Here is a 43646-nt window from a genome sequence, read left to right on the forward strand (position 1 = left end):
TGGGAAGGAGAACGACAAGGCGGCTGGGTGGCCCCCACCCCCCCCCCCCCCCCCTCCTTTGGTCCCGATGCCGGGGACGTCCCCCCCCCCCCACCCCCCCCCCCCGCCCCCCCCCCCCCCCCCCGGGGCGGGCGGCGTGGCCCACGAGGACACCGTCCGTGATCCCTCTCCGGGCCCCGGTCCCTCTCGCGCACTGTTCAGCACGGGGACCGACCTCCTGAGAGGTAGGACACAGCGCGCCGGACTTCGGTGCACGACGCGCCACGCATCGGTGAGGATGTGACCATGGCACACCAGCAGGTCGTCACGGATCGTCATGGCCCGGTCATCGTGACGAGGTTCCTGCTCGGTGTCGTGGCGGCCCGCAACGCCGGCCCCCGCTCCGCCGCGCCGTGCGCGGTCATCCACGACACACCTCCCCGTGGACTATCAACTCGCATGAGAAAGAACGGAGTTGCCTCATGACCGAACTGACCGCCAGCCAACTGACCGTCGGACCACACACCTTCGACGCACTCGCCGCCGGACCGGCCACCGGTGAGCTCGTGCTCCTGCTGCACGGCTTCCCCGAGTTCGCCGACTGCTGGCGGGCGGAACTCGCCGCCCTCGGCGCGGCCGGCTACCGGGCCGTCGCGGTGGACCAGCGCGGCTACTCCCCGGGCGCCCGGCCGGAGGCCGTCGCGGACTACGCGGTGGACCACCTGGTCGCGGACGCGCTCGGCTTCGCCGACGCGCTCGGCGCCGAGCGCTTCCACCTGGTCGCGCACGACTGGGGCGGCCTGGTGGCCTGGGCCCTGGCCGCCGCCCATCCGGCCCGGCTGCGCACCCTCACCGTGCTCTCCACCCCGCACCCGCAGGCCCTCCACCGGGCGATGACCGGGGAGGGCGACCAGCGGAAGCGTTCGGAGTACGTCCAGCACTTCCGGGCGCCCGGCCACGTGGCCGAACAGTCGCTGCTCGCGGACGACGCGGCCGCGCTGCGCAACCTGTACCGCGACATCCTGCCGGCCGACCTGGCCGAGTCCAACGTCCGCCGGCTGTCCGAGCCCGGGCCGTTGACCGGGGGGCTCAACTGGTACCGCGCGCTCGGCGAGAACCTGTACCTCCCGGTCGGCGAGGTCGCCGTGCCCACCCTCTTCGTCTGGGGCACCGCCGACCGTGCCCTGGGCCGCGAGGCCGCGGAACTCACCGCGGAGTACGTCCGCGCCCCGTACCGCTTCGTCGCCCTGGAAGGCGCCACCCACTGGCTCCCCGAGGCCAACGCGGACCAGATCATCCCCCTGCTGCTGGAGCACCTCTCCTGACGGCCGGATAATTCGCGTGCCTCGCGACGGTCTTCCGCCGTACCGTCCGGGGCATGGATGACGAGGACGGCTACTTCGGGGAACGGGTCGCGGCGAGGTACGACGAGTCGTCGGCGGAGATGTTCGAGCCGGGCGTCGTGGACGCGACGGTCGGCGTGCTGGCGGAGCTGGCCGGCCGGGGCCGGGCGCTCGAGCTGGGCGTCGGGACGGGACGTGTCGCGTTGCCGCTGGCGCGCCGCGGGGTCCCGGTCCACGGCATCGACCTGTCGCGGGCGATGGTCGCCCGGCTGCGCGCCAAGCCGGGCGGCGACGCGATGGGCGTGACGATCGGCGACTTCGCGACGACGCGGGTGGACGGGACGTTCTCCGTCGCGTACCTGCTCTTCAACACGATCATGAATCTGACCACGCAGGCGGCGCAGGTGGCCTGCTTCCGCAACGTCGCGGCCCACCTGGACCCCGGGGGCTGTTTCGTCATCGAGGTGATGGTCCCGGAGCTGCGGAGGCTCCCGGCCGGGCAGAACGCGGTGCCGTTCCGGGTGAGCCCGACCCGGTGGGCGTTCGACCTCTACGACGTCGCCACCCAGGCCATGAGTTCGAACTACGTCGAGGTCGTGGACGGCCGCGGCGAGTACCGATCGATCCCCTTCCGGTACGTCTGGCCGGCGGAACTCGACCTGATGGCCCAGCTCGCCGGGCTGCGGCTGCGCGAGCGCTGGGACGGGTGGACGCGGGAGCCCTTCACCGGCGAGAGCCGCCAGCACGTCTCGATCTGGGAGAAGCCCACCGACTGACGGCCGATCCCTGCCGGCTAGCGCCCCGGCGCCGAGCCGGCTCCGCGCAGGGCGTCGGCCTCGGCCAGGGCCGCCGGGGAGAGCGGACGGTGGCCCTGGCCGCGCCGGCAGGACGAGGCCTCGGCCCGGGCCGGGCGGGCGGGACGGTCCAGCACGATGGCCCCGCCCCGGCCGATCAGTTGCAGCCCCGCTCCCTGCGGCGCCACCGCGTGGCGGGCGATGACCGCTCCGCTCGTGGTGGTGATCGACAGGAACGGCTCGCCAAGACGCCGGCGTACCTGCACGGCCGCGCCCGCGAGATCGGGCGGGACCGCGTAGGAGTTGCCGCGGTAGGGCACCAGACCCTGCGGCGTGACGGTACGGCCGACGCAGATCCGGAGCGGGTACGCGGTGGCCGGCAGGTCCAACAGCGCCGCCCCGGAGGCCGGTTGATCCGGGTCGCCGGTCGTTCGGTGCCGGCCGTCCAGGGCGGACGCGAAGCGGTCGAGGCTCTCCTGGGCGGCCCAGAGCGAGCCGCCGTTCGGCATGGTCTGCCACCAGCTCCGGACGGCCGCGTGGTGGGCGGGGTTCGCGGCGCCGGTGCGGTCGGCGCGGCAGACCTTGACCGAGACGCCGTAGTACCTGGCCACCTCCGCGAAGTCCGGCGTCACCCGGCCGGTCCTCGGGCACCACACGGCCGGCGTCCGGCCGAACCGCCAGCGCATGGTGGTGCCGCCCAGCCGCCGCAGCACCTGGTCGACGGCCTCGACGAGGTGCGGGAGTTCCTCGCTCTCGGTGATCACCGCGCGCCAGCGGTCCGGCCGGACCAGCGAGCCCAGCAGCAGGCGGGCGGGGCTCGCCCCGTCCCACTCCGCGGGCGGGTCGGGCAGCTCCAGCCACTCGAACCGGACCTTCTCGTCCGCCGGCCGCGGGGCGCTGCCGCCTTCGCTCGACCTGGCGGAGCGGCAGAACGCGCAGGTCGGCCGGATCTGGTGCTTGCGCAGGGCCCGGGTGAAGGTCGAGTAACCACCCGGATAGCCCAGTGCCGCGACCTCGTCGAAGAGCGCGGACGCCGGCAGGTGCGGATCGTCCGTGAGCCGTTGCCGGCAGTACGGCAGGTACCGGGAGAACTCGTCCTGGGCAGGACTGCGGATCCCCGCGATCTTCTCCCCACCCAGGTAGGACCTCACCGTCTTGCGGTCGCGCCCCAGGTGCCGGGCGATCGCCGAGATGGACCACCCCTGCCGCTGCAGTTCCCGCACATCCTCGTATTCCTCCTTGGTGAGCATCCGTTGCTCCTCACAAGCTGGACTTCCCTCCGCAGACGGGCCCCTGAATTACGGCTGGACCCCACGCGGCCGTAAATGTTACACGATCGCAGCAGAACAAATGGCGGAACGGGCAAGGTCGTCCCGGTCCGCGACCCTGGGGAATTTCAGGGAGCACCGTGTTCGGGCGGATTGCGCCATGCCCCGCGCCACTGGGGAGATTCAGCGAGCGTCGCCGGAAACTCATATGGAACGACGCCTGTTGATCAACTATTCGCGGCCGTCCGGATCGGGTGGCGACCAGGAATTACGGAAAATATCTCGGTGCTCCCGGCGGCGGAGTGCGCGGGCGGTTCGTCCGGTTGCGACGGATTGGTTGTCGGACGCCACCGAGTCTGCTTGGCTGGCTCGGGGTGACCCGATCGGGGGAGTCGTGGCAAATGTCCGGGACAAATATCCCCGGCAAATCCAACCCGAATGGCGCAGTGTGGGCGGGATCGGTGGAATCTTGCGGGGCGGTCGCCCGGGAGTGCACCAGCAAAAAAAGTATCATCATGGAACTCCGGTGTGCTCCGGTTTTTCGGGCATGGAGCGCCGCGCGCACCGCCGCGGCCGACCGACGGCGGTCCGGGCCGGCCACGAATCGCCGTGCTGCGGGCGGGCCCACAATTGCCGCGGCGGCATGTGGCGGGCGCTGGGGAATTTCGACGAGCAGGATCGGTTTTGAATTCCGGAGAATGGCGCTCCGAAAATACCCAGGTCGTGCCCGTGTCGGGTAGTTTCGGCGAGCAGTCGGAATGCTGAATATGGAACGACGCCCGGATGCCGGACACGGGTCCGGGAAGCCGCTTCGTTGATGGGGGCATGAGTTCAATGTGCCAGCCGATGGCTCCGCCGCATCATCCGCCGCAGGAGCCGGTGACCAGTCTTGGAAAGTGGCTCTTCGTGCCGGACCGGCGGAACCCGGCGGGGGACGTGCGGACCGGCTACCTGTCGTGCAACGGCGAGCGGGTCGTGCTACGGCACTGCTCCCGCCAGCTGGCCGACTTCCTGCGGACGATCCGTCAGCTGGAGGAGGACTTCGCCAGGCGCTGCGGCGTGGACCCGGCCCTGACCGGTGCGTGACGGCTACGGAGCACGCCGAGCGGACGGCCGCCGGCCGGGGCGGCGAGAGTGGCAAGGGTACGGAGGGTGTCATGTATGACCCGAGAGGCGAGTTCCTCCCCCCGCACGGGGGCACCGTGCAGTTCGACCCGGAGGACCTGTACCCCTACCCGACCATCGAGGCGTTGGGCGCCTGGGATCCCGATGGCCTCGGTTTCGTTCCGCGCCCCCGTACTCCCGTCGACGACCCCGGGCTGTCCGCCGCCGGCCCGGCCGCCCCCTCGGTGCCCCGGCACCGGCGGCGCGCGCACCTCTTCACGGCCACCTGGTCGCAGGTGCTCGGCTCGCTCTTCGGCGTGCTCACCGCCGTGACCGTGATCGCGGTGTGCGTGCTGGGCTGGCTGCTCTCCTACGACCCGCTGCGGGACCTGGCGTTCACCCGGGTGCCGCGCGGGCTGTCGCAGCTGTGGCCGCTCATCGTCTACGGGCCGTGGCTGGTGGGCTGCCTGTCGGTGCTGCGCGCCGCCCTGGACGGACGCCGGCCCCTGCACTCCTGGGTCGTGGTGGTCGTCTTCTCCACCGTGGCGACCGGGCTCTGTGTCGCCGACGTCTCCCACACCGTCCCCGACGTGATCGTCGCGGGCCTGCCGCCGATCACCGCCGTGGTCTCGCTGCACCAGCTGGTCCGGCAACTCCTCGCGGGCAAGGGCACGCACCGCCACGCCTCGCACAAGGCGGCCCCGGTGAAGGGGGTGCGGCGATGACCCGATGACCGCCGACCCCCATGTCCCGCTACTGGTAACGGAGTTTCGGGCCAGGGGCGGACCACGCGCGGATTGGTTCCCGGTGGGGCTCGAACGCGACACCAATCCGCACCCCTGGTCGACCACCCCCGACCGCTGTCAACGGATCATCTCCCAGCCCGAGTTCGGATTCCGAGGACCGCGTCGGACGGTCCCCGCGGTCGGACTCGTGGATCCGGACATCGAAGGGGAGGTGCGGGCGTTCCGGCTGTTCTGCCACACGACCCCTGACCCGAAGGGGAGTTGGCCGCACAATCGGAGTGCCGCGGGCGTCGGCCCAGCCGCTCGGGCGGGGGAGCAGCCGCGGGTGCGGAGCAGTCGCTGGGTGAGGTGGGTGAAGACACGGGCGGCGGCGCACCATGAGCACGTCGGGAACGACACCGGCACTGATCCGCGGGCCCATGGCCTGTGTCCGGTCTCGGACACAGACCATGGGCCCGCGGATCGCCGGGGTGCGGGCGCTGGACACCGGACGGTGCTCGGGGTCGTGGTGCCCCGATGCCCTTCCACCTCCGGCCACTCGGTCATGGTCGTCAGTCGTTGGGAACCTCCTACGAGCTCAGGACATCGTCGATCGCGCTCTCGTGATCGATCGCGGTGTAGCCGAAAGCCGCCGACACCATGGTCAGGTGGTGGTGCAGCCCGGGGTAGGAGCGTCCTTCGAAGTCGCGCAGCCCGAATCTCGACGCGCCCGTCTCCACCTCTCGCCGGCTGTGCTGCGCGAGTCGGGTGAGGGCCATCACGTCGTCCAGCTTCTGGTGCGTCATGTTGGTGACCCAGAATCTGGAGAGGCCGTCCCGGCCGCTCAGCTCGCCGGTCACCCGCACGATCTGGGTGGCGGCGTTGCCGGAGCTCTTGGGCAGCGGGATCCGGGCCAGCGAGGACACGATCCGAGTACGCCGCGGGTCGAGCCCGGGGAGCGTGCGTTGCGAGGTCCGGGGCAACTGCGCCCCCGTGCCGCCCAGGTGCTGCTGCACACTCACCAGGGCCTGCGGGCCGACCGGCAGCGCGGTGGCCTCGTGGCGCGCCGCCAGGGGCAGGTAGTCGGTCCCCACCACGGGGAACGACCCCTCCACCTGGACGCAGAAACTCATCCCCCGGCGGGCCAGATTGGACAGCAGCCGCATGGCGTCGGGGAGGTGCCGCACGTCACCCACGATCGGCGCGGGTGACAATCTCCAGCCGGTTGCCATCTCGTCCACCATGTCGGACACCTCCGCCCACTCCGGCTTTCCGGCCGCGGAATCCGGGATGTAGGCGGCCCGGCGCAGATCGGCGTCCTTGGACCAGGCGTTGGCGAGCGCGATCCGCCAGTTCACCGGAACGCTCCCGGAATCCGACACGAGGGCGACACTCAAAGCCAGTTGGCTGTTGACCGTGCGGCCGACCTCGGGAACGAAGCGGCGCTGCACGCCGACCGAGCGGTCTCCCCGTTTGGGGATCACCAGCCGCTCGATCAGCCAGATCGCGGGTGGCCGGACGGCCTCGACCCGCTTCGCGATCAGCGCGCGCACCGGCTGCCACTCCCACGGACTCTGGTTGATGAACTGCTGGAGGGACTGGTTGGCGCGAAAGATCCGTACACTGTCGGCTATTCGCCGGACGGATTTCTTTCCGTCGGCGAGCAGTAATCCACGGAGATATACTTCGGCCCAGCGTCGCTGATCAGCTCGTAGCATCGGGCTGAACACTTCATTAGCGTACGCAGATAGGCTGTCATATGCAGTAAGCGGTCTGACTATGCCTGCCTGAACTGACACTTTCTACCCCCTGTTCACGCCAGTAACTTCGGCACCGATGGGCACCATGGTTATCTAGGGCTGTTGGTCGTGCAATGGCCACCTAACGTAATCGCGATACGATGCGGATCGTATGCATACGTTCTTGAAAGGGGAAATATACTTCCCGGGATATTCTTCTGGGTCGGGCCGACGGAGTGCCGATGGCTCGTCACATCGGCACAAACCGATCGGTTTGGTTTGGTCGCCCGGCCGGAGCGTTCCGGTGTCCGGTCGCCCAATGCCCCGGGGCGCCGCCGTGACCTGCGCTCGCCCGCCCGCAGTCGTTCCCAGCAGGCAAGTTCCCCCCGTGGCCGAGCGACGAAGGGTGGTTCGATCATGGCTCTACCTCCCGGGATCGGCGATCGACATGCTGCAGGCTTGCCCCAAGTAAACACATGCTGAACGGTCTTGTTGAAGGGCGTTCCGAAAATGGCCGAGAGTTGTCCGGTTCGGGTAGGAGTACGCGGCCGACTGCGGTGCCGTGTGGGCAACCCGAGTCGGCCGCGCATCCAACGATCACGGCCGGAGTCGCTACGCTCTCGACGGCGTCAGCAGTCGGCCCACCGCGCTCAGTGGTATCCAGGCCCAGCTGGGTCGATTGCGGATCTCGTAGCACAACTCGTAAATAGCCTTATCGAGCTGATATGCCGTCAGTAAAATTCCATGGCTGCCCGGGTCGCGACCGCTGACCGAGGCGTAGCCGGTACAGAAGGCCAGTTGATTCTCCGTCGTCCACTGCCTGACCAGCGTTCCGGGGCGGTCGAGGGCGACCCCCAGCGCGGACTGCTGCAGCTGGTGGTGGGCCGCGTAGTCGAAGGAGCGCAGCATGCCGGCGAGGTCCTTGGCCGGCGGGTGCATCGCGCCGCGTTCGGCCCGCGGGGCGGCCGGCTCCCCTTCGAAGTCGATGACCAGCCACCGGGACGGTGACCGCAGGACCTGGCCCAGGTGCAGATCGCCGTGGATCCGCTGGACGTCCCCGGCCAGCTCCGGCGACAGGTCGGCCACCGCCGCGAACACGGCGCGCACCCGGTCACGATGGACCGCCAGCTCGGGTACCAGCTCCAGGGCGGCGTCCAGCCGGGTGGTCATCCGGCCCGCGATCAGCGCGAGGTCGGCCCGCCGCAGGGGCACCGTCCCACCCAGCGCCGCGAGTTCGTCGTGCACCGTCGCGACCGCCGCGCCCAGCCGGGCGGCCTCGGCGGCGAAGGGACCGGCCGGCCCGTCCTGGCCGGCCGGCCGCTCGCCCTCGAGCAGCCGCCTGAGGTCGGCGAGGGCGAGCTGCCAGCCCTCGGTGGCGGCGGGGACGTACTCCTGGAGCAGGCCGAAGGTGGCGTGACCCGCCCCCAGCGGGCCTTCCACGGCACCCAGCAGCCGGGGCACCTGGGTGGACTTCGCGTCCCGGAGGAGCCGTTGCAGCTCCAGGTCCGGATTGGTGCCGGGGACGAGCTTGCGGAAGACCTTCAGGAGGTACTGGTCGTCGACCACCACCGAGCTGTTGCTCTGCTCGACCCCCAGCCGTCGGCTGGCCAGGCGCTGCTCGGACGGCCGGAAGGCGGGCAGCTCGGGCTCGAAGCGCACCCCGCCACCGCTCTCACCGGCGGCGATCCGCCGGACCAGCCGGGCGACCAGCTCCGGGTCCTCCAGCGCGTCGTAGACCACCGCTCCGGGCAGCTCCGCGACGGCCTGGATCCGGAGCCCGGACGGCAGCACCGTCCGTGCTCCGAGCGGGAGCAGGTAGTCGGTCGACTGGGCGGAGTCCACGAAGTCGACTCGGACCACCACCAGCGCGCCTGCCGGTCCGCCGGCCTCGGTGGCCTCGGCGAAGGGGAGCTGGTGCAGGACGGCGACCCGGCGCACCGACCTTCCCTTGTCGGCGAACCAGCGCTGCCGGGGGAGCCAGTGGGTCAGGGCGGCGGTGAGCCCGGGCGCCGGGAGGGCCTCGAACAGGGTCGTCATGACGCCTCGCCAGGGAGGGAGAGGGAGAGCCAGAGGAATCCGTGACCGGCCAGCGTCACCTGGTAGGGCCCGTCGGTGACGACGGGGAAGGGCACGTTGCCGGTGAGCTCCAGCGGGACCAGACCGACCGCTTCGGCCAGTCGCAGGGAGGCCGGTTGCGGGTGCCGGGAGAGGTTGTTGACGCAGATCACCAGGTCGTCCGGGTGCCCGGGGCGGGCCAGTCGTCGGGCGTACGCGAGCACGCCGGGGTTGCCGGTGTCGAGTTCCTCGAACGTCCCCAGCCCGAAGGCCGGATGCGACCGGCGCACGGTCAGCATCCGGCGGGTCCAGTGCAGCAGGGAGGACTCCACCGAGAGCTGTGCCTCGACGTTGACGGAGGCGTGGCCGTACGTCGGGTCCATGATCACGGGGAGCACCAGCCGGCCCGGGTTGGCGGTGGAGAAGCCGGCGTTGCGGTCGGGTGTCCACTGCATCGGGGTGCGCACGCCGTCCCGGTCGGTCAGCCAGATGTTGTCGCCCATGCCGATCTCGTCGCCGTAGTACAGGATCGGCGAGCCCGGCATGGAGAGCAGCAGCGCGGTCAGCAGCTCGATCTGTCGCCGGTCGTTGTCCAGCAGCGGGGCGAGCCGGCGGCGGATGCCGATGTTGGCTCGCATCCGCGGGTCCTTGGCGTACTCCGCGTACATGTAGGCGCGTTCCTCGTCGGTGACCATCTCCAGGGTCAGCTCGTCGTGGTTGCGCAGGAAGACGCCCCACTGGCTGCCGGCCGGGATGACGGGTGTCTGGGCGAGGATCTCGGAGATCGGCGTCCGGCTCTCCTGGCGGAGTGCCATGAAGAGGCGCGGCATCAACGGGAAGTGGAAGGCCATCTGGGCCTCGTCGCCACCGGTGCCGTGGTCGCCGAAGTACTCCACCGCGTCCGTGGGCCACTGGTTGGCCTCGGCGAGCAGCACACGTCCCGGGTACTCGTCGTCCACCACCTTGCGCACCAGCTTGAGGAACTCGTGGGTGCGCGGGAGGTTCTCGCCGTTGGTGCCCTCCTCGACGAACAGGTAGGGCACGGCGTCCATCCGGAAGCCGTCGATGCCGAGGTCCAGCCAGAACCGCAGCATGTCGAGCATGGCGTCCTGGACCCGCGGGTTGTCGTAGTTGAGGTCGGGCTGGTGGCTGAAGAACCGGTGCCAGTAGTACTGTCCGCGCACCGGGTCGTGGGTCCAGTTGGAGTCCTCGGTGTCGACGAAGATGATCCGGGCGTCGGGATAGCCCTGGTCGTCGTCGGCCCACACGTAGAAGTCCCCGTAAGGACCGTCCGGATGCTGCCGGGACTCCTGGAACCAGCGGTGCTGGTCAGAGGTGTGGTTCATCACCAGGTCGACCACGACCCGGATGCCCCGCGCGTGGGCGGCGTCCAGCAGCTCGACGAAGTCGTCGATCGTGCCGTACTCGGGCAGCACCGCGCGGTAGTCGCTGATGTCGTACCCGCCGTCACGCAGGGGCGAGGCGTAGAACGGCGGCAGCCACAGGCAGTCGACCCCGAGCCACTGCAGGTAGTCGAGCTTCGAGGTGAGGCCCCGGAGATCGCCGGTGCCGTCGCCGTTGCTGTCGAAGAAGGACCGGACCAGCACCTCGTAGAAGACGGCCCGTTTGAACCACTCGGGCTCGACCGGCATGGCGCGCGCCGTGTCGTAGTCCTCGGCCTGCGGTGTGACGACGAGTCCGTCGTCGGTGAGATCAGCCATGGCTGCTCCAGGTGTAGATGTGGGCGACGGAATCGGCCGGGTCGATCTTGACGGTGCCGCCGCCCAGGCGGACGGCCTCGCCGCTGAGCGCCTCCCGGGCGGCGACACTGCCGTCCGGCTCCACGCCCGGCAGGGGCGGAACGAGGGTCAGCAGACCTTCCTCGACCTGCTCGGGGTTGAGGTTGATCACGCACAGCACGGTGTCGCCGGTCGCCGGGTCGGTCTTGGAGAAGGCGATCAGCGCGTCGTTGTCGATGGTGTGGAAGCGCAGTTGGCGCAGTTGGCGCAGCGCGGGGTGCTCGCGCCGCAGTCGGTTGAGGGCGGTCAGCCAGGGCTGCAGGCTGCGCCCCTCGGCCAGCGCGCCCGCGAAGTCCCGGGGCCGCAGTTCGTACTTCTCGGAGTCCAGGTACTCCTCGCCGCCCTCGGCCAACGCCTGGTGCTCGTACAGCTCGTAGCCCGAGTAGACGCCCCAGCTGGGGGAGAGGGTCGCGGCGAGCGCGGCGCGCAGGGCGAAGGCCGCGGGCTGCCCCAGCTGTAGCTGGGCGGGCAGGATGTCGGGTGTGGTGACGAAGGCGTTGGGGTGCAGGAAGTCGATGGTCTCCGACAACTCGGTGAAGTAGTCGGTCAGTTCCTGCTTGGTCGTCCGCCAGGTGAAGTAGGTGTAGGACTGGGTGAAGCCGACCTTGGCCAGGCCCTGGAGGACGGCGGGGCGGGTGAACGCCTCGGAGAGGAACAACACGTCGGGGTCGTGCTGCTTGGCCTTGCGGATCAGCCAGTGCCAGAACTCGGCGGGCTTGGTGTGCGGATTGTCGACCCGGAAGACCGTCACCCCGTGCGCCATCCAGAAGAGGACGATGCGGAGCAGCTCGGCGTAGAGCCCGCTCGGGTCGTTGTCGAAGTTCAGCGGGTAGATGTCCTGGTACGCCTTCGGCGGGTTCTCGGCGTAGGCGATCGTGCCGTCGGGCCGGGTGGTGAACCACTCCGGATGGGAGCGGACCCAGGGGTGGTCGGGAGAGGCCTGGAAGGCGAGGTCGAGGGCGACCTCCAGGCCCAACTCCCGGGCCTGGCCGACGAAGGCGTCGAAGTCCGCCAATGTGCCGAGGTCCGGGTGGACGGCGTCGTGGCCGCCGTCCTCGGAGCCGATGGCCCAGGGCGAACCGACGTCCTCGGGGCCGGCCGTCAGGGTGTTGTTGCGACCCTTGCGGTGGGTCCGGCCGATCGGGTGGATCGGCGGCAGGTACACCACGTCGAAGCCCATCCGCGCGATCCGCGGCAGTTCGGCGCCGGCCGTGGCGAAGCTGCCGTGCACGGGACGGCCCGCGCCGTCCCGTCCGCCGGTCGAGCGTGGGAACAGCTCGTACCAGGCGCCGGCGAGGGCCAACGGGCGGTCCACCCAGATCTGGTGGGCGAACCCGCGGGTGAGCAGTTCCCGCAGCGGGCTCCGTGCGACGACGGCGCCGGTCTCCGCGCTCAGCGCGGGTGACACCCGCTGTCCGAGTGTCGCGTTCCGGTCGCGCAACCGGTCCGCGGCCAGTCGTAGTCGCGGCACCTGGTCGGGCTCGGCCAGCTCCGCGTAGCGTTCCAACAGCAGGGCGCCGCCCTCGAGTTCGTTGCCGAGCTGGTCGGCCGACCGGCCGTCCGCGAGCTTGGCCCGGATCCCGTGGCGCCAGGTCGCCCAGGGGTCGCTCCAGGCCTCGACGCGGTACGTCCACATGCCGGGCTGGTCGGGGACCACCGTCGCGGTCCAGCGGTCGTTGCCGGGGTCGGCGAGCGACATCGGCAGGGTGGTGCCCGGGGCGGTGGAGTCCGGCCGGCGCCAGACGACCACCGCGGCGAGGGCGTCGTGTCCTTCACGCCAGATGGTGGCCTCGATCGGAATGTGCTCGCCCACGACGGCCCTGGCCGGGAACCGGCCGCCGTCGACTGCCGGGCGGACATCCGTGACTGCTAACCGACTAAGCATGGTCAGTCACCTCTTCTCCTGTGATGTCGTCATCATGTGGAGCGGTGAAAGGTGGAAGAAAGGCCCGCCGGGGAAGCTGCCGCGTACTGTGCAGACTCCGCGAAGTCGGCGGACCGGACCGGGTTCGGGCCGGCGACACGGTCAACTTCGACAAGTGGTCGCCCGGCCCGGGCCGGACCTTGCCGGGGGACCGCCCAGCCGATTGAGTAGGTGTCACGCAGTCGTCCGGCGAACGGAATTCGCCGACACCTCAGGGAAGTCCGAGGAATCGACGGCGTCCAACCCACGAGCCATGGAGGAATTTTGTCGAAACGAATCCTGGTGGTGCTTTCCGAATACGGTTACTGGGGGGAGGAACTCGTCGGCCCGGTCGACGCGTTCGACGCCCAGGGGTACCGCATCACCTTCGCCACCCCCACCGGCAAGCGCGCCCACGCGCTGCCCCCGAGCATGGACGCCGACTACATCGACCCGCCGCTGGGCCGATCGGTCACCACCCGGGACATGGCCCGCAAGGCCCGTGCCCTGGACGAGTCCAGCCGCCTGGACAACCCGCTCAGCCTGCAGGACATCATCCCCGAGCGCCCCTACTACAGCGCGCTCAACCACCTGCGTGAGCTGGAGGACTACCACCGCCGGCTCGGCACGGCCACCGCCGACCTGATCGCCGGGTTCGACGCCCTGGTCATCGTCGGCGGCAGCGGTCCCATCGTCGACCTGGCCAACAACGAGCGGCTGCACGAGGTGGTGCTCGCCTTCGCCGCCGCGGACAAGCCGATCCTGGCCGAGTGCTACGGCGTGGCCGTGCTGGCCTTCGCCCGGGACCTGGAGACCCGGACCAGCCTGCTGTGGGGCAAGCACGTCACCGGTCACCCCAAGGAGTACGACTACAAGGACGGCACCGGATTCCTCGGCGTGAACTTCAACATGGGTCCGCCGCCGTACCCGCTGGAGTACATCCTGCGCGATGCCACGGGTCCTGAGGGCGCCTTCCACGGCAACGTGGGCAAGGAGACCTCGGTGATCGTCGACTTCCCGTTCGTCACCGCGCGGTCCACTCCCGACTCGATTCTGAGCGGTGAGTTGCTGGTGCAGACCCTGGAAAGCGGTCTGCGCCGATACGGCTGGTAACCACCGGTCCGAATTCTGGAAAGGAGAACTGAGGTGCGGGCAAGACCAGGGAAGATCGCGATATACGAGCAGTTCGCGGCCGACGGCATCGATTACATGTTCGGTAATCCGGGAACCGTCGAGCAGGGATTCCTGGATGAGGCCGGCCGGTCCGAGACGTCCTATCTGCTGGCTCTGCACGAGGCAGTGGCGGTGGGTATGGCCGACGGCTATGCGCGTGCTGCCCAGCGGCCTTCCCTGGTCCAGCTCCACAGCGGGGTCGGACTGGGCAACGGGATCGGCATGCTCTACCAGGCCAAGCGGGGCGGCTCACCGCTGGTGGTCCTGGTGGGCGAGGCCGGCGTCCGGTACGACTCCATGGACGCCCAGATGGCCGCCGACCTGGTGGCGATGGCGCGTCCGGTGACGAAGTACGCCACGCGTGTGGTGGATCCGGCGTCCACCCTGCGGGTGCTCCGGCGCGCGGTCAAGACAGCCATGACGCCGCCCCGGGGGCCGGTCGTGGTCGTGCTGCCGGCGGACGTGCTCGACCAGGTCACCGCCGAGCCGGTGGTGCCCACCCCGATCCCGGACACCCGGGTGGCGCCCACGCCGTCCCTGGTCGAGCAGGCCGCCGAGGCCCTGCTCGCGGGGGAGCGGCCGCTCATCCTGATGGGCGACGGGGTCGCCGCCAGCGGCGCCCAGGAGGAACTGACCGCGGTCGCCGAGCGGTTGGGCGCGCCGGTGTGGGGAGTGAACTCCTCCGAGGTCAACATCGACACGACCCACCCGCTGTACGGGGGCCAGCTCGGCCACATGTTCGGGGCGGACAGTGCCCGCGTGGTGCGGGAGGCGGATGCCGTCCTGATCGTGGGGACCTACGTGTTCCCCGAGGTGTTCCCCTCCCTGGTGAGTCCGTTCCGCGAGGACGCCCGGATCGTCCACGTCGACCTGGACGCCTACGAGATCGCCAAGAACTTCCCGGTGGAGCTCGGCGTGGTGGCGGATCCCAAGCTCACCCTGGCGGCGCTCGCCGGCGAACTGGACCGCCGGCGGCCCCACCGGGCCGCCCGGCCGGACCACCCGGCACCGACCGCTCCGGCGGAGGACGGTTCGGTCCTGGAGCGTTTCGTCCATGTGCTCGCCGAACGGGCGTCGGCCGACCTCGCCGTCTTCGACGAGTCGCTGACCGCCTCCGGGGCGCTGGCGAAGTTCCTCCCGCCGCGCGTGCCGGGCCGGTTCTTCCAGACCCGGGGCGGCTCGCTCGGGGTGGGGATTCCCGGAGCCCTGGGCGTCAAGCTGGCCCGTCCCGAGCTCCAGGTCGTCGGCTTCACCGGCGACGGCGGCAGCATGTACACCATTCAGGCGCTGTGGACCGCGGCGCGACACGGTATCGACGCGAAGTTCGTCATCTGCAACAACCGCCGCTACCGGCTGCTGGACCTGAACATCGAGCAGTACTGGCGCGAGCTCGGCATCGCCGCGCACGCCTACCCAGCGGCCTTCGACCTGTCGAAGCCGGACATCCGCTTCGCCGAGCTGGCCGGCTCGCTGGGTGTGCCGGGCCGGCGGGTGGACCGGCTGGATCAGGTGGAGGACGCCGTCGAGGCGATGCTGGGGCACGACGGCCCCTACCTGATCGACCTGGCCACTGACTGATCCGCCCGGCCCGGCAGAACCGGTCCATCCGATCAACAGAGGAAGGCACTGCCATGACATCGGTCAGCGCACGGTCCGTACTCTCCACCGACGGGGTCCACCGGCTCGTCGAGCAGTGGCGCTCCGCGCTCGCTCGCCGGGCCTCCCCGGCCGAGCTGCTCCCGCTCCTGGCCAACGGCCTGCTGCTGGAGCTGCCCGGACACACGGTCCGCGGTGTCCGCGAGTTCCAGACCTGGTACCAGGAGGCCGGGGCCGCGGGCCTGGCGGCCGGCGGCGGGAGCGCCGACGAGGTCGAGGTCCGCCTGGTGTCGCCCGTCCACGCCCAGGTGACCATCACGCCCGCGACGGCGGAGGCCGCCGGTGTCCCGGCACGGCCGGAGCGGGACACCGGACGACAGACCTGGTGGGTGGTCCTCCAGAACGGCGAACCACGCATCCGCAGCATCGCCGTGCAGCAGCCCGCACTGAGTGGCGCGCTCGCCGGCGTCTGACCCCTCCGCCGCCGGTCCGCTCCCGTGGACCGGCGGCGGAGCGGCGCGCACCCATCCGACACGAATCGAGGACAACACAATGACCCAAAACACATCGGTATCGCCTGGGCGCCTCATCGGCAGGCGGATCGGGATCCTCGTGGAGAGCGACTTCGTCGAGGACGAGATCTCCTACTACCGGCGCCGGTTCGCCGAGGAGGGCGCCGAGGTCGTCCTGCTGACCCGGCTGTGGGGACAGCCCTCGCTCACCTTCACCGGCCACGAACACCGGGCCCCGCTCACCGTCACCGAGGACCTGGAATCCCTCGACTACGGGGAGCTGTCGCGGTACTCGGCCCTGGTGGTGCCCTCCGGCATGGTCGCCGACCGGCTGCGCTACAGCGAGGACGTCGACCAGCCGGCGCCGGCGGTCGACCTCATGCGTCGGGCGTTCCGGCTGCCGCACGTGGTGAAGGCCTTCTCCTGCCACGGGCTGTTGCTGATGTCGGCCGCCGCCGAACTCGTCCGCGACCGCCAGGTCACCTGCCACAACAACCTGGTCGGTGACGTGCGGAACATGGGAGCGGTCTACGCCAACCAGGACGTGGTCGTCGACGGCGACCTGGTGACCGGGCGCACGGCCGACCACTGCCACCTGCTGGTCCGGGCCGTGATCGACGTGCTCGACACCCCGCTGGTGCTGGCGTCATGACCGCGGACCTGGCCTTCTCCTTCTCCGACAGCGTCGCGGGGCGGGTGCTGGGCCGCCGCGGGCAGCAGCTCCGACTGCGCACGCCGGACGGCCGCGAGGTGACCGTCCACCTCACCGACGTGACGTTCGCGCAGCAGCTGCGCAACCTCGGCCAGCCCTACCAGGACGTCACCGGTCGACTGGACGAGCTCCTGCAGCCAGGGGCGTTCGTGTTCAGCTACGGCCCGGTCTACCCGCGCGAGTCCGGCCTGCACTTCCAGTCCACCCAGCTCATCGTGGTGGCGGAGTCCGACGTCCGCCCGCCGTACGAGCAACCGGGCTGGTGGACCGAACAGTTGAGGCAGTTGGCCCGCTTCTACCGGCGCTCCCAGTTCGGCACCACGCGGATCGACTTCGCCGACTACCGGACGGAGATCCGCAGGAGCGGTGAGAAGACCCTGACCCATGTGCAGGAGACCGACACCATCTCCCGGATGCTGTACGGGATGGCGACGGCGTTCATGCTCACCGGGGAGGAGGACTTCCTCGACGTCGCCGAGCGGGGATCGCAGTACCTGCACGACCACATGCGGTTCCAGGACCCGGCCGAGGACGTCGTCTACTGGTACCACGGCATCGACCTCGAGGGGCCGCGCGAACACAAGTTCTTCGCCTCCGAGTTCGGCGACGACTACCGCGCCATCCCGGCGTACGAGCAGATCTACGCGCTGGTCGGGCTGACCCAGACCTACCGTGCCACCGGCAGCCCCGCCATCCTCGCCGACATCGAGGGCACCGTCCGCCTCTTCGAGCGGTTCTTCGCCGACCCCAAGCTCGGTGGCTACTACTCGCACATCGACCCGGTGACGCTCAGCCCGCACCATGACTCGCTGGGTCCCAACCGCTCGCGCAAGAACTGGAACTCGGTCGGCGACCACGCCCCCGCCTACCTGTTCAACCTGTTCCTCGCGACCGGCGACGAGCGCTACCGCCGGATGCTGGAACACACCTTCGACATGATCGTCACGCACATGCCGGACCGTTCCGACGAGCGGAGCCCGTTCGTCAACGAGCGGTTCCACGCGGACTGGACGCCCGATCGGGAGTGGGGCTGGCAGCAGGACCGGGCCGTCGTCGGACACAACCTGAAGATCGCCTGGAACCTGATGCGGATGCAGGCGACCCTGCCGAAGGTGGAGTACCGCGCCCTGGCCCAGCAGATCGGCCGCACGATGCCGGAGGTCGGCCGGGACCCGCAGCGCGGTGGCTGGTACGACATGGTCCAGCGCATCCCGGAGGAGGGCCGGCACGCGTTCGTCTGGCACGACCGCAAGGCCTGGTGGCAGCAGGAGCAGGCGATCCTGGCCTACCTGGTGCTGGCGGGCCACACCGGGGACCAGGACTTCCTCCGGCACGCCCACGAGTCCTCGGCCTTCTACAACGCCTACTTCCTCGACCACGACGAGGGGGGCGTGCACTTCACCGTCCTCGCCGACGGCCTGCCCTACCACCTGGGGAACGAACGGCTCAAGGGCAGCCATGCGATGAGCATGTACCACAAGGCGGAGCTGTGCTACCTCGCCGAGGTCTACACCCGGCTGCTGGTCCACCGCGAGCCGCTCGACCTCTGGTTCCGCCCGCAGAGCGACGCCCAGTACCCGCAGGGTCTGCTCCGGGTCGCCCCGGACGTCCTGCCGGCCGGCCGGGTGGTGCTCGAGTCGGTGCGCATCGACGGTGCGCCGTACACCGACTTCGACCCGGAGAGCATGACGGTCCGGCTGCCGAAGAGCCAGTCCCGGCACATCGTCCAGGCCCGACTGCGCCCGGTGAGGGAGTAGCCCATGAGGAGCGCGACCGAGCCGGCCCGGGGCCGGAACCCGATCGGCGGCCTGTCGTCGGGGCCCGGCCAGCCGCTGCCGTTGGGCGCGACCGTGGTGCCGGGTGGGATCAACTTCGCGGTCAACTCGTCCGTCTCGGAGCGCGTCTGGCTGGTGCTCATGGACCCGGACGACGGCACCGTGCTGGCGGAACTCCCCTTCCCGGACCGCTACCGGGTCGGCTCGGTCTTCACCCTGCGGGTGTCCGGGCTCGACCCGGCCCGGGTCGGGTACGGCTTCCGTGTCGAGCCGTACCCGGGCCCGGCCGCGGGCGCCCGCTCACCGGTGCTGCTCGACCCGTACGCCCGCGGCCTGGCGGGCGGCGGGAGTTGGGGCGAGCGCCCGGACTACCGCTCGCAGCTCGTGGTCGACCACTGCCGGCCGGACGTGCCGCGGCCGGGGACCGCGGCGGAGGACCTCGTCATCTACGAGCTGCACGTGCGCGGCTTCACCCGGCACCCGAGCTCGGGAGTGCGCCACCCGGGCACCTTCGCGGGCCTGCGGGAGAAGATCCCGTACCTGCGGGAACTCGGGGTCAACTGTGTGGAACTGCTGCCGATCGCGGAGTTCGACGAGACCGACAACACCTACACGTCCCCGGAGACCGGAGCACCGCTGCGCAATTTCTGGGGCTACAACACCGTCGGGTTCTTCGCGCCCAAGACGGCCTACGCCGCGGATCCCACCCCGGCCGGGGTCGACGCCGAACTCCGGGAGCTCGTAGCGGAGTTGCACCGGGCGGGAATCAAGGTGGTGCTCGACGTGGTGTTCAACCACACCGCCGAGGGGAACCATCGGGGTCCGACACTGTCGTTCCGCGCACTGGACGCGCCGGCCTACTACCTGCTGACCCCCGAGGGCGACCACCTGAACCTCACGGCGACCGGCAACACGGTCAACGCCAACCATCCCGTGACGCGGGCCCTCATCCTGGACTGCCTGCGCGATTGGATCACCCGGTTCGACGTCGACGGCTTCCGCTTCGACATGGCCTCGATCCTGGCCCGGGGCACCGACGGGCGACTGCTCGACGATCCACCCCTGTTGGAGGCCATCGCCCACGACCCGGTCCTGGCGCACTGCCTGCTGATCGCCGAGGCCACCGACGCCACCGGCGTCGACCAGGTCGGGTCCTTCCCGTCCTACGGTCGGTGGAGCGAGTGGAACGGCCGCTACCGCGACGCCATCCGGCGGTTCCTGCTGGGCCGCCCGGGTAGCACCAAGGAGTTCGCCGGCCGCTTCATCGGCTCCCCCGATCTCTACCGCGAGCGCGGCACCGCGGCCTCGATCAACTACATCACGTGCCACGACGGTTTCACGCTCGCGGACTGGACCTCCTACGACCGCCGGCACAACGAGGCCAACGGCGAGGGCGGTCAGGACGGCATCCCCGACGAGGAGAGCTGGAACTGCGGGCACGAGGGACCGACCGACGACCCCGGGGTGCGACGGTTGCGACGGCGGCAGCAGCGGAACGCGCTGCTGCTGCTCCTGCTGAGCCAGGGCATTCCGATGCTCCTGGCGGGTGACGAGGTCGCCCGCACCCAGCAGGGCAACAACAACGCCTACAGCCAGGACTCGCCGATGAGCTGGTTCGACTGGTCGGCCACCGGCACGCAGGCCGACCTGCTGCGCTTCGTCCGGCACTGCACGGCACTGCGGCAGGCCCACCCGGTGCTGCGTGGTCGCCGGCATCCGGTCGGCGAGCCGCCCACGGGTTGGAGCCACCCGTCCGTGAGCTGGCACGGCGAGCGGCCCGACGAGCCGGACTGGAGCGACTCGTCCACCCTCCTGGCGGTCCTGCTGCACCAGCGGGAACCGGCGGGGGAGGCGGACACCGTTTTCGTCACCGCCAACACCGGTGACCGCCACCGTACGGTCCGTCCGCCGGCCCCGCCGGCGGGCACCCGGTGGCATCTGTGCATGGACACCGCTGCCGACGCCGGAGCGGACAGTCATCCCGCAGGACGCGAACCGGCTCTGGAGAGCACGACGCTGCGGGTGGCGGACCACTCGGTGGTCGTTCTGGCAGCCCAACCCGACGAGAGGACATGATCATGGCTTTCGAGGCACATCTCGGTTTCTCCGGCACGACCGCAACCCTCCACCTCGCCGGCGACCTGGAGGAGCGCAACGTCCCGCTGCTGCGTTCCCTCGTCGAGAAGGCCGCCGGGCGGCCGCTCCAGCGCCTGGTGTTGTACGTCTCCGAGCTCGGCACGCTGGCCGGTGGCGGGGTGCGCTGCCTGGCCTTCGCGCAGCAGCACATGCGCCCCGGGACCCAGTTCATCATCGACGGTGCCAACGAGCCGGTCCGCGAGGCGCTGCGTCTGGGCGGGCTGGACCGGTCGATGACGGTGACCGAGGAGCATCCGGTCCTCTCCAGCTGATCGAAGGCCGGAGCACCGAGGGCCTGCCCCGCTTCGCCGGCGGGGCAGGCCCTCTTCGGTGTCACTCGGAGGGTTTCGGGTCGCGGGCGCGGAGCAGTCGTTCCAGGCCGACGGCGTCCTCGGGGGTGGCCGGCAGGAAGACCACCAGATGTTGGTTGAGGTCGTCGGCGACCGAGAGCTTGGCGTAGTTCAGACTGACCCGCCCGGCGAGCGGATGGTGGAACTGCTTCTGCGCCGGCGTGAAGGCCTGGACGGGGTGTTCGGACCACATGGCCACGAAGGCGGGGCTGGCGGCGGTGAGCGCGGTGATGAGTGCGTCGGCCCGCGGATCGTCGGGCCGGCGCCCGACCGAGGCGCGGAACTGTCCCAGGATCTCCCTGGCCTCGCGCTGCCAGTCGATCAGCACGGTCCGCAGCGAGGGCCGGGTGAACAGCAGCCAGATGCTGTTGCGTTCCTCCTCCGGGAGGTTGTCCAGGCCACCGACCAGCTCCGCGTAGGCGTCGTTGTAGGCGAGCAGGTCCCAACACGAGTTGATCACGTGGGCCGGGTTCGGGGCGAGGGTGCGCACCAGGGCCTGGAGGGTCGGATTGACGGTGATCTCCTGCGGCTGCTCGGTCGGCAGCGCGGTCCCGGAGAGTGTGAAGAGGTGGCGGCGCTCCGCGGCCGTGAGGCGCATGGCGTTCGCCAGGCTGTCCAGCACCTGGCGGCTGACGCCGATGTCCCGGCCTTGTTCGAGCCAGGTGTACCAGGTGACACTGACTCCGGACAGCTGCGCCACCTCCTCCCGCCGGAGGCCGGGAGTCCTCCGTCGGGGCCCCGGATCGAGGCCGACGTCACGGGGATTGAGCATCTCCCGACGCGACCTCAGGAAGCTGGCGAGCTGTTCACGTTGCGACATGCCTTCCATTGCAACCGCTCTCTTCCGTTTCTGTCCTGGTGCGATTTATACCAGCATGATTGGCCCTCTGTACCAGCTTCACGGGAGGCTCCATCCTGAATACGTGACTACTCAACACACCTCTCCACGTGTCGATCAGGCCGTTACGACACCTGTGAACTCAGCGCCTACTAAGTCAAGTTGGGGACGCCCGGTGGCGGTCCTCGCACTCGGATCGTTCGCGATGGGCACCGACTCGTTCGTGCTCGCCGGGATCCTGCCGCAGATCGCCCACGGTCTGAAGGAGTCGGCCGGCGCGGCCGGGCAGGTCATCACCGCCTTCGCACTGACCTACGCGCTGACCGCGCCCTTCCTCGCCGCGATCACCAGCAAGCTGCCACGCAAGCCACTGCTGATCTTCGCCCTCTCCCTCTTCGTCCTCGCCAACCTCGCCTCCGCCGCCGCGCCGTCGCTGGCGCTGCTGCTCGTCGCACGTGTCGCGGCGGGCCTCGGTGCGGCCCTGTACACGCCCAACGCCTCCGCGGCCGCCGCGGTCCTGGCCGGCCCGGCCCGCCGCGGACAGGCCCTGGCGGTCATCCTGGGCGGTCTGACCGTCGGTACCGTCTGTGGTGTCCCGGTCGGTACCGCGATCGGCCAGCACGACTCCTGGCAGGCGAGCCTGGTGTTCGTCGCCGTGGTCGGCGCGGTCGCGCTGCTCGGGCTGCTGGTGACCCTGCCGGCGCTGCCCATCCCGCCGGCCGTGCCGATGTCGGCCCGGCTCAAGGTGCTCGCCCGTGGCCGGGTGCTGGCCATGGTCGCCTTCATGCTGCTGGCCAGCGCGTCGAGCATCATGGTCTACACCTACATCGCCAACGTGCTCGGCGCGACCGCGCACACCACCGGAACGGCACTGGCGATCGCGCTGCTGCTCTGGGGGGTCGGCGGCACGGTCGGTTCCTTCGGCAGCGGCTGGCTGACCGACCGCTGGGGCGCCGAGCGGACCCTGATGCTCGCCGTGGTGCTGCTGGCCGTCACCCTGGCCGCCCTCACGATCGCGACCTCGACCGCCGCCGTGATGGTCGTCATGACCCTCAACGGTGCTGCCGCCTGGGCCGTGGCCACGCCGAACAACCACCGGCTCACCGCGCTGGTGCCCGAACTGCCGCCCGTGGTGATCTCCTTCAACTCCTCGGGCATCTACCTCGGCCAGGCGCTCGGCGCCGGTGTGGGTGGCATCCTGATCGGTCACGCGGTCGGCGCGCGTCCGCTCTGCCTCATCGGTGCGGCGATCGCCGTGGTGGCCCTGCTGGTTCACCTGCTCATCGGTCGGCCGAAGCACAGCTGACTTAACGAAACCGCACCCGGACCGCGGTCGGACCGTTGGCCAACGCGACTGCACCGCTAGCGTCTTGGCAGCGGGCAGAGTGAGCCGGTCGGGGAAGCCAGCAGGTTTCCCGGCCAGTCGCGACACCACCTGCAGCCGAATCCATCACTTGCGCACAGGAGTGCAGTCATGTCTCTTCAGGCCCGACCGACCATCGCCGATGGGCAGCTCTTCATCAACGGCAAGTTCCGTCCCGCCGAGCACGGTGAGACCCGTGAGGTCGTCAATCCGGCTACCGAGGAGGTGATCTGCCGAGTCGCCTGGGGCACGGTCGCCGATCTCGACCAGGCCGTCTCCGCCGCGCAGGCCGCCTTCGAGAGCGAGGAGTGGGGCGGGCTCACGCTTCCGCGGCGTGGCCGCCTGCTCCTGCGGATCGCCGACGCGATCGACGCGCACGCGGAGGAGCTGGCGCTGCTGGAGTCCCTCAACGTGGGAAAGCCGATCACTGTCGCCAGCGCCTTCGACCTGCCGTTCGCCTCCAGCGTGTTCCGCTACTACGGCGGCATGGTGGAGCAGTTGGAGGGCTCGGCGCGGCCGGCCGCGCGGCGGTCGATCGCCATCACCCGCAAGGAGCCGTACGGCGTGGTCGGCGCCATCACGCCGTTCAACTTCCCGCTGAACCTGGCGATCAACAAGATCGCCGCGGCGCTCGCCGCCGGTAACACCGTCGTGCACAAGCCGGCCGAGCAGACCCCGCTGTCCACTCTGCGGCTGGCCGAGATCATGGTCGAGGCCGGTCTCCCGGCCGGTGTCTACAACGTGGTCACCGGTGAGGGCGCGACGGTCGGAGCCCGGCTCGCCGAGCACCCCGGGGTCCGCAAGCTCGCCTTCACCGGGTCCACCGCGACCGGCAAGCGGCTGATCGCCACCGCCGCCCAGACGATGAAGAAGGTCACCGCCGAACTGGGTGGCAAGGGCGCCAACATCGTCTTCGCGGACGCGAACCTCGACGCCGTGACCCAGTGGGCCCACCTGGCGGCGTTCACCAACACCGGCCAGTTCTGCATGAGCGGTTCGCGTCTGCTGGTGCAACGCGACATCCATGACGAGATGGTCGAGCGGATGGTGGCCCGGGCGGCCGCCACCGCCGTCGGCGACCCGCTGGACCCGCGGACCGAGATGGGTCCGCTGGCCCATCGGACCCAGCTGGAGCGGGTCATGGAGTACGTGGCCATCGGCAAGGCGGAGGGTGCCACCGTGGTGACCGGCGGCGCCCCGGCGGGCGACGGTCGCGGCTTCTTCTACCAGCCCACGATCTTCACCGGGGTGACCCCGCAGATGCGGATAGCCCAGGAGGAGATCTTCGGGCCGGTGCTGACCGTGATCCCGTTCGAGGACGAGGACGAGGCCGTGGCGATCGCCAACGGTACGCCCTACGGGCTGGCGGCCGGCCTGCACACCACCGACCTGAGCCGTGCGCACCAGGTCTCCGCCCGGCTGCAGGCGGGCATCGTCTGGGTCAACGCCTGGGCGATGTTCGAGAACAGCATCCCGATCGGCGGGTACAAGCAGTCCGGCTTCGGCCGCGAGCTCGGCCCCGAGGGCATCGACGAGTACCTGCAGTTGAAGACCGTCGTCATCAACGCCGAATGACGCCGACCTGTTGACCGCCGCGGCGGTCCGCAGCGAAGCACCGCGGACGGCGCGGGGGTGGGGGTCGATTCCGGCCGCCACCCCCGCGCCGTCCGTGCTACACCGACGAAACGCCGCTCCACCACTGGAGGTTGGACATGGATTCCCTCTCGAACCGCACCATTCTCGTGACCGGTGCCACCGACGGGGTCGGACGGGGGCTCGCGCACGAGCTGGCGGCCCGTGGCGCGACCCTGATCCTGCACGGGCGCAGCGAGCGGAAGGGCGAGGAACTGCTCGCGGAGCTGCGCGCCGCCACCGGCAACGACCGGCTCAGCTACGAGCGGGCCGACTTCGCCTCGCTGGACGAGATCCACTCGCTGGCCGAGCGCCTGCTGGACCGGGGCCAGCTGGACACGGTGGTCAACAACGCCGGGATCGGCGTGGAGCTCACCCGTGCGGAGAGCGAGGATGGTCTCGAACTCACTTTCCAGGTAGACTACTTGGCCACCTATGTGCTCAGCTGCCGGCTGGTGCCGCTGCTGCGCCGCTCGGCGCCGGCCCGGATCGTCAACGTCACGTCGGCCGGGCAGGCACCGATCGACTTCGACGACGTCATGCTGACCCGCGGCTGGGACGGTGGGCAGGCCTACTGCCAGGCCAAGCTCGCCCAGATCATGCTGACCATCGACCTGGCGGAGGCGCTCGCCGGTACCGGTGTGACGGTCAACTCCCTGCACCCGGCCTCCTACATGCCCACCAAGATCGTGACGCACCTCTTCACCCCGCAGAGCACCCTCGCCGAAGGGGTGTCGAACGTCCTGCGGATGGTGGAGGAGCCGAGGTTCGCCGAGGAGAGCGGGCGGTACCTCAACCGTGCGCAGGTCACCAGGGCCGCCGCCCAGGCGTACGACGGCTCGGCCAGGGCGCGGCTGCGGCAGCTCAGCGAGAAGCTGACCGGGGTCCCGTTCCCCGCGGCCCTGCACCAGGACACGGTCCAGCCGTAGTCCCGTGGGGTCATGACCGTGCACTTCAGGGCCCACCCCGTCCGGGGCGGGCCCTGATGCGTGAATGGACCATGAAGTAGGGGTAGTTGACGTGCAGAGCAGGGCTTGGAAGACACGGTTCGCACTTACCACCGCCGCGGCCAGGGCGTTCGGTGCCCACGGCTACGAGAGCACGAGCGTCCAGGAGATCCTCCGCGAGGCCGGCCTCACCAAGGGGGCCTTCTACTTCCACTTCTCCTCCAAGGAGGAGCTGGCGTCCTGCATCGTGGGCATGGAGGGGGCCACCTGGTCCACCCTGGCCATGCGGGTGCGGGCCGCGGAGCGGAGCGGGGTCAGAGGCCTGATCGACTTCTCCTTCGAGGCCTCGCGCCGGCTGATGCAGGACCCGGTGGCCCGGGCGGGCACCCGGTTGCGCCTGGAGGGGCGGGGGTTCGGCCAGCCGACGGGCCGGGCCGAGACGCAGTGGTTCTTCATCGTCATGGAGTTCCTCGCGCTGGCCCAGGAACACGGTGAACTGCGGCCCGGCCTGGACCTGCGGGCCACCGCCGAGGTGTTCGTCGAGACCTTCGCCGGCGTTCAGCTGCTCTCGGACGCCGGATCCGGTTGGCTGGACCTGGAGCGGCGGCTCACCACCATGTGGCGGATCACCCTGCCGATACTCGTGGAACCGGAGGTGTGCGCCGCGTTCACCGCCGGCCTCTCCGCTCGGCACGCCCCCCGCGACGGGACGGACGACCGGGGGTAGGCACTGGCTCCCCGTCCCGGTCGGGGTGGGAACCCCGGACACGACGGAGCCGTGGAGCGCGCTCTCGATCCGCGCTCCACGGCTCCGGCCGGCTGTGCTGCCCGTCGCGACTACGAGTACTGGCTGAGCTCCGTCTCGGACTGGTCGACGTAGCCCTGGCTGACCTCGATCACCACGCCGTCCGGGTCGGTCACCCAGACGGTCTTCCAGCCCGGGATGAACTTCTCGAACTCCAGTGGGCCGAGGGAGATCGGCAGGGCACCCGCGGCCTCCGCCAGGAACGTGTCCACGCTGGGCACCTGGAAGGCCAGGTGGCGGGCGACCCCGGGGTTCGCCGGGCCGTCGTCCTTGGTCTCCAGCAGCGGCTCCTCGCTCGTCGCGAAGAGTTCGAGGTAGACGTCACCACTGCGCAGGAAGACCACCCGGACGCCGTCCTCCTCGACCACCCGCGCGCGGCGGAAGCCGAACCAGCGGCGGTAGAACTCCTCGGTCCGCTTGAGGTCGACGCAGTTGAGCCCGACGTGCGACCAGCGCGCCTCGATCGATGTCGTCATGACCGCACCTCACTTACCGAGAATCGGCGCGAACGGCACGCTGTCGTGGACGTTCGTCATGTAGGTGATCAGGCCGTCGACCACCTGGAAGTAGTTGCAGACGTCCGCCTCGATCGTCTCGCCGGAGACGGTGCGGGCGGAGATGTGGGAGACGACGGCCGCCTGCGTGCCCTCCACCACGACGTGCACCGGCTTGTTGGCGAACGCCGCGTACGTCGTGGGGAACCCCTTCATCATCTCGCGCAGGGTCTCCCGACCCTCGATGTGCCCGGCGAGCTGCTCGTCCATCTGCTGGTCGACGGCGAACAGGTCGCACCAGGTGTCCCAGTCGCCGGCGTTGGCCAGCTCGTAGTAGCGCTTGACCACGGCAGTGGTGTCCATGAAGTCCTCTTCTCCTGGTGTTCCCTTGGTAGCCCCCGCGTCGCGGGGGGATTCGAGTCCGGTGGCGCGGGTCGTCACTGCGGGAGCGGGACGCCGATCTGCGCCATCAGCCCGGCGGTGTCGGCCTGCACCCACCGCTCCACGACCTTGTTGTCCTCGACCCGGTAGACCTCGAGGCTGGTCCAGGTGACCTCCTTGCCGGTCGGCTCGATGCCGAAGAACGGTGCGATGTGCCGGCCGGTGAAGGTGATGTGCATGATGACCTTGTCGCCGTCCGCGGCGTAGAGCGCGTCGAGGTGGGCGGTGAAGTCGAGGGCCTCGTGCGCCGCGATGATAATCCCCTTGAGCTGCTCCAGGCTCTCGACGCTCCAGGCCGGGTTGCGGTCGACGAAGTTCTCGGCGAACAGCTCGTCCATGGCGTCGTACTGGCGGGCGTTGACCACCTCGCTCACCCGGCGGACCAGCTTGACGTTGGCCGGCTCGGGCGACAGCTGCTCCCGCAGGCCGAGCAGGTCGTCCGTGGCCCAGCGCTCCACGAACATCCCGTCGGCGACCCGCCAGATCTCCGTGGTGTCCCAGGACACCTCCCGGCCGGTCGCCGGGAAGCCCAGCACGGTGCCGACGTGCTTGCCGGTCAGCCGGACCCGGGTCACCACCTTGTCGCCGGCCTCCAGGACCTGCTCCAGCTCGCCGCGGATGGCGAGGGTCTCGTGGGCGTTGCGCAGCGCCGCCTGGTAGGCGTCGATGCCGCGGATGTCGAAGCCGCTGTGGTGGTCCTCGAAGTCGGGGGCGATCACCTTGGCGATCTCCGCGTAGTCGCTGACGTTGAACGCGTCGAGGAATCGCTGGTACAGCGCCGAGTTGGTCTGCTGAGCCGTCGTTGTCACTGTCTTCTCTCCTGATCTGTCGGTTCAGTTACTGTTCGCGATCAGATCGGCGGCCTTCTCGCCGATCATCACGCAAGCTGCGTTGGTGTTGCCGGCCACGATCTCCGGCATGATCGACGCGTCGGCCACCCGCAGTCCGTCGACCCCGTGGACCCGGAGTTCGGCGTCCACCACGGAACGGTCGTCGGCGCCCATCCGGCAGGTGCCGACCGGGTGCCAGAGCGTCGAGGCGTTGGCCCTGATGAACGCGCGGAGGTCCGCGTCCTCGGTGACGTGCTCCCCCGGGGAGAGCTCCGCGCCCCGGAGCCGGTCGAACGCGCTGCTCCGGGCGAGCCGGCGCGCCAGCTTCAGGCCGTGCAGCAGCACGTCGAGGTCGCCCTCGTGCTCCAGGTAGTGCGCCCGCACCTCGGCATTCACCGCCGGGTCCTGGCTGCGCAGCCTGACCTCGCCGCGGCTCACCGGCAGCAGGGCGATGGGCGCGAAGGTGAAGCCCGGCCCCTCCCACTGCTCGGCCGGGGCGGTCGGCGGCAGGAACTTGACCGGCCCGAAGGTGAACTGGAGGTCGGGCGAGGAGTCCGCCGTCCCGGCCGCCGTCCGGGTGAAGAGCCCGGCCTCGGAGATCAGGGCACCGCTCGGGTGCTCCTCGGTCGCCCGGTAGCAGATCGGTACGAAGGCGTGGTCCTGCAGGTTCTGACCGACCCCCGGCAGATCCGCCACGAGCGGGATCCCGTGCTCCGCCAGGTGCCGCGCCGGGCCGATGCCCGACAGCATCAGCAGCTTCGGGCTCTCGAAGGCACCGGCACTGAGCACGACCTCCCGGGTGACCTCGACCGAACGGACGACACCGTCCTGGACGTACTCGACGCCCACCACGCGTCGCCCGGCGGTGATCAGGCGAGTCGCCCGCGCCCGCGTCTCGATCCGGAGGTTGGGGCGGTCCAGCACCGGCCGCAGGTACGCGGTGGCGGTGCTGCTGCGCTGGTTCTCCGCGGTCCGGGTGGTCTGGTAGTAGAAGCCGCCCTGCTCCTGCTGCGTCCCGTTGTAGTCGAACTCGCCATCACCCAGGCCGAGTTCGCGGGTGGCCGCGACGAAGGCCCGGGCGATCGGGCTGGGGTCCTCCAGTGCGCGCACCTGGATCGGTCCGTCGGTGCCGCGGTCCGCGGAACCGCCGCCGTGGTAGCTCTCCGCGCGCTTGAAGTACGGCAACAGATCGTCGAACGACCAGCCCGGGTTGCCCTGTCGGGCCCAACCGTCGAAGTCGGCCCGGTTGCCACGCACCCACATCAGGGCGTTCACCGAGCTGCATCCGCCCACCACCTTGCCGCGGGCGATCGGAACGCTACGGCCGTCCAGCTCCTTCTCGTCCTCCGTCGCGTAGCCCCAGTCGATCCGCGGGCTCCACTCGGAGGTCAGCACCGACAGCACCGATCCGGCGTCGACGTCGGCGAGTTCCGGCCGGTCGGGCCAGTCCCCGGCCTCCAGCAGCAGCACGGTGCGCTCGGGGTCGGCACTGAGCCGGTTGGCGATCACGGCACCCGACGAACCCGCGCCGACCACGACGTAGTCGACGGAGTCGGACCCGGCCATCACCGCGCCCCGGGAGTCGAGTCGACGGGCGAACCGATGACCGGCACCGGACACAGCTCGCCGACCTGGTACTTGACGATCTGCAGCCGGCCGCCGGGCGTGGTGCGCAGCTGCCAGGTCTGGTTCACCCGGAACGCGGACCGGGTGCCGTCCGCGGTCAGCGTCGCGGTCCAGACCACGGTGACGGTGACCTCCACCCGGTCGCCGCGGCTCTCGGACCGGAACGCCTCGATCCGGTGGGCCTGATCGGTGAAGGCCTCGCCGACCACCGCGTACCAGTCGACGAAGTCCGCGTGGCTGCGCAGGGTGCGCTCGGGGAAGACCATTTCGAGGTCGGTGTCGGCGACCCGGGCCAACAGCCGGTCGACCGGCTCATGGGCGCTCAGGTCGTCGAACCACTCTTGTGCGAAACGCTTCACAGACTGACTTTCCATGGGCGTGCCTCCACCCGTTGTCTAATGAGATTTCCGGCTGCGGCCGGCTCGCGAGGACTGCTCGGGGGGAATTCCCGGCGCCCGGCGCAATCGGGTCCCCCTCGGCGCCAGAAACGTACGATCGGTCAGAACGACGTGTCAACGATCGGAACACCGCCGCCGGACCGCCCCGAACCGCCCACCGACGTTGCCCGTCGGCCCGGCCACCGATCGCTCGGACGGCCACTGCCAGGCCTCTGACCTGCCGCCTTCTCCGTTCCGTCGGCCCGTTCGAGAGCGGCCCCGCAGGCGGCCGAAACAGCCGGACGGGACGCCGGCCGGCCCTTCCCGCCGCCGATGCGGGAGCTACTTCTCAAAGTCCGGGGAACGCATCGACGTGGTTTGTCGGGGCACGCAAGAGGAATCGCACGAAGTCGTCGGAGTTCGCTGGTCAGGGCATGTTGCGTCAACTGCACGAAGCCCGCACGAATTCGGCCGGCGGTCCCCTGGAATGTCCGGTCCGCCGGCATGCTGGCGGGGTGTCGTCGATGCCGGCGACCACGCGGCACGCTCACCCGCCGCACTTCCGATCGCAGCGCACCCGATGAGAGGACATTTCGTCATGAAAGCCGTCGTCATGGCGGGCGGTGAGGGCACCCGGCTCCGTCCGATGACCTCGGGCCTGCCCAAACCACTCTTGCCGGTGGCCGGCCGCCCGATCATGGAGCACATCCTGCTGCTGCTCCGCCGTCACCAACTGACCAGCGTGGTCGCCACGGTCCAGTACCTCGCGCCGTTGGTGGAGGAGCGGTTCGGCGACGGCGGCGCGCTGGGCGTCGAGCTCCGCTACGCCCTGGAGGAGACTCCGCTGGGCACGGCCGGCAGCGTGAAGAACGCCGAGGCGGAGCTGGCCGGCGAGCCCTTCGTGGTGATCTCCGGCGACGCGCTCACCGACATCGACCTCACCGAGCTGATCGCCTTCCACCGGCGCAAGGGCGCCCTGGTCACCGTCTGCCTGACCCGGGTCGCCGACCCGCGCGAGTTCGGTGTCGCGCTGATCGACGACGAGGGCCGGATCGAGCGGTTCCTGGAGAAGCCCACCTGGGGCCAGGTCTTCTCGGACACCGTCAACACCGGGATCTACGTGATGGAGCCCGAGGTGCTCGACCACATCGAGCCCGGTGTCCCGGTCGACTGGTCGGCTGACGTCTTCCCCCAGCTCATGAAGGACGGCATGGGCGTCTACGGCTACGTCGCCGACGGCTACTGGCAGGACGTCGGTGGCCACGCGAGCTACCGCCAGGCCCAACTCGACGTGCTGTCGGGCCGGGTGGACGCCGAGCTGGAGGGCTTCGAGCGCTCGCCCGGGATCTGGATCGCGGATGACGCCCAGGTCCACCCGGACGCGGAGCTCCGCGGTCCGCTCTTCATCGGCCCCCATGCCACCGTCGAGGCCGGGGCGCGGATCCAGGACTTCACCGTGATCGGGGCCGGCGCCTCGGTGGGGCCCGGTGCGCGGCTGCGCCAGACCGTGCTGCACGAGGGCGCCCGGATCGGTGCCCGGGCCGACCTGCACGGCTGCGTCATCGGCCGGAACACCGACGTCCTGGCGGAGGCGCGGATCACCGAGGGCGCGGTGGTCGGCGACGGCAGTCTGGTCGGCCGCGGCGCCGCCGTCACCAGCGAAGCGCGGATCCACCCGGCCCGGAGCGTGGCCGCCGGTGCCACCGTCCGCACCTCGCTGACCCGCCAGTCCCACGTCCGGTCCACGCTCTTCGGCCCGCGGGGGGCCACCGGGACGGTCAACATCGAGCTGACGCCCGAGCTCGCGGTCGAACTGGCCACCGCCTACGCCGGCATGCTCGCCAAGGGGGCGATCGTCACCCTGGCCCGGGACCACGGCAGGCCCGCGCAGACCATCAAGCGGGCCGTCGCCGCCGCGCTCCAGGCGTCGGCCGTCCAGGTGCACGACCTGGACAACGTGCCACTACCGCTGGCCCGCTGGCACACCGCCCGGCTGGCGGCCGGCGGGCTGGTCGTGCACACCACGCCCGGCGACCCCGACGCGTTGGACATCGTCCTGCTGGACAAGCACGGCGCCGACCTCTCCCACAGCGCGCAGCGCAAACTCGACCGGGCCTTCGCCCGGCAGGAGTACCGCCGGGCGCTGCCGCACGAGTTCACCGACCTCGCGGTCCCGGCCGACGTCCAGCACACCTATCTGGACACCCTGGTGGAGGCCGTCGACACCGGTCACGTCGCCGACGCCGGGCTGCGGATCGTCGTCGACGCCGGGCACGGCGCCGCCGGCGGGCTGCTGCCCGAACTGTTCGGACGACTGGGCGTCGAAGCCCTGCTCACCAGCCCGGGACCGGACCGCAGCCGTCCGACCCTGACCCCGGAGCAGCGCACCGCCGCCCTGGAACAGGTCGGCCGGGCCGTCACCGCGGCCCGGGCCGCGTTCGGCGTGCACCTGGACCCCCTGGGTGAACGCCTCACCCTGGTGGACGACCAGGGCAGCCCGATCAGCCACCAGCGGGCGCTGCTCACGCTGCTCTCCCTCCACACCGAGCAGCGGCCCGGCGGCCTGGTCGCGCTCCCGGTGACCGCGAGCCGCCACGCCGAGCGGATCGCCGCCGCTCACGGCACCCGGATCGTCCGGACCGCCGTCGGCGCGGCAGCCCTGGCGGCGGCCGTCCAGGAGCACCAGGCGGCGCTGGCCGCCGACGGCCGCGGCGGTGTCACCGTGGCCGCCCTGGCCTCCACCCACGACGCCCTCGCGGCCCTGGCCCAGCTGACCGCGCTGATCGCCCGGACCCCGACCCCGCTGCACGCCCTCGTCGCCCGGACCCCCATCCCGCACGTCCGGCACGCCCGGATCACCACCGCGGCGGAGGCGAAGGGCGCGGTGATGCGCCGCGCCATCGAGCTCGCCGACCGGCACGGCTTCTCGGTCGACACCACCGGCGCCGTCGAAGGCATCCACGGGACCCTGGAGAACGGCGACTGGGTGCACGTCCTCCCCGACCCGGTCGAGCCCGTCGCCCACCTCTGGGCCGAGAGCGCGCACCCCACGGCCACCGGCACGCTCCTCACCCGCTGGACCACCCACCTCGCCGGAGCCACGTCCCCCGGAGCCTGACCGGCGTCGGCACCGCCATCGGCCGGCCGACGAACGAGGCCGGGGCCGGCGCACACTGTGCGCCGGCCCCGGCCTTCGTGGTAGCGGGGACAGGATTTGAACCTGCGACCTCTGGGTTATGAGCCCAGCGAGCTACCGAGCTGCTCCACCCCGCGTCGGTGTCACCGACTCTACGGCACCTCGGCCGAATCCGCGAACCGACCTCGGGGCAACCGACCGCTGGAGGACCGGATTCACGCTCGTCGGGCACTCGACGGCCGGACCCCGACCACGGGCCGCCGGCCCGTCAGGAGTGGTCGAGCACGCGGGAGGGAGGCGCCGAGTGGCCTGGTGCCGCGGATCGGTGAGCACCTGCTCCGCGGTGCCCTGCTCGACGATCACGCCGTCCTCCAGGAAGCAGACCTGGTCGGCGACGTGCCGTGCGAAGCCCATCTCGTGCGTGGCCATCAGGATGGTCAGACCGCGCTGCTTGAGGTCCGCGACCACGTCGAGGACCTCGCCCACCAGCTCGGGGTCGAGCGCCGAGGTGATCTCGTCGAAGAGGAGCAGTTCCGGTCCGGTGGCCAGGGCACGGGCGATCGCGGCTCACTGGGCGGTGATCCTGGCGAGCGTGCCGTCGGCCTTGAGGGCGGTCAGGGCCTGACTCACGCAGGGGGTCAATCCGCTGCCCTTGCGCAGCAGCAGGCCGAACTGCTCGGGGGGCACCGTCGTAGCCGAACTGTCCGAGGCTCCTGCCGTTGTTCAGCTCCGCGCCGGCCAGGTAGAACACGGTCGGCAGGTCGGTGACGACCGCGTCGATCTGGCCGTTGCGCAGCGCGTTGACCTCGTCGTTGGTGGTGTTGAAGACACTCGGCTGGTGCGTGGGCCCGAGCTCGTCGAGCACCGCCTGGTAACTGGTGGTGGCCACCTGCGCGCCGATCCTGGCGTCCTTCAGCGCACTCAGCGAAGTAGCCTGCGCGTACTGGGAGTTGGCGAGGGTGAGGACACCCTGCTCGGTCGTGTAGTAGCTGGTGGAGAAGTCCACCGCCTTGGCGCGTTGCGGAGTGTCGGAGATCTCGTTGATGTCGAAGTCGAAGTCCTTCGCCCCCGGGGCGTAGGAATTGTCGGAGGGTTCGACGACCCACTTCACCTGGCTCCGGTCGAAGCCCAGCTTGCTGGCCACCGCATGGGCCACCGCGCTCTCGAAGCCCTTCCCGTCGGCCGGGGTGTTGTCGTCGAACCACGGCGAGTAGGCCGGGGAGTCGGTCGCGACGGTCAGCTGCCCGCTCCGGTGGCGGCCGCGACGGAAGCCGTGAGGACTGTGCGGGCACGGGACATGAGGGGTCCTTCGCCGGGGAGTCCGAAATGGGGGTGCGGAGATCGGCCGGCGCGCCGTGCGTGCGGCGACCCGGATCAGCGACCCGGATCGGCGACACAGATCGGTGGCGCAGCGCACGTGGTCCACGTGGCGGCGGCGTACCAACGGAAGGGTTCCGGACTCGCGTTTCAGCATTCCGGGTGGTGGAGTGCGGTGTCAATCGCCTGGGCCGCCGCCGGGTGACGTCGTGACGGCGTGACAGCCAGCGGGACGGACCGCCCGGTCGCCCCGTCCGCGCGGGCCGGATTCAACGGGCACACCGGCCCGGGGCGGTGCCCAGCGCGCCGCCCCGGGCCGGCACGATCGTGCCGACCGAGGTGATCGCCGGTCAGACCCCCGACGGCCCGGGAACCCGGGCCGGCGTCGGGAGGGGCGTGGCCGCCCGGACTCGATGCCCCCGGCGCCCCCGCCGGGGCCGAGGGCCGCGGGGCATCACGTGCCGCGAGGATCAGCTCCAGGCCAGCCGCGACCGGTGCTGCCAGTACGCGCCGGCGGGTTCGGCCAGGGTGGCGAGCCGGGCGAGCTGGTCCGCGTCGAACCGTACCGAGGCGGCCCGCAGGTTGCTGGTGAGCTGGTCGACGGTGGCGGCGCCGGAGAGCACCACGTCGACCCAGGGCTGGTGGAGGACGGCGGCGAGGGCGGCCGCGTCGCAGCTGGTACCCGCCTCCTCGGCCACCCGGCGCAGGACGACGGACGTCGCCGCGTCGGTGGGGCGCCCGGCGAGGCGTCCGTTGGCCATGCCCTCCTTGACGATGACGACGCATCCGGCGTCGTGCGCCGCGGCGAGGGCCTCACCGGCCGAGGGTTCGAGCAGGTTGTACGTGGCCTGCACGCTGCGGAAGAGCGGCTGCCCGTCCACCGTGACGGTGAGCGCGGCACGGATGGCGTCCGCCTGGGACGGGCCGCTGGTCGACAGGCCGACGAGCACGCCCTCGGCGGCGAGCCGCGCCAGCCTGCGGTGCAGAACGGGGTCGGTGAGCGCGGGACTGTCCGGCGTGACGGAGTGGATCTGGTAGAGGTCCAGCCGCTTGCCGAGCAGGCTCCGGCTCTCGGCCACCTGACGGTCGAAGGTCTGCACGCCGTGGTCCTTGACCTCGTGCACGTCCGCGTCGGCCCGCCAGTCGGCCGTGTAGGTGTAGCCCCACTTGCTGCCGACCACCACGTCCCGGACGTCCGGCCGGCGTTCGAGCCACTCGGCGAGGAACTCCTCCGAGCGACCGTAGGAACGAGCCGCGTCCAGGTACCGGACGCCCTGGGCGTAGGCGGCGTCGAGTACCTCGTGGGTGCGTTCGCGCATCGCGGACACCGTGCGCTCGGCCGGGAGGTCCTCGGCCCGGCCGAGGTTGATGTAGCCGGGCCGGCCCAGCGCGGCCAGTCCCAGCCCGAACCGAGGTGTCGGCGCGGCGCTGACGAGGTGCTCGAAGGACACGGGCGAGTGCTCCCTGTTCGGAGTTGACGTTCCCGTCACCGTACCCGCGTCGCACGGCGGACCGCGGCGGGGCGGCGCACCGGACCGCACTCGGCGCGCCTTCGGCACGCGGGGGGCCAGGGCGTCGGCAACCGACGAGGGCGGCGCGGGCACCGGCGAGGGCTCTCAGGACCGGGCGTCGCCGGCGTCGCCGAAGTCGGCGATGCCGGGGGACAGCAGGTGCTCGGCGCCGCCCTCGAGCATCCTGGCCGTCTCGGTGGAACGGGGGAGCATGGTCCGCTCGTAGCCGTGGATGGCGTCGTCGACGGTGGCGGAGCCGGCGAGGGCGAGCGCGAGTTCGCTGGCGTCGAGCATGGCGAGGTTGACGCCGAGGCCGAGCGGGGGCATGAGGTGGGCGGCGTCGCCGAGCAGGGTCACGGTCGGGTTGTGCTCCCAGGTGTGCGGGACGGGGAGGGCGAAGATCGGGCGGTCGACGTAGGGGCCGTCGTTGTCGGTGATCGTCCGGCGCAGGCGGGGCGACCAGTGGGCGTACCGGTCGAGGAGCAGGGCGCGGATGGCATCGGCGTCACCGGCGGTCAGGCCGCTCCGGCTGAGCCAGTCGACCGGGACCCGTTGGATGAGGTAGACGCGGACGTGGTTTCCGCTGTTGCGCTGGGCGAACAGGCCGCGGTCGCCGTCAGCCGCGTGGGCGCCCTGTCTCCTGCTCGAGCAGGGCTGGACGGCCACGGTCACCCAGGACGCCCCCGAACCCGGCAGCCCCGCCACCACCCCCTCGCCGACCGCATAGGGCGCCGCACGGGCGCACGGCCGCCCCGAGGTCGAGACCGGCCGGGCCCTCCCCGTCGACACCCGCCCGGCCAGCGCCCTGAGTGTCAGTTCCCGGGGGAGTCGAGGTCGGCGGCCAGATCGGGCCTGGCGATGAGGTAGGCCAGCTGGGCGCGGCTCCGGCTGCCGAACACCTCGGCCGCTCGCTTGATGTGACTCGCCACCGTGCGGGCGCTCATGCCGAGGCGCTTGGCGATGGGGTCGTCGGTGTAGCCGGCCACCATGAGTCTGAGTACGGCGCGTCTGGTCTCGTCGGTGAGGAGCGGGGAACGCTCGCGGGAGACATCGGTGTCCACCGGTTCCGCCTGCCGCCACGCGTAGTCGAAGCCCTTGACGAGGAACCCGATGATGCCGGGGTGACGGATGCGCCGCCGTGGGTGGCGTCACCGTTCGACGACGACCAGGCCCTCGCCCTGGCCGTCGCCCTGCGGACCGCGGCCACCGGCACCACGGTGGCCGAGGACGCCGCGCGCGCCCTGGCCACCGTTCGCCAGGTCATGCCGCCTCGCCTGCGCCAACGCATCGACCTGCGGCAGTTGACCGCCGTCCGACCGCCCGGGAGCCGCGACACGACCCGGGTCGACGGGCAGGTCCTCATGGACCTGAGCCGTGCCGTCCACGCCCGCGAGGAACTGCGCTTCGACTACGTCCGGGATCCGGACGGCCCGATCGAACAGCGCCGCCGCGTTCAGCCGCACCATCTGGTCACCTGGCGTGGCCGCTGGTACCTCGTGGTCTGGGACCTCGACCGCGAGGACTGGCGGACCTTCCGCGCCGAGCGCATCCGCCCGCGCACGCCCACCGGCCCCCGCTTCGTCCCGCGCGAGATCCCCGGAGGCAACGTCTCCGACTTCGTCACCAGCCGGTTCCGTTGGCAACGACGGCACCACCACCGAGTGGCCGTGCCGCGGCGAAGTCATCCTCCACCTGCCGGCCGCCGACGTCGCCCCCTTCGCCCAGGACGGAACCGTCGAACAAGTCGGCACCGAACGCTGCCGACTCACCCTCGGCTCCTGGTCGTGGACCGGGCTCGCCGCCGCCATCGGCCGCTTCGACACCGACATCGAGGTCATCGGCCCACCCCAACTGGCAACCGCGTTCGCAGACCTCGCCGCCCGCTGCGCCAACGCCGCACGCACCGCGCGGCCGGACACCGACCCCGCGCGGTGAGGAGGAACTCCGGGGCGCCGACCCGCCGGGCGGTCCGTTCGGCCCCGCGGCGGCTTCGGGCATGCGTGTCCGCGGACGAGGTGGCAGCGTGGAAGAGGAACACCCGGATGCACGGGGACGGCCCGGATGCACGCAGTGAGTCATGCCCGTGGGGACAAGGCACAGGGCGGACCGGGGGAAGACCGGTCCCCTCGGGGTGGGCTACGCTCACGGCTGGGGCTGCGCAGTGTCGCCGGGCAGGTGTTCCTGTGGTTGCTGGCCGCGGTGGTACTGCTGGTCGGCGCCGCGCTGGCGGCGCTCCTCCTGCAGGCCAGGAGCTACGCCACGAGTGACGCCGAGCACCGCACGCGCGCCGCGGCCATCACCTTGGCGCAGGTCCCCACGGTGGTGAACGCCCTGGACAGCCCCGATCCGACCGCGGTGCTGCAGCCGATGGCCACGGACATCATGAAGAAGGGCGGTTTCGACTACGTCGTGATCGCCAGCCCCGAGGGGATCCGCTACACCTCCGACAATCCCGCGCTGATCGGGAAGCACGTCATCGGCCCGTACCAGGAAGCCCTCAAGGGGCCGACCACCATCAGCCTCCTCGCGCCCATCGGACGGGTGGTGGAAACCGACGTGCCGGTCACCAGGCCGGACGGTTCGGTCGCCGGGCTGGTCGAGGTCGGCTACACCGTCGCGCACACGGGCAGCGCGGTGGGCCGGCAGCTGCCGGTCCTGCTCGGCGGCGCGGCGGCCGCGCTCGCCGTGGGCACGGGCGGGGCGGTGCTGGTGCGGCGGCGGCTGCGCCGCCAGACGCGCGGCCTGGGCCCGGCCGAGATGACGCGGATGTACGAGCACCATCACGCGGTGTTGCACGCGGTCCGCGAGGGTGTGCTGATCGTCGGTGGGGACGGGCGGGTCGTGCTGGCGAACGACGAGGCCCGGCGGTTGCTCGAGCTGCCGCCCGAGGTGGAGGGGCGGCCGGTCGCCGGGCTCGGGCTCGATCCCGGGCTGGCCGAGCTGCTGGCGTCCGGGCGGGCCGCCACCGACGAGGTGCACCTGGCCGAAGACCGGCTGCTCGCCGTCAACAACCGCCCGACCGCGCCGTTCGGCGGAGGGCCCGGCAGTGTCGCGACCATCCGGGACACCACCGAGCTGCGGGCGCTGGCCGGGCAGGCCGAGGCGGCCCGGGCCCGGCTGCAGCTGCTCTACGAGGCGGGGCTGCGGGTCGGCACCACCCTGGACGTGGTGCGGACCGCCCAGGAGCTGGCCGACGTGGCGGTTCCGCGCTTCGCGGACTTCGCCACGGTCGAGCTGGCCGACCCGGTGCTGCACGGCGACGAGCCACTCCCGGACCCGGTCACCACGCTGGGCCCGCGGATCCGCCGCACGGCTGCCAGCGGCATCAGCGACGACCGGCCGTTCTACCCGGTGGGCTCGCAGATCAGCCCGCTGCCCGGGACGCCGGAGGAGGCCGCCCTGGAGACCGGGAACGCCGCGCTCGTCGCCGACCTGCGCCAGGCGCACGCCTGGCGGGCGCGCGACCCGGAGACCGCCGACCGCATCACCGAGTACGGGATCCACTCGCTGATCTCCGCACCGCTGCGGGCGCGCGGTCTGACCCTGGGCATGGTCAACTTCTGGCGCGCGGGGGAGTCCGAGCCGTTCGGGGAGGAGGACGTCTCCTTCGCCGAGGAACTGGTCGCCCGCGCCGCGATCACCGTCGACAACGCCCGCCGCTACACCCGCGAGCACCGGATGGCCGAGACGCTGCAGCGCAGCCTGCTGCCCCGGGGGTTGCCCGAGCAGAGCGCCCTGGAGGTGGCCTACCGCTACCTGCCGGCGCGGCGAGGGGTCGGCGGGGACTGGTTCGACGTCATCCCGCTGCCCGGCTTCCGGGTGGCACTGGTGGTCGGCGATGTCGTCGGCCACGGCCTGCACGCCGCCGCCACGATGGGCCGACTGCGCACGGCCGTACTCAACTTCTCGGCCCTCGACCTCCCCCCGGACGAACTGCTCGCCCGCCTCGACGAACTGGTCGCCCGGCTCGACCAGGGCGAGGCGGCTGCGGGAGAAGGCGACGCCGAGGGCGGGGGCAAGCGCCAGGGCGAGGGCGAGCGAGCGGCCGTCACGGGCGCCACCTGTCTGTACGCGATCTACGATCCGGTCTCCGGCCGCTGCGCGATGACACGGGCGGGTCATCCACCGCCCGCGTTGGTGCACACCGACGGCAGCGTGGAGTTCGTCGATCTGCCCGCCGGGCCGCCGCTCGGGGTGGGCGGCCTGCCCTTCGAAACCACCGAGCTGCAGCTGGCGCCCGGCACCGCACTGGTGCTCTACACGGACGGGCTCGTCACGGGCCGCGACCGCGACCTGGAGAACGGACTCGCCGCGCTGCGCCGTTCCCTGGCGGGCACCCACGCCGACGCGTCCCCGGACGACACCTGCCGGGCCGTGTTCGGCGCGCTGGTGCCGTCGCGTCCGAGCGATGACGTCGCGCTCCTCGTCGCGCGCACGCAGCTGCTCGACCCCGACCAGGTGGCCAGCTGGGACGTGCCGTACGACTTCGCCGCCGTCCCGCGCATCCGGAACGAATGCGCCGACCAGCTGGTGGCCTGGGGGATGGAGGAGCTGACCTTCACCGCCGAGCTGATCCTCAGCGAGCTGATCACCAACGCCGTCCGCTACGGCGCCGAGCCGATCCGGGTGCGCATGCTGCGCGACCGCAGCCTGGTCTGCGAGGTCTCCGACGGCAGCAGCACCGCCCCGCACCTGCGTTACGCCGCCAGCACGGACGAGGGCGGCCGGGGCCTGTTCCTGGTGGCCCAGCTGGCCGAGCGCTGGGGGACCAGGTACACGGCCCGCGGCAAGGTCATCTGGTCCGAGCAACCGCTGACCGCGCCCGAGTACCGGTTCGAGGCGATGCTGCAGTAGTCACCCGGGCGGGCGTTCACATGTGGGCGCTGATCTCGCCGCCCATGCCGAGCACGATGTACACGCCGTTGGCGTCGAGCCCGACGTCGTGCTGGTCCGTCTCCAGCGTGGCGTCCACCGCGCCGTCGTTGCCGAGGATCTGCGCGCGGTACCGGAGGTCGCCGATCTTCGTGACCTTGGCCGTCCAACCGCCCGGGAGGTCGAACGTGCCCGGGCCGGTCCGTCCGCCGCCCATCCAGGAGTGGATCTGGCCGTCCAGCGAGAGCACGACGAACATGTCGTTGGCGTCGACCCCGACGTCGTGCTGGTCCGTCTCCAGCGTGGCGTAGACCTGGCCGCCGTTGACGATCTTGGCGAGGTAGTGCTCGGTGCCGAGTTCCTGGATCTCGGCCGTGCTGCCGTCCACCAGGGTCTGGGTGCGGACCGGGGATGCCGCCCTGGCCGTAGCGGCCGGTGGGGTGGCGCCGCGCCTGGCAGTTGGTGCGGTGGTGTGGTGCGTGGTGGCCGGTGCGGTGGCGTCGAGTGTGACGGCTGGTGCGGCGGTGGAAGGCGTGTCGGGGGTGGCGGTAGCGGGCGCGGACGGCGTGGCGGCCGGTGCGGCGCTCTGGCGCGCGTCGGACGGGCTGGAACAGGCCGTTGCGACGGACACCAGCAGAGCGGCTGTCAGGACGGTGCCGGCCAGCGCGCGGACACTGGTCGTACGGCGGGGGGTTAAGAGCGACATGCGGTTCTCCTGAGCACAGTACGGGTGAGGAAGCGCACGGCGCCCGTCCCCTCTCCTGCGCGGACCGGGAGGCAACGGGACGGCGCGCGGGATCGAAGGTAGTACGAACAATCGACGAAATGGATCCCGCTCTGTCACCGGACTGCTACGCCCTGGGTCGCGGCGACCAGATCATGCGGGACCTGGACCGGATCGACCGGGACGCGGCACAGCCTGGACCGCGACCTGGTGACAGCCCGCGTCACCACCGCTCACCGGGCTGACCGTGGGCTACCGGCGAACGGCGATAAAATGGCCCAAATCGGCGGCCCGGATTCCGGGCCCGGGCTGCCGCCCGGCGTGTGTGATCCAGGGGAGCGGCACGGTGGCGAGGTCTCCTGAGGAACGCGGAGTCCCGCACAGCGCTGGTGCGCGGCCCAAGTTGCTGCCCGTGCTGCCCGCTCTGCTGCTCTTCGTCGGCCTGCTCATCGGCCTCGTCACACCCCGCGAGGTCAGGCCGGACGCCTTCCTCGCCACGGCCATGGTTGCCGCCGCCGCGCTGCTGCCCCTGTGGGGGACGGTGCTCACCGGAGTGGCCGCGTGCGCCATCTTCGTCGGTCTGATGGTGGACTTCGACGCGCTGCGGGATGCGACCGCCTACTCGGAGCTGGCCACCCTCGTGGTGATCGCGGTGTTCGCGGTCTTCCTCAACCGCCTGCTGGGCCGGCGCGCCCAACAGCTGGTCCAGGTCCGCTCGGTGGCCGAGGCCGCCCAGCTGGCGGTGCTGCACCCGCTACCGCGCCACCTCGGGCACGTCACGCTCGAGAGCCTCTACCTGGCCGCCGCGGCGGAAGCCCGGATCGGCGGCGACCTGTACGAGGCGATACGCACCCCGCACGGCGTACGGCTGCTCATCGGCGACGTACGCGGCAAGGGCCTGCTCGCGGTACAGACGGCCGCGGCGCTGCTCAGCGCCTTCCGCGAGGCCGCCCACGACGCGCCCGACCTGCCCCACCTCGCGCACCGCCTGGAAACGAGCATCAGCCGTCACGCCTCCCAGTACCCGGGGGTCCCGGGTTCGGAGATCGCCGAACGTTTCATCACCGCTCTCCTCGCCGAGATCCCTGACGACGAACCGGTCGTCCGGACCGTCACCTGCGGCCACCCGCCCCCGCTGCTGCTGCACCGCGGCGGGGTCCGGAAGCTGGATCCCGCCGCTCCCTCGCCGCCGCTCAACCTGGGCATGCTGGTGAACGGCGGGTACCACGTCGACCTCGCCCCCTTCCACCCCGGGGACCAGCTCCTCCTGTACACCGACGGGGTCACGGAGACCCGCGACCGCTCCGGCGCGTTCTACCCCCTCGCCGACCGCGTCCGCTCGTGGAGCGGGGAGGCGCCCCACCAGCTCCTCGACCACCTCCACCGCGACCTGATCGCCTACAGCGGCGGCGAGCTCGACGACGACATCGCCGCCCTCGTCGCCCGGCGCCGCCCGGGCCGCTGAGCCCGGGACGAGGCTCCGACCCGCGCGGGTTCCAGGCGCGGAACCGGCCGACCCACCCGCGACGACGTCGCCGCCCCGTCCGCGCCGGCAGCGACCTGGTCGCCGTCCCCGCTGAGCCGAGCCCGCCGGGCCGCGCTCCACCAGCAGCTCGCCCTGATCCCCACCCACGGTTCCGGAAAGCGGGAAGTGGGGGGGGGGGGGGGGGGGGGGGAAAAAAGCCCCGGAAAAAAAGGGGGGACCGTCGGTTTTTGCGGAGCGGAACAAAACACCGACGAACACCGCGAGTGTGGGGGGGGGGGGTGTTT

The 43646-nt window shown here is 71.1% G+C and carries 33 protein-coding genes, 1 tRNA gene and 4 pseudogenes; 20 read left to right on the forward strand and 18 right to left on the reverse strand.

Translation table 11 applies throughout. From position 1 onward, the window contains the following. The first annotated feature begins 461 nt into the window (after positions 1–461). Together ACZ38L_RS15910 and ACZ38L_RS15915 are read left to right on the forward strand one after the other, a co-directional pair. Positions 462–1304 (forward strand): alpha/beta fold hydrolase, encoded by an 843-nt coding sequence (locus ACZ38L_RS15910; protein WP_465693280.1) that lies wholly within the window; start codon positions 462–464, stop codon positions 1302–1304. A 53-nt stretch (positions 1305–1357) separates the two neighbouring features. Continuing rightward, entirely contained in the window at positions 1358–2098 is a 741-nt protein-coding gene (locus ACZ38L_RS15915; RefSeq protein WP_465693282.1) for a class I SAM-dependent DNA methyltransferase, read from the forward strand. 17 nt (positions 2099–2115) lie between these two features. Here the strand turns inward: ACZ38L_RS15915 and ACZ38L_RS15920 are convergent, their stop codons facing one another. Beyond that, positions 2116–3366: a Mu transposase domain-containing protein gene (locus ACZ38L_RS15920; protein ID WP_465693285.1), complete on the reverse strand. Its 1251-nt coding sequence runs from the start codon at positions 3364–3366 to the stop codon at positions 2116–2118. Positions 3367–4263: 897 nt separating this feature from the next. Between ACZ38L_RS15920 and ACZ38L_RS15925 the strand changes: the two genes are divergently transcribed. Next, complete coding sequence (locus tag ACZ38L_RS15925) at positions 4264–4470, forward strand: hypothetical protein (protein ID WP_465693287.1); 207 nt, start codon at positions 4264–4266, stop codon at positions 4468–4470. Between the two features lie 71 nt (positions 4471–4541). Further along, complete coding sequence (locus ACZ38L_RS15930) at positions 4542–5213, forward strand: DUF2637 domain-containing protein (protein ID WP_465693289.1); 672 nt, start codon at positions 4542–4544, stop codon at positions 5211–5213. A 590-nt stretch (positions 5214–5803) separates the two neighbouring features. Here ACZ38L_RS15930 and ACZ38L_RS15935 read toward each other — a convergent pair. From ACZ38L_RS15935 to ACZ38L_RS15950, 4 genes are all read right to left on the reverse strand, one after another. Beyond that, positions 5804–7012, reverse strand: coding sequence for an IS701 family transposase (locus ACZ38L_RS15935; protein WP_465693291.1), 1209 nt, complete (start codon positions 7010–7012; stop codon positions 5804–5806). Between the two features lie 552 nt (positions 7013–7564). Further along, positions 7565–8989, reverse strand: coding sequence for a maltokinase N-terminal cap-like domain-containing protein (locus ACZ38L_RS15940; protein WP_465693294.1), 1425 nt, complete (start codon positions 8987–8989; stop codon positions 7565–7567). Continuing rightward, the gene (gene treS, locus ACZ38L_RS15945; RefSeq protein WP_465693367.1) at positions 8986–10659 is read right to left on the reverse strand and encodes a maltose alpha-D-glucosyltransferase; all 1674 of its coding nucleotides are present in this window, start codon (positions 10657–10659) and stop codon (positions 8986–8988) included. The genes ACZ38L_RS15940 and treS overlap by 4 nt, the downstream gene beginning before the upstream one ends. Positions 10660–10720: 61 nt before the next feature. Beyond that, on the reverse strand, positions 10721–12691 hold the full coding sequence (locus tag ACZ38L_RS15950) for a maltotransferase domain-containing protein (RefSeq protein ID WP_465693296.1): 1971 nt from the start codon (positions 12689–12691) through the stop codon (positions 10721–10723). A gap of 303 nt (positions 12692–12994) precedes the next feature. On the opposite strand from ACZ38L_RS15950, the gene ACZ38L_RS15955 reads away from it, so the two are divergent. The 7 genes from ACZ38L_RS15955 (at position 12995) to ACZ38L_RS15985 (ending at position 20885) form a co-directional block, all read left to right on the forward strand. Further along, on the forward strand, positions 12995–13822 hold the full coding sequence (locus tag ACZ38L_RS15955; protein ID WP_396558949.1) for a type 1 glutamine amidotransferase domain-containing protein: 828 nt from the start codon (positions 12995–12997) through the stop codon (positions 13820–13822). A 33-nt stretch (positions 13823–13855) separates the two neighbouring features. Then, positions 13856–15460 carry a thiamine pyrophosphate-binding protein gene (locus ACZ38L_RS15960; RefSeq protein ID WP_465693299.1) on the forward strand — a complete coding sequence of 535 codons (1605 nt, stop codon included), beginning with the start codon at positions 13856–13858 and terminating at the stop codon, positions 15458–15460. 53 nt (positions 15461–15513) lie between these two features. Next, positions 15514–15951, forward strand: a complete 438-nt coding sequence (locus tag ACZ38L_RS15965) for a hypothetical protein (protein WP_465693301.1) — start codon at positions 15514–15516, stop codon at positions 15949–15951. Between the two features lie 79 nt (positions 15952–16030). Then, positions 16031–16642 carry a DJ-1/PfpI family protein gene (locus ACZ38L_RS15970; protein ID WP_465693303.1) on the forward strand — a complete coding sequence of 204 codons (612 nt, stop codon included), beginning with the start codon at positions 16031–16033 and terminating at the stop codon, positions 16640–16642. Further along, the gene (locus ACZ38L_RS15975) at positions 16639–18459 is read left to right on the forward strand and encodes an AGE family epimerase/isomerase (protein ID WP_465693305.1); all 1821 of its coding nucleotides are present in this window, start codon (positions 16639–16641) and stop codon (positions 18457–18459) included. Before ACZ38L_RS15970 ends, ACZ38L_RS15975 begins: the two co-directional genes overlap by 4 nt. A gap of 3 nt (positions 18460–18462) precedes the next feature. Continuing rightward, on the forward strand, positions 18463–20553 hold the full coding sequence (locus tag ACZ38L_RS15980) for a glycogen debranching protein (protein ID WP_465693307.1): 2091 nt from the start codon (positions 18463–18465) through the stop codon (positions 20551–20553). Between the two features lie 2 nt (positions 20554–20555). Then, positions 20556–20885, forward strand: coding sequence for an STAS domain-containing protein (locus ACZ38L_RS15985; protein WP_465693309.1), 330 nt, complete (start codon positions 20556–20558; stop codon positions 20883–20885). A 61-nt stretch (positions 20886–20946) separates the two neighbouring features. Here the strand turns inward: ACZ38L_RS15985 and ACZ38L_RS15990 are convergent, their stop codons facing one another. Continuing rightward, on the reverse strand, positions 20947–21792 hold the full coding sequence (locus ACZ38L_RS15990) for a helix-turn-helix transcriptional regulator (RefSeq protein ID WP_465693311.1): 846 nt from the start codon (positions 21790–21792) through the stop codon (positions 20947–20949). A gap of 184 nt (positions 21793–21976) precedes the next feature. On the opposite strand from ACZ38L_RS15990, the gene ACZ38L_RS15995 reads away from it, so the two are divergent. From ACZ38L_RS15995 to ACZ38L_RS16010, 4 genes are all read left to right on the forward strand, one after another. Further along, positions 21977–23107, forward strand: a complete 1131-nt coding sequence (locus ACZ38L_RS15995) for an MFS transporter (RefSeq protein ID WP_465693313.1) — start codon at positions 21977–21979, stop codon at positions 23105–23107. Positions 23108–23275: 168 nt separating this feature from the next. Then, the gene (locus tag ACZ38L_RS16000) at positions 23276–24739 is read left to right on the forward strand and encodes an aldehyde dehydrogenase family protein (RefSeq protein ID WP_465693315.1); all 1464 of its coding nucleotides are present in this window, start codon (positions 23276–23278) and stop codon (positions 24737–24739) included. Between the two features lie 137 nt (positions 24740–24876). Further along, positions 24877–25725, forward strand: a complete 849-nt coding sequence (locus ACZ38L_RS16005) for an SDR family NAD(P)-dependent oxidoreductase (protein WP_465693317.1) — start codon at positions 24877–24879, stop codon at positions 25723–25725. 91 nt (positions 25726–25816) lie between these two features. Then, a complete protein-coding gene (locus ACZ38L_RS16010) occupies positions 25817–26470 on the forward strand; it encodes a ScbR family autoregulator-binding transcription factor (RefSeq protein WP_465693319.1) in 654 nt (217 codons plus the stop codon). A gap of 110 nt (positions 26471–26580) precedes the next feature. Here the strand turns inward: ACZ38L_RS16010 and ACZ38L_RS16015 are convergent, their stop codons facing one another. The 5 genes from ACZ38L_RS16015 to ACZ38L_RS16035 all read right to left on the reverse strand — a co-directional run bounded on the left by ACZ38L_RS16015 (position 26581) and on the right by ACZ38L_RS16035 (position 30313). Continuing rightward, the gene (locus ACZ38L_RS16015; protein WP_465693321.1) at positions 26581–27024 is read right to left on the reverse strand and encodes a VOC family protein; all 444 of its coding nucleotides are present in this window, start codon (positions 27022–27024) and stop codon (positions 26581–26583) included. Between the two features lie 9 nt (positions 27025–27033). Continuing rightward, complete coding sequence (locus tag ACZ38L_RS16020) at positions 27034–27405, reverse strand: nuclear transport factor 2 family protein (protein WP_465693323.1); 372 nt, start codon at positions 27403–27405, stop codon at positions 27034–27036. 74 nt (positions 27406–27479) lie between these two features. Continuing rightward, positions 27480–28292: an ester cyclase gene (locus ACZ38L_RS16025; RefSeq protein WP_465693325.1), complete on the reverse strand. Its 813-nt coding sequence runs from the start codon at positions 28290–28292 to the stop codon at positions 27480–27482. A 24-nt stretch (positions 28293–28316) separates the two neighbouring features. Next, positions 28317–29879 carry a GMC family oxidoreductase gene (locus ACZ38L_RS16030; protein WP_465693327.1) on the reverse strand — a complete coding sequence of 521 codons (1563 nt, stop codon included), beginning with the start codon at positions 29877–29879 and terminating at the stop codon, positions 28317–28319. Continuing rightward, positions 29879–30313, reverse strand: coding sequence for a nuclear transport factor 2 family protein (locus ACZ38L_RS16035; RefSeq protein ID WP_465693329.1), 435 nt, complete (start codon positions 30311–30313; stop codon positions 29879–29881). The genes ACZ38L_RS16030 and ACZ38L_RS16035 overlap by 1 nt, the downstream gene beginning before the upstream one ends. A 601-nt stretch (positions 30314–30914) precedes the next feature. On the opposite strand from ACZ38L_RS16035, the gene ACZ38L_RS16040 reads away from it, so the two are divergent. Continuing rightward, the gene (locus ACZ38L_RS16040; RefSeq protein ID WP_465693331.1) at positions 30915–33434 is read left to right on the forward strand and encodes a sugar phosphate nucleotidyltransferase; all 2520 of its coding nucleotides are present in this window, start codon (positions 30915–30917) and stop codon (positions 33432–33434) included. Positions 33435–33512: 78 nt separating this feature from the next. Here ACZ38L_RS16040 and ACZ38L_RS16045 read toward each other — a convergent pair. The 6 genes and pseudogenes from ACZ38L_RS16045 to ACZ38L_RS16070 form a co-directional block, all read right to left on the reverse strand. Beyond that, positions 33513–33589: transfer RNA gene (locus tag ACZ38L_RS16045), tRNA-Met, on the reverse strand. A 160-nt stretch (positions 33590–33749) separates the two neighbouring features. Continuing rightward, positions 33750–34016, reverse strand: a pseudogene (locus ACZ38L_RS16050) (AAA family ATPase); the annotation flags it as partial. Between the two features lie 319 nt (positions 34017–34335). Further along, positions 34336–34926 (reverse strand): annotated as a pseudogene (locus ACZ38L_RS16055) (transporter substrate-binding domain-containing protein); the annotation flags it as partial. A gap of 313 nt (positions 34927–35239) precedes the next feature. Then, positions 35240–36220 carry an aldo/keto reductase gene (locus ACZ38L_RS16060; protein WP_465693333.1) on the reverse strand — a complete coding sequence of 327 codons (981 nt, stop codon included), beginning with the start codon at positions 36218–36220 and terminating at the stop codon, positions 35240–35242. Between the two features lie 165 nt (positions 36221–36385). Next, a pseudogene (locus tag ACZ38L_RS16065) lies at positions 36386–36913 on the reverse strand (FAD-dependent oxidoreductase); the annotation flags it as partial. A gap of 179 nt (positions 36914–37092) precedes the next feature. Continuing rightward, positions 37093–37341, reverse strand: coding sequence for a helix-turn-helix domain-containing protein (locus ACZ38L_RS16070; protein WP_465693335.1), 249 nt, complete (start codon positions 37339–37341; stop codon positions 37093–37095). Positions 37342–37404: 63 nt separating this feature from the next. Between ACZ38L_RS16070 and ACZ38L_RS16075 the strand changes: the two are divergent. Both ACZ38L_RS16075 and ACZ38L_RS16080 read left to right on the forward strand, forming a co-directional pair. Continuing rightward, a pseudogene (locus ACZ38L_RS16075) lies at positions 37405–38215 on the forward strand (helix-turn-helix transcriptional regulator); the annotation flags it as partial. Positions 38216–38341: 126 nt separating this feature from the next. Then, positions 38342–41134, forward strand: a complete 2793-nt coding sequence (locus tag ACZ38L_RS16080) for a SpoIIE family protein phosphatase (protein WP_465693337.1) — start codon at positions 38342–38344, stop codon at positions 41132–41134. A gap of 16 nt (positions 41135–41150) precedes the next feature. Here ACZ38L_RS16080 and ACZ38L_RS16085 read toward each other — a convergent pair whose 3' ends face one another. Next, the gene (locus tag ACZ38L_RS16085) at positions 41151–41858 is read right to left on the reverse strand and encodes a hypothetical protein (RefSeq protein ID WP_465693339.1); all 708 of its coding nucleotides are present in this window, start codon (positions 41856–41858) and stop codon (positions 41151–41153) included. 119 nt (positions 41859–41977) lie between these two features. Between ACZ38L_RS16085 and ACZ38L_RS16090 the strand changes: the two genes are divergently transcribed. After that, positions 41978–42121 carry a hypothetical protein gene (locus ACZ38L_RS16090; RefSeq protein ID WP_465693341.1) on the forward strand — a complete coding sequence of 48 codons (144 nt, stop codon included), beginning with the start codon at positions 41978–41980 and terminating at the stop codon, positions 42119–42121. Between the two features lie 101 nt (positions 42122–42222). Further along, a complete protein-coding gene (locus tag ACZ38L_RS16095; RefSeq protein WP_465693343.1) occupies positions 42223–43341 on the forward strand; it encodes a PP2C family protein-serine/threonine phosphatase in 1119 nt (372 codons plus the stop codon). The last annotated feature ends 305 nt before the right edge of the window (positions 43342–43646 follow it).

This window comes from Kitasatospora sp. NPDC024654, from assembly GCF_055559155.1.

Bases quoted from the DNA above. Each gene is read 5' to 3' on its own strand.
- ACZ38L_RS15910 (WP_465693280.1), top strand. From the start codon at position 462: ATGACCGAACTGACCGCCAGCCAACTGACCGTCGGACCACACACCTTC.
- ACZ38L_RS15915 (WP_465693282.1), top strand. From the start codon at position 1,358: ATGGATGACGAGGACGGCTACTTCGGGGAACGGGTCGCGGCGAGGTAC.
- ACZ38L_RS15920 (WP_465693285.1), bottom strand. From the start codon at position 3,366: ATGCTCACCAAGGAGGAATACGAGGATGTGCGGGAACTGCAGCGGCAG.
- ACZ38L_RS15930 (WP_465693289.1), top strand. From the start codon at position 4,542: ATGTATGACCCGAGAGGCGAGTTCCTCCCCCCGCACGGGGGCACCGTG.
- ACZ38L_RS15940 (WP_465693294.1), bottom strand. From the start codon at position 8,989: ATGACGACCCTGTTCGAGGCCCTCCCGGCGCCCGGGCTCACCGCCGCC.
- treS (WP_465693367.1), bottom strand. From the start codon at position 10,659: ATGCCGGTCGAGCCCGAGTGGTTCAAACGGGCCGTCTTCTACGAGGTG.
- ACZ38L_RS15950 (WP_465693296.1), bottom strand. From the start codon at position 12,691: ATGCTTAGTCGGTTAGCAGTCACGGATGTCCGCCCGGCAGTCGACGGC.
- ACZ38L_RS15965 (WP_465693301.1), top strand. From the start codon at position 15,514: ATGACATCGGTCAGCGCACGGTCCGTACTCTCCACCGACGGGGTCCAC.
- ACZ38L_RS15970 (WP_465693303.1), top strand. From the start codon at position 16,031: ATGACCCAAAACACATCGGTATCGCCTGGGCGCCTCATCGGCAGGCGG.
- ACZ38L_RS15975 (WP_465693305.1), top strand. From the start codon at position 16,639: ATGACCGCGGACCTGGCCTTCTCCTTCTCCGACAGCGTCGCGGGGCGG.
- ACZ38L_RS15980 (WP_465693307.1), top strand. From the start codon at position 18,463: ATGAGGAGCGCGACCGAGCCGGCCCGGGGCCGGAACCCGATCGGCGGC.
- ACZ38L_RS15985 (WP_465693309.1), top strand. From the start codon at position 20,556: ATGGCTTTCGAGGCACATCTCGGTTTCTCCGGCACGACCGCAACCCTC.
- ACZ38L_RS15990 (WP_465693311.1), bottom strand. From the start codon at position 21,792: ATGGAAGGCATGTCGCAACGTGAACAGCTCGCCAGCTTCCTGAGGTCG.
- ACZ38L_RS16000 (WP_465693315.1), top strand. From the start codon at position 23,276: ATGTCTCTTCAGGCCCGACCGACCATCGCCGATGGGCAGCTCTTCATC.
- ACZ38L_RS16005 (WP_465693317.1), top strand. From the start codon at position 24,877: ATGGATTCCCTCTCGAACCGCACCATTCTCGTGACCGGTGCCACCGAC.
- ACZ38L_RS16015 (WP_465693321.1), bottom strand. From the start codon at position 27,024: ATGACGACATCGATCGAGGCGCGCTGGTCGCACGTCGGGCTCAACTGC.
- ACZ38L_RS16020 (WP_465693323.1), bottom strand. From the start codon at position 27,405: ATGGACACCACTGCCGTGGTCAAGCGCTACTACGAGCTGGCCAACGCC.
- ACZ38L_RS16030 (WP_465693327.1), bottom strand. From the start codon at position 29,879: ATGGCCGGGTCCGACTCCGTCGACTACGTCGTGGTCGGCGCGGGTTCG.
- ACZ38L_RS16035 (WP_465693329.1), bottom strand. From the start codon at position 30,313: ATGGAAAGTCAGTCTGTGAAGCGTTTCGCACAAGAGTGGTTCGACGAC.
- ACZ38L_RS16040 (WP_465693331.1), top strand. From the start codon at position 30,915: ATGAAAGCCGTCGTCATGGCGGGCGGTGAGGGCACCCGGCTCCGTCCG.
- ACZ38L_RS16080 (WP_465693337.1), top strand. From the start codon at position 38,342: ATGCACGCAGTGAGTCATGCCCGTGGGGACAAGGCACAGGGCGGACCG.
- ACZ38L_RS16085 (WP_465693339.1), bottom strand. From the start codon at position 41,858: ATGTCGCTCTTAACCCCCCGCCGTACGACCAGTGTCCGCGCGCTGGCC.
- ACZ38L_RS16090 (WP_465693341.1), top strand. From the start codon at position 41,978: ATGGATCCCGCTCTGTCACCGGACTGCTACGCCCTGGGTCGCGGCGAC.